Source organism: Streptomyces capparidis (assembly GCF_054782095.1).
In genome coordinates, this window is the sequence record NZ_BAAGTD010000007.1 from 173,014 (window position 1) to 218,223 (window position 45,210).

Genomic DNA, 45,210 nt, shown 5'->3' on the forward strand with positions numbered 1-45,210 from the left:
GGGCGCGGCGGCGGGGCGGGCCGCCCCGGGGGTCGCGGGGGTGGCCGTGGGGGCGGTCATCAGTGGTCCTTGACGTGGTCGAAGGGCTCGCCGCAGGCCCGGCACCGCCACAGCGCCTTGCAGGCGGTGGAGCCGAAGCGGGCCAGCTCGGTGGTGTCGGCCGCCCCGCACCCGGGGCAGGCGGGGGCGGGCGCGGCCAGCGGGAGGAGGCGGGCGCCGCGGGGCGGGGCGGCCCCGGCGGGGGGCGGGGGCGCGATGCCGGCGGCACGGAGCTTGGCGCGGGCGGCCTCGCCGATCCAGCGGGTGGTCCACGGCGGTGACCACACGGTGTCGATGGTCACCCCGGGGTAGCCCGCGCCGCGCACGGCGGCCCGGATGTCGGCGCGGATGACGTCCATGGCGGGGCAGCCGGTGTAGGTGGGGGTGATGGTGACGTGGGCCCGGCCGTCGGGGCCGACGCGGGCCTCGCGCAGGATGCCGAGCTCCTCGATGGACAGCACCCGGATCTCCGGGTCCCTGACGGCGGCGAGCACCTCCCGCAGTCGGGCCGAGGCGTCGGCGGGCGGGGTGCCGGCGGGCGGCGGGGCGGCGTCCGGCGCGGCGGCGAGGTCGGCGGCGGGGTCGGGGGCGGGGTCGGCGGCGGTCACCAGCGGGCTCCCGGGTGGGCGCGGTGCAGGGCCTGCATCTCCGCCAGCAGGAAGCCGAACGCCTCGGTGTGCACGCCCTGGCGGCCGCCCATGGGCGCCCACTCGCCGTCCGGCACGCCCAGCCGCGCCTCCGCCAGTACCCGCTCGACACGCTCCAGCCAGGGCGCGCGCAGCCCCGCCGGGTCCACGCCGACGCCGCGGGCCACCGCCGCCTCGTCCACCGCGTCCGGGGTGAACAGCGCGTGGGTGTAGGGCCAGACCGCGTCCACCGCCCGCCGCATGCGGCGGTGCGACTCCTCGGTGCCGTCGCCCAGGCGCACCGTCCACGCGGCGGCGTGGTCGGCGTGGTAGGCGCTCTCCTTGACGGCCTTCGCCGCGATCGCGGCGAGCTCCGGGTCGGCGGAGGCGGCCAGCCGCTCGTACAGCAGCTCCTGGTGGACGGCGAGGAACAGCAGCTTGGCCATGGAGTGGGCGAAGTCGCCGTTGTCCAGCTCCACCAACTGGTGGTTGCCGAACTCGGCCTCGTCGCGGAGGAACGCCAGCGCGTCCTCGTCGCGGCCCCGGCCCTCCAGGCGCCCGGCGTGGCCGAGCAGGGCCCGGGCCTGCCCGAGCAGGTCGAGGGCGATGTTGGCCAGCGCCACGTCCTCCTCCAACTGCGGGGCGCGGGTGCACCACTGGACCATGCGCTGCGCGGCGATCAGCGCGTCGTCGCCGAGCCGCATGGGGTAGGCGGACGCCGGGTCGGGCTGCGTCACAGGTGCTCAGCTCCTTCGGGCAGGTCGAAGAAGTCGGGGTGCCGGTAGGGCTTGTCCGCGGCGGGCGCGAAGAACGGGTCCTTCTCGTCCGGGCTTGAGGCGGTGACCGCGGCGGCGGGCACCACCCACAGCGACACGCCCTCGCCGCGCCTGGTGTACAGGTCGCGGGCGTTGCGCAACGCCATGTGCGCGTCCGGGGCGTGCAGGCTCCCGGCGTGGGTGTGCGCCAGGCCGCGCCTGGGCCGCACGAACACCTCCCACAGCGGCCAGTCCCGGCCGGGCGCCGGTGCCGCGCTCATGCCGCGCTCCCTTCCGGCGCCGCGGTCCCGGCGGCCCCTTCCGCGGCCCGCCGCCTGGCGGCGTGGGCGGCGGCGGCCTCGCGGACCCAGGCGCCCTCCTCGTGGGCGCGGCGGCGGTGGGCGACGCGCTGCCGGTTGCACGGCCCGTCGCCCTTGATGACCCGGGTCAGCTCGGCGAAGTCCGGCGGGGTGAAGTCCCAGTGGCCGCGCTCCTCGTTCCAGCGCAGCGCGGGGTCGGGCAGGGTGACGCCGAGCACCTCGGCCTGGGGCACGCAGATGTCGACGAAGCGCTGGCGCAGCTCGTCGTTGGTGAACCGCTTGACGCGCCAGGCCAGCGACTGCTCGGAGTGCACCGACGCGTGGTGCGGCGGGCCGAACATGGCCAGCGCCGGGTACCACCAGCGGTCCACCGCCTCCTGCGCCATCCGCCGCTGCGCCTCGGTGCCGTGGGTGAGCGCCCACAGCGCGTCGAAGCCCTGCCGGTGGTGGAAGGACTCCTCCTTGCAGACGCGGACCATCGCCCGGGCGTAGGGGCCGTAGGAGGAGCGGCACAGGGGGACCTGGTTGACGATGGCGGCGCCGTCCGTGAGCCAGGCCAGGGCGCCGGTGTCCGCCCAGGTCAGGGTGGGGTAGTTGATGAAGGACAGGTACCGCTGGCGGCCGGTGTGCAGCGCGTCGAGCAGCTCGGCGCGGTCCGCTCCCAGCGTCTCCGCGGCGGCGTACAGGTACAGGCCGTGCCCGGCCTCGTCCTGGACCTTCGCCAGCAGGATCGCCTTGCGGGCCAGGGACGGGGCGCGGGTGAGCCAGTTCGCCTCCGGCTGCATGCCGACGATCTCCGAGTGGGCGTGCTGGGCGATCTGGCGGACCAGGGTGCGGCGGTAGCCGTCGGGCATCCAGTCGCGGGGCTCGATCTTCTCGTCCCTGGCGATGACGGCCTCGAAGTGGGCCAGCAGCCGGGCCTCCTCGTCCGGGCCCGGCCCGCAGGCGGGGCCGGTGCGGGCCGGCGCGGGGCGCGGCCCGGTGAGCGCGGCCTCGGCCGCCTCGACCTCGGCCAGGAGTCCGTCCCCTCCGGGCGGCGCGGGGGCGCGCGGCTCGTCGTCCTCCACCGGTGCTCCTCCGTTTCGTGCCGTGGCGGTGCTCGGTCGCCACGAACGTAGCCAGCGGCCGCGCCGCGCCCCGGCCGCGCTGGCAGCCACCTGCCACCCGGTGGCGCAGGCGCGACAGCAAGCTGCCAGAAATCCCCGGCCGCTCGAGGCGGCGTCGAACACTCGGTGAGGCCAAAGCACGACGCGAGGGAGTTGCGAGTGCCCAGGGACAAGGGTTTCTACATCGGTTTGATGTTCGACGAGGCGGCGGCCGCGCACGGCTCGGCCCCGGTCGTACTGGACACACCGCTCCAGGTGGCGCCCGGAGGGGGGACCCGCTGGACGGTGGGCGGCCTGGCGGACCTGGTCCGGGACCTGGCGGGCCGGCTGGTGGCGGCGGGGGTGGCCCGCGGGGACCACGTCGCGGTGTACAAGACGAACAACTTCGACATCGCGCTGCTCGCCGCGGCGGCGCAGCGCGTGGGCGCGGTCCCGGCGCTGCTCTCGCCGATGCTGGACGGGCCGACCGCGACCCGGCTGCTGGAGCGGCTCGACCGCCCGTGGCTGCTCACCGACGCCGACCACCTGGCCGCCACGGGCGTGGACCCGTCGCCGGCCCGCGGGGTGCTGCTCGGCGCAGGCGAGGCGACCGGTCCGCGGACGGCGGCCCTGGGCGCGCTGCGGCCCGCGCCGCTGACCGGCACGGGCGTGGTGCGCCCGCACGAGCCCGCGTTCATCAGCCACACCTCGGGCACCACGGGGCTGCCCAAGCTGGTGGTGCAGACGCCCGACGCGCTGTGGCGGCGGCTGCGCGTCCAGCGCATCGTGGCGTCGCGGACCTGGAAGCGGGAGTCGGTGGCGCTGTGCGTCAGCTTCGTCCACGCCCGCTTCTACAGCGCCCTGTACCTGGGCATCTCCTACGGCAACCCGCTGCTGGTGGCCGTGGACGCCTCCCCGGGGTCCATCGGGCCGCTGTTCGCGCGACACCGCCCCGGGGTGGTGGAGACCCAGCCGAACACCTTCGTCGACTGGGAGGAGCTGGCCGCGGCCGAGGGCCGCCCGCTGGCGAACGTCCGCTACTACAACGCCACCTTCGACGCGCTGCACCCGCGCACCGTGCGGACCCTGCTGGGCGCGTCGGACCGCCGCTCGCCGAAGTTCTTCCAGCTCTACGGCCAGTCGGAGACCGGGCCCGTCGCGGGCGGCTGGACCACCCTGCGCGGCGTGAAGAGCGGGGCGGGGCGCGGCGTGGGCCGGCCGCTGCCCGGCGTGGTGCGGATGCGGGTCGTGGACGACGACGGCAGGCCGGTGCGCCGGGGCGCGGTCGGCCACATCGAGGTCAGGAGCCGCACCCTGGCCCGCACCTACCTCGGGGAGGACGAGCGGTTCCGGCGGCAGTTGCACGACAACTGGTGGCGCATGGGCGACATGGGGTTCCGGGACGCGCTGGGCCGGCTGCACCTGCTGGACCGGGAGGTGGACCGGATCGACGCCGTGGACAGCAACCTGCGCGTCGAGGACGAGCTGATGGCCAGGCTGCCGGAGCTGCGGGAGATCGTCCTGGTGCCGTCCGGCGGCGGCAGGCCGGTGCCGGTGGTGTGCACCCGCGACGACGCGCCGCTGGACCCGGTGCGGTGGAAGGCGGCGCTGGCCGGGCTGCCCGAGATGGAGGAGGTGCGGCAACTGCCATTCGACCGGGTGCCGCGCACCGCCACCTGGAAGGTGCGGCGCCCCGAGCTGGCGCGGCTGCTGGCCGAGGACGGCGCCCGTGGCTGAGCGGCGCACGGCGGGGCGCGGCGGCCCGCCGCCGGCCCCGGCCGCAGCCCGCGGCGCACCCCGCGCACCCCGCGCGTCCTCGAGCGCCCTCGTCCACGCAGGAGTCATGGAGGAGCCATGGAGCCGCTGACCGCCGCCGCGCAGGACGCGCCCGCGCCCCCCGCGGCGGTCCGCCCGCAGTCGCCCGCCCCCGCGGCGCCCGCCGCGCCCGGAGGGCTCTCCCCGTCCGGCCACCTGGACACCTTCGCCCGCGACCACCTGCCGCCGCCCGCCCAGTGGCCGGTGTTCCTCGAGGACCTGCCGGAGCTCCGTTACCCGGCGCGGCTGAACTGCGCGGAGGAGCTGCTGGACGGGACGGTGCGCCGGCTCGGCGGGCACCGGCCGTGCCTGTACGACGCGGCCGGCCGGATGTGGACGTACGCCGAGCTGGCCGACCGCGTCGAGCGGATCGCGCGGGTGCTGGTGGAGGACCTGGGCGTGGTGCCGGGCAACCGGGTGCTGCTGCGCGGGCCCAACGAGCCGTGGCTGGCGGCGTGCTGGCTCGCCGCGGTCAGGGCGGGCGCGGTGGTGGTGACGACGATGCCGCTGCTGCGCGCCGGCGAGCTGCGCACCATCGCCCGCAAGGCCCGGGTGGACCTGGCGCTGTGCGCGGACGGGTACACCGACGAGCTGCTGCGCGCGGCCGTGCCGGGGCTGCGGGTGGTCCGCTACGGCGCTGACTCCGAGCTGGCGCGCCTGGCCGAGGAGGCAAAGGGCGGCCTGCCCGCCGCGGCGACCGCCGCCGACGACGTGGCGCTGATCGCCTTCACCTCGGGCACCAGCGGCGAGCCCAAGGCGACCATGCACTTCCACCGCGACGTGCTGGCCATCGCCGACACCTTCTCCGCGCACGTGGTGCGGCCCCGCCCCGACGACCTGTTCACCGGCAGCCCGCCGCTGGCGTTCACCTTCGGTTTGGGCGGGCTGCTGGTCTTCCCGCTGCGGGCGGGCGCCGCGGCGCTGCTGCTGGAGCGGGCCACGCCGCGCGAGCTGTTCACCGCGGTCGGCACGCACCGGGCGACGGTGCTGTTCACCGCCCCCACCGCCTACCGGGCCGCGCTGCGCGAGATCGACCGCTACGACCTGTCCTCGCTGCGGCGGTGCGTCTCCGCGGGCGAGGCGCTGCCCGCGGACACCTGGCGGGCCTTCCACGAGGCCACCGGGCACCGCGTCATCGACGGCATCGGCTCCACCGAGATGCTGCACGTGTTCATCTCGGCCGCGGACGACGACATCCGCCCCGGCGCGACGGGCCGGCCGGTGCCGGGCTTCCGGGCCCGCGTCGTGGACGGCGCCGGGCGGGAGGTGCCCGACGGGGTGCCGGGCCGCCTGGCCGTGCAGGGCCCGACCGGCTGCCGCTACCTGGCCGACGACCGGCAGCGCGCATACGTCCAGGGCGGCTGGAACATCACCGGGGACACCTACGTCCGGGACGCCGAGGGGTACTTCTGGTACCAGGCCCGCTCCGACGACATGATCGTGACCTCCGGCTACAACGTCGCCGCGCCCGAGGTGGAGCAGGCCGTGCTGCGGCACCCGGCGGTCGCCGACTGCGCGGTCATCGGGGTGCCCGACCCGGAGCGCGGCAGCGTCGTCAAGGCCGTCGTCGTGCCCGCCGAGGGCCACATGCCCGGCTGCGCCCCGGCCGCCGAGGAGCTCGCGGCGAGCATCCAGGCCCGGGTGAAGGCGGACATCGCCCCCTACAAGTACCCGCGGCTGGTGGAGTTCGTCACCGAACTGCCGCTCAGCAGCACGGGCAAGCTGCGGCGCGGCGTGCTGCGCGAGGCGCACACGGCCCGCCCCCCGCACCAGGAGGAGAAGGGATGATTCGCAGAAGAGCGCTGCTCACCGCAGGAGCGGCCACCTCCCTCGCCGCGTCGGGGCTGACGCTCACCGGCGCCGCGGGCGCGGCCGGCGGCCGGACACGCGGCGGCCGCGTCCCCTGGGACAGGCTGCGGACGGCGATCCGCGGCGACGTGGTGCTGCCCGGCGACGCCGACTACGCGCGGGCCAGGCAGCTCGCCAGCGCCCAGTTCGACGACGTGCGCCCGCGGGCGGTGGTGTACTGCGAGACCGACCGGGACGTGCGCACCACGCTGCTGTTCGCGCAGGACACCGGGCTGCACACGGCGGTGCGCAGCGGCGGGCACGGCTTCACGGGGTGGTCCACCACCGAGGGCCTGGTGCTCGACGTGTCCCGGATGCGCCGGATCCGGGCGGGCCGCTCCACCGTCAGGCTCGGGCCCGGCGCGCAGGCCGTGGACGTGGTGGCGGCGCTGTCGCCGCTCGGCGTCACCGTGCCCGCCGGGTTCTGCCCGACGGTCTGCCCCGGCGGGTTCGTCACCGGCGGCGGCATGGGCTGGCAGTTCCGCAAGTACGGCCCCACCTCCGACCGGCTGGTCTCCGCCCGGGTGGTGCTCGCCGACGGCCGGATCGTCACCGCGTCCCGGGAGCGCCACGCCGACCTGCTGTGGGCGCTGCGCGGGGGCGGCGGCGGCAACTTCGGCGTGGTCACCGACTTCGAGCTCGCCCCGACCCGGGAGGACCGGGTGGTGACCTTCGACCTGACCTGGCCGTGGCACCTGGCCGACCGGGTCCTGGCGAGCTGGCAGGAGTGGGCGGCGGCGGCACCCGCGTCGCTGGCGCCGCGCGCCGGGGTCCTGCTCCGCGACGCCGGGGCGGGCACCGCGCCCACCGTCATGGTCATGGGCGCGCACTTCGGCGCGGAGAGCGAGCTCACCGCGCTGCTGGCCGAGCTCACCGCCGACATCGGGCGGCCCCCGGACACCGCCGTCGTCGCCGAGCGCGGCTACCGGGAGGCGATGATGCGGCTGTTCGGCTGCGAGGACTCCTCCGTCGAGCAGTGCCACGTCACCGGCAGCAACCCGGAGGCGCTGCTGCCGCGCACCACCTGGGTGCGGCACCGCAGCCGCATGTTCGACCGGCGCGTGCCCGGCTCCGGCGTCGCGGACATGCTCGCGGCGTTCGACGCCGACCGCAGGGCCGGGCAGTACCGCTGGCTGGGCTTCGTCGCGCTGGGCGCCAACGCCGACCGGCTCCGGCCGGGCGACACCGCCTACGCCCACCGGGGCGCCGGCCTGTTCGCCGTGTACACCGTCGGCCTGGGCAGCCCCCGGCCCGGCGCGGAGGACCTGGCCGCGGCGGCGGCCTGGGTGGACGGCGGCTTCGCCGCCATGGACCCGCACTCCTCCGGCGGCACCTACGTCAACTACCCCGACCCCGGCCTGACCGACTGGCCGCGCGCCTACCACGGCGCGAACCTGCCCCGGCTGTCCGCGGTGAAGCGGGCCTACGACCCGTACGGCTTCTTCCGCTTCCCGCACGCCGTCCCGGCCTGACCCCGGGCCCGGCAGCCCGGCCGTCCCGCGGCCCGGCAGCCCGGCAGTCCCACGGAGGCGTCCCCCCGCGGCCCGACGGCCCGCGGGGGGTGTCCCCCGGGCGCGGTTCCCCGCGTCCCCGTCACCCTCACGGCCCGGCCGCGGCCCGACCCCGCGGCCGGGGTCCCGCACGCCCGTGACCCGCGTACCGAAGGTGAGTCCCCCCATGTCCTTGCTGGAGTCGGCGGGCAGCTTCCCCGCCCAGGTGAGCGCGCCCGAGCGGTGGACCACGCCCGCCGGTGTGGCGGTGCGCCGCCGCACCGAGCACACCGGCGGTGCCGCCGCCGCCCGGGCCCGGCTGGAGAGCGCCCTGGACCTGCGGCGCGGCATGCTGCTCCACCGCGGCCCGCGGCGGGCCGTCGGCTACCTCGATCCGCCCGTCGAGGTGGTCCTCGGCGCGGAGCGGCTCACCCTGCGCGCGCTGAACTCCCGCGGCACGGTATTGCTGCCCGCGCTGCGCGACGCCGTCGCCGCGGGCTGCGACCTGGAGCGGGCGGACGCCACCCGCGTCGTCGGCCGGGTGCGGCCCGGCGCCGGCGTCTTCGCCGAGGAGGAGCGCACCCGGCACGCCGGGGTGTTCCGCGCCGTGCGGGCCCTGCTGCGCGCCCTGGCGGCGCCGGACGACAGGCTGCTCGGCCTGTACGGCGCCTTCGGCTACGACCTGCTGTTCCAGGTCGATCCGATCCCGCTGCGCCTGCGGCGCGACCCGCGCGACCGCGACCTGGTGCTGCACCTGCCCGACGAGATCCACGAGTTCGACCTGGAACTCGACCACGCGCTGCGCCACACCTACGAGTTCACCGCGGCCGGCCGGGACACCGAGGGCCTGCCGCGCTCCACCCCGGCCACCCGCTTCACGCCCGGCGTCCCCGAGCGGGAGCGGGACCACGAGCCGGGCGAGTACGCCCGGGTCGTCGAGCGCGCCGAACCGCTCTTCCGCTCCGGCCACCTGTTCGAGGTGGTGCCCAGCCAGGTGTTCCACCGCGCCTGCGCCGAGCCGCCCTCGGCCGTCTTCCGGCGACTGCGGCGGCAGAACCCGGCCCCGCACAGCCTGCTGGCGAACCTCGGCGACGGCGAGTACCTGGTGGGCGCCTCCCCGGAGATGTTCGTGCGGGTGGCCGAGCGGCCGGGGCGGCAGCTCGTGGTGGAGACCTCACCGATCAGCGGCACCATCGCGCGGGGCCGCGACGCGGTCGAGGACGCGCTGCGGGTGCGCCAGCTCCTCGGCTCCGTCAAGGAGGAGTCGGAGCTCACCATGTGCACGGACGTGGACCGCAACGACAAGTCGCGGGTGTGCGTGCCGGGCACCGTGCGGGTCACCGCCCGCCGCCGCATCGAGATGTACTCCACCCTCATCCACACCGTGGACCGCGTGGAGGGCCTGCTCGCGCCGGGGCGCGACGCCCTGGACGGCTTCCTCGCCCACCTGTGGGCGGTCACCGTCACCGGCGCGCCCAAGCTGGCCGCGGTGGAGTTCATCGAGCGCGAGGAGCGCTCGCCGCGCCGCTGGTACGGCGGCGCGGTCGGCAGGCTCACCTTCGACGGGGGCGCCGACACGGTGCTGACCCTGCGCACCATCCAGATCCGCGACGGCGTGGCCACCGTGCGGGCCGGGGCGACCCTGCTGTACGACTCCGTGCCCGAGGCGGAGGAGGCCGAGACCGAGCTGAAGGCCAAGGCGCTGCTGCGGGCCCTCGACCCGCCCGCGGCCCGCCCGGCGCCGGCCCCGGCGGCCCCGTCGCCGGGAGCGGCGGGCGGGCCGGGCGCGGGGCTGCGGATCCTGATGGTGGACCACCGGGACTCCTTCGTCCACTGCCTGGCCGCCTATCTGCGGCAGACCGGGGCCGCCGTCACCACCTACCGCAGCGGCGGCCATCTGCCCGTGGTCGAGCGGGAGCGCCCCGACCTGCTGGTGCTCTCCCCCGGCCCCGGCCGCCCCGCGGACTTCGGCCTGGCCGCCACCCTGGAGCAGGCCGAGCGGCTGGGCATCCCGGTGTTCGGGGTGTGCCTGGGGCTGCAAGGGCTCGTCGAGTACTTCGGCGGCCGGCTCGGCGTCCTGGCCGTGCCCGTGCACGGCAAGCAGTCGCAGGTCCGGGTCACCGACCCCGGCAGCCGGCTGCTGGCGGGGCTGCCCGAGCGGTTCGACGTCGGCCGCTACCACTCGCTGCACGCCTCCACCGCCCGGATGCCGGGGGAGCTGCGGGTGACCGCGGAGACCGGTGACGGCGTGGTGATGGCCGTGGAGCACCGCGAACTGCCGTTCGCCGCGGTGCAGTTCCACCCGGAGTCGATCATGACGGCGGGCGGCGGCGCCGGGCACCTCGTCATCGCCAACGCGGTGTCCTCACTGGCCCGCAGGTAACCGGCCCGCCCCCTCGGAGCCCCTCCGGCCCGGTGGCTCCGACGCGCCATGCCCACTTCCGCACCCGTACGGCACCCGGAGAGGAGAGCGGTGGCGGGCCGGACACCGCGCCGAAGCCGAATGACCCTCACCGACCTGTGCCCGCCCGCCCCGCCCGCGCCGTCCGCGCCGTCCTGGCACGCCCTGCCCGCGGAGCAGCAGCCACCGTGGCCCGACCCGGCGGCCCTGCGCGCCGCCGTGGCCGAACTCGCGGCGCTGCCGCCGCTCACCCCGCCCGAGGAGTGCGACCGGTTGCGCGACCGGCTGGCCGCGGCGGCCCGCGGCGAGGCGTTCGTGCTCCAGGGCGGCGACTGCGCCGAGACGTTCGCCGACCTCACCGCCGAGCGGGTGCGGGCCAAGGTGCAGACGCTGCTCCAGATGTCCACCGTGCTCAGCTACGCGTCCTCCCTGCCCGTGGTCACCGTGGCCCGGATGGCCGGCCAGTTCGCCAAGCCGCGCTCCCGGCCCACCGAGACCCGCGACGGGCGCGCCCTGCCCGTCTACCGGGGCGACGCGGTCAACGGGGCCGCCTTCACCGCCGAGGCCAGGACCCCCGACCCGGCCCGGCTGCTGCGGGCCTACCACGCCTCGGCCGCCACGCTGAACCTGGTCCGCGCCTACACCCACGGCGGCGCCGGCGACCTGCGCCGCCTGGGCGAGTGGAGCCCCGACTTCGCCGACCTGGCGCCGGCCGCGCCCCGCCACCGCGGGCTCGCCCGGGACATCGACGCGGCGCTGCGCTTCCTGTCCGCGCGCAGCGCCGCCACCACCGCGCCGACCGAGCTGTTCACCTGCCACGAGGCGCTGCTGCTCGACTACGAGACGGCCCTCACCCGCGCCGACGCCCGCACCGGCGCCGCCTGGGACTTGTCCGCCCACATGGTGTGGATCGGGGAGCGCACCCGCGGGCTCGACGGCGCGCACGTCGCGTTCGCCGCGGGCGTGCGCAACCCCGTGGGCGTCAAGCTCGGCCCCACCGCCACCGCCGACGAGGTGCTGGCGCTGATCGACCGCCTCGACCCGCACCGCGAACCGGGACGGCTCACCCTGATCACCCGGATGGGCGCCGGCCGCGTCCGGGACCGGCTGCCCGAGCTGGTGGAGAAGGTGACCGCGGGCGGCGCGCCGGTGGTGTGGGTGTGCGACCCCATGCACGGCAACACCTTCACCGCGGCGACCGGCCACAAGACCCGCCGCTACGAGGACGTCCTGGACGAGGTCACCGGCTTCTTCGAGGTGCACCGCGCCCTCGGTACCCACCCCGGCGGCCTGCACCTGGAGCTGACGGGCACCCGGGTCACCGAGTGCCTGGGCGGGGCGGAGGAGCTGACCGAGGACGACCTGCCCCTGGCCTACGAGTCCGCCTGCGACCCCCGGCTGAACCGGGCCCAGGCGCTGGAACTGGCCTTCGCCACCGCCGACCTGCACCGCCGCGCGGCGGGGCGCTGACCCCCGGCCGCGGCCGGCGGCCCCGGGAGGGGGCGCCGGCCGCGGAGGGCCGGCGCGGGTGCGGAGAACACCCGCGGGTGCGGAGGACACGCGGCCGTGCCCGCCCGCCGCACCCGGTCGGGCGCGGTGGGCGGGCAGGTGGGCATGCGGGGCCGCGGACGCCGGCCCACGCCCGGTGCCGCGGCCCCGCCCGGCGCGCCCGGTCACGGTCGCATGCCCGGTCTCCCGTGCCGGGCGCGGCCGTCTCAGACCTGGTGGAAGAAGCCGGTCCGCCAGGTCGGGTGCAGGGGCTCCCAGCCCAGTTCGCGGGCGCGGGTGTTGCGGGCGCCGCGCTCCCAGGGCGCTCCGCCGGCGGTGGGCTCGGGGGCCTCCGCGCCCACGGCCTTGGCCAGCACCGGGACCCACTCGCGGGCGGCGGCGGGCTCGTCGTCCACCACGTTGACCGGGCCGGACGGCCAGGCCAGCGCCGCGACCGCGGCCCGCGCCGCGTCGTGGACGTGCACGAACGACGACACGCCGCCGTTCGCGGGCAACTGCCCCTGGGCGGCCTTGGCCGCCATCATGCCGCCGGGCGCGTACCAGGTGCCGGGGCCGTAGAAGGTCCCGTACCGCAGCACCACGTACTCGTCGATCTCGGCCACGGCCGACTCCAGCGCCGTGACGCCGCCGATCGTGGTGGCCCTCGGCTCGGGCGCGCCGGTGTCGAGCGGGGTGCTCTCGTCGGCGGGGGTGTCGCCGGCCTCGTACGCCCACGAGATGGACTGCGCGACGATCCGCCGCACCCCCGCCCGCTTCGCGGCGCCCACCAGGCCGCGGGTGCCCTCCCTGCGGATCCGCGCGTTGTCCACGGGGCTGCCCCCGGACAGCGCGGTGAGCTGGTGCACGATGACGTCGGGCGCCGCGGCGGCCACGACGTCGGCCACCGCCGGCGGGTCGAACACGTCCAGCAGTTCGCCGCGGGCCCCCTGGGCGCGCAGCCACTCCACGCCCCCGGTGGTGCGGGAGCCGCCGGTCACCTCGTGCCCCGCCCGGACCAGCATCGGCACGAGCTGCCGTCCGATGGCCCCGGTACCGCCGACGATGAAGACGCGCATGAGTTCGACACTCCTTCGGTTGGTTCGCCCCAGCGGCGAACGGTGGTGAGCGGTCAGACCCGGTCCGGCAGCGGGGTGCGCACCCGCTCGGTGGCCCACAGCGCCACGCCCGTCAGGGCCAGCGCCCCGCCCGCCGCGCACACCCCGGACCAGCCCAGCAGCGGGTGCAGCGTGACCGCGAGCGCGCCGCCCGCCGAGCCGCCGAGGAAGTAGGCGGACATGTAGGCGGTGGTGACGCGCGAGCGGATCTGCGGGCGGTAGCCGTAGATCCGGGCCTGGTTGAGCACATGGACGCCCTGCACGCCGATGTCCAGCAGCAGGATCCCGGCGACGACCAGCGCCAGCGTCGTCTCGCCGAGCAGCAGCGCCCACGACGCGGCGATGGCGCCGAGCAGCAGCCCGGTCGCGGTGTGGGCGTGGCCGCGGTCCTGGGCCCGGCCCGCGGGCTGCGCGCACAGCGCCCCGGCCGCGCCGAGCAGCCCGAACAGGCCGATGGCCGCGGAGGAGTACCCGTAGGGCTCCTCGGCGAGCATGAACGGCAGGGCGGTCCACAGCAGTTGGAAGCTGCCGAAGCCGATGGCGCCGATCGCCATGCGGCGGCGCAGGAACGGCTCGCCGCGCACCAGCGACCCGACCGAGGCCAGCAGCCGCGGATAGCTGGAGCCGGGGGCCACCGGCAGGTCGGGCAGCCTGGTGCGCAGGATCAGGGCGAGTGCGGCGATGAGCACGGCGGCGGTGCCGTACACCAGCCGCCAGCCCGCGATCGCGTCCAGGGCCCCGGCGACGGTGCGGGCCAGCAGGACGCCGAGCAGCAGCCCGGTCATCAGCGTGCCCACCACCCGGCCGCGCTGGTCGTCCCTGGCCAGGGTGGCGGCCATGGGGATCAGCACGTTGATGGCCGAGCCGGTGACGCCGACGACGGTCAGCGCCGCCACCAGCGCCCAGGCGCCGGGCGCCGCGGTGGCGGCGGCGAGCGCGACCGCGTCCACGGCGAGCATCGTGGTGATCAGGCGGCGCCGGGCCAGGAGGTCGCCCAGCGGCACCAGCAGCACCAGGCCGGCCGCGTAGCCGAGCTGGTTGAGCGTCACGCACAGGCCCACGACGCCGGAGGACACCCCGAAGGCGTCCTTCAGGTCGGGCAGCAGCGGCTGCGCGTAGTAGTTGTTGGCGACGATCATCCCGCACGCGGCGGCCATGAGCAGCACCAGCGACCGCGGCAGCCCGCTGCCGGGGGCCGCGGTGCCCGCCCCGGCCCTGCCCGGCCTTGCTCGGTCACCTGTCATACGAGCAGGCTAGGGAGGTCGTGGCCCGGATTGCTGGGCCAGAAGGAGGGCGTGAATTTGGACCAGAACGCGGGGGCCGGGGCGCGGGCGGACGGGGGCCGCGCCGCGGTGCGGGCGGGTGGGCTGGACCTGTACATCGAGATGGCGCCGTGGGGCGGGCGGGGGCGGGCGGTGGAGCGGGCCCTGCGCACGGCGATCGTCGAGGGGCGGCTCCAGTCGGGCACCCGGCTGCCGACGACCCGGGACCTGGCCGCCGAGCTCGGCCTGTCCCGGGGCACGGTCAGCCAGGCGTACGGGCAACTGGTCGCCGAGGGGTGGCTGTCGGCGTCGGGCCGAGCGGGCACCTTCGTGGCCACGCAGCCGTCGCCCGAGCCGCAGCGCCCGCGGGCGCCGGGCTCCGTCGCCCGGGCGCCGCGCCACGACCTGGGCCCCGGCCGCCCGGACGTGTCGGCGTTCCCGCGCCAGGCGTGGCTGGCGGCGCTGCGCCACGCGGTGCACGAGGCCCCGGCGGAGGCGTTCGGCTACGGCGACCCGCGGGGCCGGGTCGAGCTGCGCACGGCGCTCTCGGGCTACCTGGGCCGGGTCCGCGGGGTGCGGGTGGACCCGGCCCACATCGTGGTGTGCTCCGGGTGCACACAGGCCCTGGGGCTGCTCGCCGACGTGTTCGCGGAGTCGGGGGTGCGCCGGGTGGGAATGGAGAACCCGGCGCTTTCGGACCACGCCAGGGTCGTCGGCAGGCGCCTGGCGGTGGTGGACGCGGACGTGGACGGCGAGGGCCTGGACGTGGCGGCCCTGGAGGCGTCGGACGCGGGGGCGGCGGTGTGCACCCCGGCCCACCAGTTCCCGCTGGGCGTCAGCATGAGCCCGGCCCGCAGGGCGCGCCTGCTGGCGTGGGCGCAGGAGCGCGGGGGCTGGGTGGTGGAGGACGACTACGACGGCGAGTTCCGCTACGACAAGCGCCCCGTCGGCGCCCTCCAGGGCCGCCACCCGGCGCGGGTGGTGTACCTGGGCTCCACCAGCAAGTCCCTGGGCCCGGGGGTGCGCCTCGGCTGGATCGCCTGCCCGCCGCCGCTGCTGGAGCCGCTGGTGGAGGCCAAGCGCCTGGCGGACCGGGCGACCAGCCCGCTGGACCAGTTGGCGCTGGCCAGGATGCTCACCACGGGCGCCTACGACCGGCATCTGCGGACGGTGCGCCGCGCCTACCGGCGGCGCCGCGACGCGCTGTCCGCGCGGGCCGCGGAGCGCCTGCCGCACGCCCGGGTGACCGGGATCGCGGCGGGGCTGCACGCGATCCTGGAGCTGCCCGCCGCCGCGCCCGCCGAGGAGGACGTGGTGGCCGCGCTCCGGGCGGCGTCGGTGAGGGTGCACCCGCTGGGCGGGTACCTCAGGGGGGCGCCGCCCGCCCCGGCGGCGCCGCGCCTCGTGGTGGGCTACGCGACACCGCCCGCGCACGCCTACGGCCTGGCCCTGGACGCGCTGTTCGACACCCTCACCGCGCTGTGAGCCCGCCGGGCGGGCCGGGCGCGGCCGGCGGCGGGGCGGCGGGCCCGGGGACTTGTTGACTGTGGTTTTCTTTGTCAGAAGAGCTCGCGGCGGCCTAGAGTCACCCGCATGCCCCTCTCCCTCGGCGACCGGGCGTCCGGCACGGCGCCGCACCCGCCCGCCCGGCGCACGCCGCCCTCCGTCCCGGCGGGGCTCGCGGTGGCGGCGGTCGTCGCGGTGGCCCTGGCCGCGGGGCTCGCGCCGGACGGGGCCGCGGTGCGGTCGTGGCGCACGGTGTTCACCGCCGTGGTGGTGCAGGGCCTGCCCTTCCTGCTGTTCGGCACGCTGGTGTCCGCGGCCGTGGCCGCGTTCGTGCCCGAGCGGGTGTTCACCCGGGCGCTGCCGCGCCGCCCGGCGCTGGCCGTGCCCGTGGCCGGGGCGGCGGGGGCGGTGCTGCCCGGGTGCGAGTGCGCGTCGGTGCCCGTCGCCGGGAGCCTGATTCGGCGCGGGGTCACCCCGGCGGCGGCGCTGGCGTTCCTGCTGTCGGCGCCCGCCATCAACCCGGTGGTGCTGGTGTCCACCGCGGTGGCGTTCCCCGGCAGCCCGGAGATGGTGGCGGCCAGGCTCGTCACGTCGCTGGCCACCTCGGTCGCCATGGGCTGGCTGTGGCTGCGGTTCGGCCGCGCGGAGTGGCTGCGCCTGCCGGGGCGGGTCACCGGGCACGCGCCGGGCGCCTCCCGGTTCGAGGAGTTCCGGCTGGGGCTCCAGCACGACTTCCTGCACGCGGGCGGGTTCCTGGTGGTGGGCGCGGCGGCCGCGGCGACGTTCAACGTGGCGGTGCCGCCCTCGGCGCTGGAGGCGTTCACCGGCTCGCCGTGGCTGGCGGTGGTCGCGCTGGCGGTGCTCGCGGTGCTGCTGTCGGTGTGCTCCGAGGCGGACGCGTTCGTGGCGGCGTCGCTGACCGGCTTCTCCCCGACCGCGCGGCTGGCGTTCATGGTGGTCGGCCCGATGGTGGACCTCAAGCTCATCGCCCTCCAGTCGGGCACCTTCGGGCGGGCGTTCGCCGTCCGCTTCTCCGCGGCCACCTGGGTGGTCGCCGTGGCCTTCAGCGCGCTGACCGGGTGGTGCCTGCTGTGAGACGGAACGCCGTGAAACGGAACCTCGAGATCCTGCTGATCCTGCTCACCGGGGTGGCGCTGCTGCACATCACGGTGGCGACGGACCTGTACCTGCACTACGTCAAGCCGGGGATGCGCCCGCTGCTGATCGGCTCGGGGGCGCTGCTGGTGCTGCTCGGGTTCACCGCGGCGGCGCGGGACGGCTTCCCGTTCCCCCGGCCGCGGCCCGGGGACGGGCACGGCGGGCACGGCGGGGGGCAGCACGGACACGGGCCGGGGGTGGCGTGGCTGCTGTGGGTGCCGGTGCTGGGGCTGCTGTTCTTCGCGCCCCCGGCCCTCGGCGCGTACACCGCCGCCCGGGACGCGGACCGGCCCGTCGCCAAGGCGGCGGACAGCGCCTATCCGCCGCTGCCGGAGAGCGCGGTCGTCCCCCTGGCGCTGAAGGACTTCGCCGCCCGCGCGGTGTGGGACACCGGCGGCTCGCTGCGCGGCAGGACGGTGCGGCTCACCGGCTTCGTCACGCCGGGGAAGGACGGGGTGTGGCACGTCAGCAGGCTCACCGTCACCTGCTGCGCCGCCGACGCCCAGGTGCTGAAGGTGGCCGTGCACGGCGCGGCGGCGCCGCCCGCGGACAGTTGGGTGAGCGTCACCGGCACCTGGCGCCCGCAGGGCCGGGTGGGCACCGACTCGGCCCGCCCGGCGCTGGACGCCGCCGAGGTGGCGGCCGTGCCCGAGCCGCGCAACCCGTACCGGGACACGGCGGGCGGCTGACCGGGACGGCCCGCCGGGGACGGGGTCAGCGGACGGCGACCAGCACGTGGTGGTCGCCGAACTGCCAGACCGGGGCGACGCCGGTGAAGCCCGCCTCGCGCAGCAGCTCGGTGTGGCGGCACAGGGTGAGGCCGTTGTCGCGGGCGTGGTCGGTGCGGCGCGCGGCGCGCTCGGCGAACAGGTCGGCCAGCTCCGGGTCGCGGGCCGCCGCCGCCCACCAGGACTGCCAGTCCTCGGTGTCGAGCGCGCCCTGCCGCTCGGCGCGGCGCCGCCTGACGTGGGCGGCCAGGCCCGCGGGGGCGTCGTCGGCGCGCGGCAGGTGGTCGGCGTTGACCAGCACGCCGCCGGGCCGCAGCAGCCCCGCCAGGTCGCGGTAGACGCGGAGCAGGGTGTCCTCGGGCAGGTAGTGCAGCGCGGTGGTGGAGACGGCGGCGTCCAGCGGGCGGGTCAGGCCGAGCTCGCGCACCCAGCCGTCGGCGCCGATCACCGCGTCCACGAACCTGGCCGCGCCGTCGTGGTGGGTGCGGCCGAGTTCGAGCAGCAGGGGGTCCATGTCCACGGCGACCACCTCGGCGCGCGGCAGCCGGGCGGCGAGGCGGGCGGCCAGCGAGCCGGGGCCGCAGCCCAGGTCCACCACCAGCGGGCGGTCCCGGGCGACCGTGGCGTGCTCGACGACGTCGGCGACGACCGCGAACCGCTCCTCGCGGTCCACGGCGTACCGCTGCTGCTGGTGCTCCCAGCGCTCCACCCACAGCTCGGCCGTCCCCATGCTCAGACCCATCTCGCCTCACCTCACGCGTCTCACTGCCCCCGGGGAGCGTCAGAGGCCACTCTACATGGAAACGATTGCCATTAACGGTGGACGAGGCGTCCGGGTGACGGGCCGCCGGGCCGGACGGGGGACGCCCGTCCGGCCCGGCCGGGCGGAGCAGCGGCAGAGCAGGGCGAGGCGCGCGGCTCACCGCAGCGCCGCCAGCACCTCCAGCAGCCGGTCGATCTCCTCGGGGGTGTTGTAGACGTGCAGGCTCACCCGCACCGAGTGTTCCTTCTCGCCGCCGTCGGCCTGGCAGTGGCCGTCGGAGCGGACCATGAAGCCGTGGCTGTAGAGGATGAACCCCAGGTCGCCGGAGTCGATCGCGCGGTGCCGGAAGGTGACCAGGCTGCGGCGGCGCTGCACCGGCGAGTCCGCGGCCAGGCTCGCCCGGCAGCCCAGCACCCGGTAGGCGTCCAGTCGCCGCAGGCCCTCGGTGAGCCGGGCGGTCAGCGCCACCGTCCACCGCTCGATGCGGTCGGTGCCCGCCGCGTCCAGCCAGTCCAGCGCGGCGGTCAGCCCGGCCGCGCCCGCCGTGTTGGGGGTGCCGCTCCAGCCGCCCGGCGCGAACTCGGGACCGCGCGCCTGACGGGCCCACACCGCGCCGGTCCCCGGCGGGGCCATGGCCTTGTGGCCGGAGAACACCACGAAGTCCACGTCCAGGTCGGCCACGGACACCGGCAGGTGGCCCACGCTCTGCGCGGCGTCCAGGCAGATCGGCACACCGGGGCCGACGGCGGCGCGCAGGCGGTGCACGTTCATGTCGGCGCCGTACACGTGGTGCACATGGGTGGCCGCGACGAACCGGGTGCGCGGCCCGGCCAGCGCGGCCAGCGCCGCGTCGTCGTAGTCGCCCGACTCGTCCTGGCGGGGCATCGGGCGCACGGTGACCCGCACCCCCTGCCTGGCCAGCAGGTCCCGCGCCTCCAGCCAGGGCGCGCAGTTGGCCTGGTGGTCGGCGAACGGGACGACGATCTCGTCGCCGTCGGACAGCCACCCGGTGAGCCAGTCCCTGGCGACGGTGCGCAGGCCCTCGCTGGCGCCGCTGGTCAGGTGCACCGCGGAGCGCTCGGGCGCCGGGTCGCGCAGGAACTCCCTCACCCGCCGCCGGGCGCCCTCCACCAGCGCCGTGGTGGCGTTCGCCCACGGGTAGGTGCCGCGCCCGGCGTTGGCGTTGCCGGTGGTCAGATAGGTCTGGACGGCGTCGAGGACGGCGCGCGGCTTCTGGGAGGTGGCCGCGCTGTCCAGATAGGCCAGCTCCGGGTTGGCGGTGATGATGGGGAACTGCTCGCGCAGGGCGGTGTGCCAGGCGCGCAGCTCCTCCGGGAACGGCGCGCCCGTGCCGCACGGGGTGGTCACCGTCATGGTCAGTCCCGCACCAGGGGGGCGCCCGCGTCCCGCCAGGCGATGATGCCGCCGGACAGGCTGCGCACGCGCTCGTGGCCCATGCGGGTGAGCAGCGCCGCGTACCGGGCGGACTGCTCCCCGACCGGGCAGGCCAGCAGCACCGGCTGCCGTCTGCCGAACGGCAGGCCGCCGCGGACCAGCTCGTCGAACAGCTCGTCCACGATGTTCACCGAGCCCTCGATGTGCAGCGCCGCGTAGGCGAACGGGCTGCGCAGGTCCACCACCAGCGGGCGCTCCTCCGCGATCCAGGCGCGCGCCCGGTCCACGTCCACGGCCGGGGCGGCGCGCACCTCGGCGTCGCCGAGCGCGGCCGCCGAGTCCTGGCGGGGCGGCTGCCCGAGCAGCTCGGGGCGGCGCTGCCGCACGTACGACAGATAGCTCTCGATGCGGTCGCAGACGATGAACACCGCGGTGGCGCGCTCGGTGCGGGCGGCGTCCACCCGCCTGAGGTGGCGGACCGCGCCCAGGTAGGCGGCGCCGCCGGTGGGCCCGGCGAGGATGCCGCAGCGGCGGGCCAGGACCAGCATGCCGTCGATGGCCTCGTCCGCGGTGACCGACTCGATGGTGTCGTAGGTGGCCGGGTCGAACAGGCCGACCTCCCTGACCTCGTCGATGGTGCGGATGCCGGGGATGAAGTCGGACTTGTGCGCCACCAGGCCGACGACCCGCACGTCCGGGTTGTGCTCGCGCAGCACGCCCGCCACCCCGGTGGAGGAGCCCGCCGTGCCGACGCAGGCGATGAACCAGTCGGGGGCGCGGCCGTCGAGGTCCTTGACGATCTCCGGTCCGGTGCCCGCGGTGTGCGCCTGCGTGTTGAGGTCGTTGTAGTACTGGTCGGTGTGCAGATAGGTGCTGCCGGGCCGGTTCAGCGCCTGGTGGAACTTGGTGAGCGGGTCGTCGGTGTCGGTGGGGTCCAGGCACTCGCTGCGGCCGGGCAGCTCCTCGATCTCGGCGCCGAGCAGCAGGAGCAGCTCCTTGATCTCCGGGATCTTCATGCGGTTGGTGACGGACTTGAACCGCAGCCCGTGCATGCCCGCGATCACCGCGAGCGCCTTGGCGGTGTTGCCGCTGGACAGCTCCACCACCGTGCTGCCGCGCTCGGCGGCCTCCGCGAGCCGGGGGCGGGCCATGTTCCAGGCGGCGCGGTCCTTGACGGACCCGAACGGGTTGAGCAGCTCCAGCTTGGCGTACAGGTCGATGTGGGCGAGGCCGTGCACGGCCGGGTCGATGCGGACCAGGGGCGTGTTGCCCACGGCATCGGTGATGCTGTCAAACCTCATGCGGCTCTCCCCGGACGGTGCTCGGCCAGTACTGGTCGTCCAGACTCCAGTGCCAGGTCCCCGCCTCCCTCCAGACGGCTGCCTTGCGGGCGATCGGCTGGAACTGCGCGTGGTCGGCCTGGAAGTCCATGCAGTAGCCCGCGGTGTTGACGAACGCCATCAGGTCACCGGGGCGGGGCGCGCGGGGCAGGAACACCGTCCTTCGCGTGATCATGTCGGATTCGAGGCACAGGTTGCCCGCGAGGTGGACGGCCGCGGGCCCGCCCGCCTCCCCCGCCGCCGTCCCGCCCGCCGTCGTCCCGCGCGGCAGCAGGATCGGGTCCATCAGCACGCCGTGCTCCTCCAGGGCGGCGTCGTCGGCGTTCATCTCCAGGCGGACCAGCAGGGGGCCCTCGGTGGGGCGGACGTCGGCGACCCGGGCGAGGGTCAGGCCGCAGCCGTCGAGCAGGGCGCGGCCCGGTTCGGTGCACAGGTCGTACAGGTTCTCCAGCAGCAGCGTGGCCAGGCGGCGGCCGCCGAAGGACGGGGCGGGGGCGGACAGCAGCTCGTCCAGGTAGCGGTCGCCCGCCACCGCCCGGTGGGCGGGGTACAGGGCCAGGGCGCCGCGCAGGGTGCCGTTCTCGTTGCGCAGGCCGTAGCCGTGGTCGCGCCAGGTCAGGGACGGGCGGGTGCCCAGGACGGCGTTGGTGAGCTCGGTGGTGTAGCGCTCCCACTGGGCGGCGTCCGCCAGGTAGCTGACGCCGAACCCGCCGCCGATGTCGATGGTGCGGGGCCGCAGGCCGCGGCGGCGGCACTCGTCCATCACCCGCAGGCAGCCCTCCAGCGCGGCGGCCTTCTCCGCCAGGCTGGTGGTGTCCAGGTGGAAGGCCACGCCGGTGAGGTCCACGCTGTCGCGGTGGGCCTCCACCGCGTCCAGGAGCCCGCCCAGCTCGCGCACGGGCGTGCCGAAGCGGCTGCGGCGGGCCAGCACCCGCACCCCGCCGGGGGCGGGGAACTCCGACAGCCGCAGCAGCACCCGGACCCGGGGCAGGCCGTGGCCGCGGACCAGGGCGGCCAGGCGGTCCAGCTCCTGGCGGGAGTCGGCGTTGACGGCGGCGCCGGTGCGGGCGGCCAGCCACAGGAACTCGGGGCTCTTCGGGCCCGTCGCCATGATCCGGTCGGGGGTGAAGCCGCAGCCCAGGGCGTGCTGGAGCTCGCCGAGCGAGGCCACGTCCACACAGGAGTCGGTGGCGGCCAGGCGGCGCACCACGGCGCTTGACCGGTTGGCCTTGTGGGCGTAGTGGATCTCCCCCGCCAGGTGGTGGCGGCGGTAGACGGCGCGGAACCGGTCCAGGTTCTCGGCGGCGCGGTCGGGGAGGACGACGTTCAGGGGCGAGCCGAGCGCGGCGACCAGGGTGTGCAGGAGCGCGGGGGACGCCAGCAGCGAGGCGAGCGGCTCGTCGATCCGGGGCGTGAGGTGGAGCGGCTCCCCGGGCGCGGGCACACCCATGCGCGGCACCTCCCCCCGGCGACCAGAACACGCGCACTCCGACAGCGCCGGGTGGTCGGGTGACCACACCGACGGATGTTCGTGTTAACCATTTCCATCGCCACCGCGCTTTAAGCCGGGAATGCCGGACGCGCGGGATTGAGGCGGGTGGTGAGGGGGTGTGGGCGGGTTGCGGAGGGGTGGTGGGCGCGGACGGAGAGGGGGCCGGAGGGGCGGGTCGAGGCAGGTGGGCGGGGGTGTGGGCGGCTTGTGGGGGTGGTTCGGGCGCGGGGTGGAGGGCGGCGGAGGGGAGGCGCGGGATCGGGACGGGCGGCGGGGACGCGGACGGCTCGCCGGGGGTGGGTGGCTCGGCGTGCTCCCGTGCGGCGGGGCCGGCTCCGTGACCCGTCCGGCGGGGGGCGCCGGGCCGCGGGGGTGCCCCGTGCGCCGCGCTTCCTCCCGCGCGGTGGGGGGATATGCGGCTATTGTGGCTTTTCCGAGGAGGGAAAACGCCGGGAACGTCGCGCCGGGCCGGGAGCCGGGCAGCTCAGCAGGGTGTGTGATCGCGCATGGCGCCAGAGACGACGAGGCGGCCCCCGCCCGCCGCGCCCGGGAACGGCACCCGGCGGCCGCTGTCCGGCCCGCGCCGGTCGCGCCCGGGCGGCCCGCCCCGCGCCCGCCCCCGCCCCTGGGCCAGGGCCGGCAGGCTCGCCGTGGCCGGGGCGGTCGCGGCGGGGCTGGTCGCCGGGTGCGGGGGCGGGGGCGGGCAGGCCGGGACCGGGGAGGTGGGGGTGGTGCTGCCCCTGCTGACCTCGCCGTTCTGGCAGGCGTACAACGACCTCATCCCCCGCCGGGGCGCAGCGGAGGGCGTGCGGACCCTGCCCACCGTCAACTCCCACTCCGACGCCGGCCGCCAGATCACCGACATCCAGAACCTGCTCGCCCAGGACGTGTCGGGCCTGGTCGTCTCCCCGCTGGACTCCGCCGCCGTGGTGGCGGGCCTGCGGGCCGCCGAGCGGGAGGACGTGCCCGTGGTCGCCGTGGACGTGCGGCCCGACTCCGGCAAGGTGGCCATGGTGGTCAGGGCCGACAACCGCGCCTACGGCGAGAAGGCGTGCCGCCATCTGGGCGAGGCGGTGGGGCGCGGCAAGGTCGTGCAGGTGCAGGGCGACCTGGCGTCCGTCAACGGCCGCGACCGCACCGAGGCGTTCGACGCCTGCATGGCCGAGCACCACCCGGAGATCGAGGTGCTGGACGTGGCCGCGGGCTGGCAGGCGGAGAAGGCCGCGGCCGGACTGGAGGCGCTGTTCGCCGCCAACCCCGACATCAAGGGCCTCTACCTCCAGGCCGGGGGCGTGTACCTGGCGCCCGCCCTGCGCACCTTGGAGCGGCGGCACGCGCTGGTCCCCGCCGGGCGGCCCGGCCACGTCGTGATCGTCTCCAACGACGGCATCCCGCAGGAGCTGGACGCCATCAGGAAGGGCCTGATCGACGCCACCGTCTCGCAGCCCGCCGACCTGTACGCCAAGTACGCGATGTTCTACATCAAGCGGGCGATGGCCGGGGAGACCTTCCGCCCCGGCCCCACCGGCCACGGCAGCACCGTGGTCCGCCTGCCCGGCGGGATGCTGGAGGACCAGTTGCCCGCCCCCCTGGTGACCAGGGCCAACGTGGACGACCCCGGGCTGTGGGGCAACCGCCGATGACGGGCCCGGCCGTGGTGGAGGCGCACGGGGTCACCAAGCGGTACGGGGCGACGGTGGCGCTGCGGGAGGTGGGCATCGCCGTGCTGCCCGGGGAGTCCCACGCCCTGGTGGGCCGGAACGGGGCGGGCAAGTCCACGCTGGTGAACGTGCTGACGGGCATGGAGCGCCCGGACGAGGGCCGGGTGCTGTTCCACGGGGAGCCCGCCCCGGCGCCGGCCGACCGGGAGGCGTGGCGGCGGCGGGTGGCGTGCGTGCACCAGCACTCCACGGTGATCGGCGCGCTTTCTGTGGCGGAGAACCTGTTCCTGGGCCGCTGGCCCACCGTCCGCGGCCCGGTCGTCGGCTGGCGGCGGATGCGCCGGGAGGCGGGCGCCCTGCTGGAGGAGTGGGGCGTGCCCGTGGACGCGGCGGCCCGCGCGGACCGGCTGGGCGTGGCGGAGGGCAAGCTGGTGGAGATCGCCCGCGCCCTGTCGCTCGGCGCCCGCCTGGTCATCCTGGACGAGCCGACGGCGCAGTTGGACCGCCGGGCCGCGGGGCGCCTGTTCGCGCACATGCGGCGGCTGAAGGAGGCCGGGGTCACGTTCCTCTACATCTCGCACCACCTGGTGGAGCTGAGCGAGGTGTGCGAGGTGGTGACGGTGCTGCGGGACGCCCGCCGGGTGCTGACCGCCCCGCTGGCCGGGCTGCCGGGCCCGGCGCTGCTGGAGGCGATGACGGGCGAGCCGGCGCGTTCCCGGCCCGAGGAGCGCCCGCCCCGGCGCCCGCCGCCCGCCTCCGCGCCCGTCGCCCTGCGGGTGGAGCGCCTGTCCGGGCCCCGTGTCCGCGAGGTGAGCCTGGCCGTGCGGGCCGGCGAGGTCGTCGGGTTGACCGGGCTCGCCGGGTCGGGCGCGCACCAGGTCGGCGAGGTGGTCGCGGGGCTGCTGCGGGCGCGCGGCGGCCGGGTGGAGGTCATGGGGCGCCCGCTGCGCACCGGCAGCGTCACCGCGGCGCTGGCCGCGGGCGTGGGCTGCCTGCCGCGCGACCGGGCCGTGCAGGGCATCCTGCCGGGCCTGTCGGTGGCCGAGAACATCACCCTGCCGGTCAGCGGCAGCCTCGGCCCGTTCGGCCTGGTCCGGCCGCGGGTCAGGGACGTGACGGCCCGCCGGGCGATCGCCGCGCACGGCATCGTCACCCGAGGGCCGCGCCAGCCGGCCGGGCAGTTGTCCGGCGGCAACCAGCAGAAGGTGGCCATGGCCAGGGCCCTGGCCGCGGACCCCCGGGTGCTGGTGCTGCTCGACCCGACGGCCGGGGTGGACGAGGCGTCCCGGCGGGCCCTGCTGTCGGTGGCGGAGCGCGCCGGGCGGGAGGGCCGGGCGGTGCTCGTGGTCTCCGACCAGTTGGCCGACCTGCGGGTGTGCGACCGGGTGCTGGTGATGACGGGCGGCCGCGTCACCGCCGAGTACCCGGCGGGCTGGGCCGGCCACGAGCTCGTCGCCGCGATCGAGGGAGCGGCTCCGGCCGCGGAGGGAGGCGGCGGTGGATGAGTCGGCGAGGCTCCCGGCGCGGCGGCTGGCCGTGGCCCGGGCGCACGACCTGGCGCTGCTGCCCACGGTGCTGCTGCTCCTGCTCGCGGGCGGCCTGGCCGACGACGACTTCCTCGACCGGGACAACCTGGTCAACGTGCTGGGCGCGTCCTCCGCCCTGGCGCTGCTGGTGCTCGGCGAGGCGCTGATCCTGATCAGCGGCCGGATGGACCTGTCGCTGGAGTCGGTGGCCGGGTTCGCGCCCGCGCTCGGCCTGCTGCTGGTGGTCCCGGCCGCCTCCGCGGGCTTCGGCACGCAGGTGCCCGTGTGGCTGGGGCTGCTCGCGGTGCCGGTGGTGGGCGCGTGCGTGGGCGTGGTCAACGCCGTGCTGATCGTGGCGCTGGGGCTGAACGGGTTCATCGTCACCCTGGCGATGAACATCGTGCTGCGCGGCACGCTGATCGGCATGGTGTCCGGCCGCACCCTGTTCGACGCGCCGGAGGAGTTCCTGTGGCTGGGCACCGAGAACTGGCTCGGCCTGCCGGTGTCGGTGTGGCTGGCGGGGGCCTGCTTCGCCGTGGCCGGCTTCCTGCTGCGCCACCACCGGGCGGGCCGGGCCGTGTACGCCACCGGGGGCGGGGCGCGGGCCGCCAGGGCGGCGGGGGTCCGGGTGGGGCGGGTGGGCTGGACGGTGCTGATCACCGGGGGGGCGCTGGCCGCCGTCGCGGGTCTGGTCATCGCCGGGCGGGTCGGGGCGCTGAACGCCAACCAGGGCAGTGGACTGATCTTCACGGTGTTCGCCGCGGCGGTGATCGGCGGCATCAGTCTGAGGGGCGGCAGGGGATCCCTGCTCGGCGCGCTGCTGGGGACGCTGCTGCTGGGCATGCTGGAGAATCTGCTCACTCTGGCACAGGTCTCCTCCTTCTGGATCCAGGCCATCTACGGTGGGATCATCCTCGTCGCGCTGATCGTCGCCCGGCTCGCCACCGGCGAGGCGCAGGAGTCTTAATATGGCAGAAATATCATCCGCATCTGGGGCAGATGGGACACCTGCAATGATCAGCCCCGAGGGCACGGCGCCGGCCGAGCCCCCCCTGTCGTTCGACCTGTCCGGGGCCGCGACCGCCGTGATGGACGCGGCGGGCACGATCGTGGGGTGGACCGCGGCGGCGGAGCGGCTCCTGGGCCACCCGGCGTCCGAGGTCATCGGCGAGTCCGGCGCCGCGCTGCTGGCCGCCCCCGAGGAGGCCGCGCGGGCCGACGCCGTCATCGCGCGCTGCCGGGCGCAGGGGGGCTGGGGCGGCATGGTGGCGCTGCGGCACCGCGACGGGCGGCGCGTCCGGGTGGGCCTGCGCATCACCCCGCTGGCCGAGCGCTCGGGCGAGTCCTGCTGGCTGGTCTCCGCGGTGGATCTGGCCCGCACCCCCTCCTGGGCGATGGGCGGGGTGCTGGAGGCGTTCCTCACCCGGTCGCCGATAGGCATCGCCGTCCTCAACCCCGACCTGCGCTACATGTGGATGAACGACACCCTGGAGCGCTACGGCGGCATCCCGCGCGAGGAGCGGCTCGGCCGCCGCATGGCCGACTCGCTGCCCGGCCTGGACACCGACGCGCTGGAGACGCAGATGCGCCGGGTGCTGGAGACCGGCGTCCCGGTGATCGACTACGAGTACCGCGGCTGGACCCTGGCCGACCCGCACCGCGAGCACGCCTACTCCACCTCCTTCTTCCGGCTCGACGGCGCCGACGGCGACGTGATCGGCGTGTGCTACATGGGCATGGACGTCACCGACCGGTGGCGGGCCCGCGAGCGCCTGGCCCTGCTCAACGAGGCGGGCGAGCGGATCGGCAGCACCCTGGACGTGATGCGCACCGCGCAGGAGCTGTGCGACTTCGCCGTGCCCCGCCTGGCCGACTTCGTCCATGTGGACCTGCTGGAGTGCGTGCTGCGCGGCGAGGAGCCGCCGCAGGAGCGGGGCCAGCGACTGCCCCCGTTCCGCCGTGCCGGGCTGCGCTCCATCCACGAGGGCAACCCGGAGTCCATCGCCGCCGCCGGCGATCCGGTGGTGCTCCCCCCGGAGTCGCCGTTCGCCCGCTGTTTCCTCACCGGCCGCGCCCTGCTCGACCCCAACCTGGACGACCCCTCGACGGCCCGGTGGATCGACCCGGCCCGCGCCGAGAAGGTGCAGGAGTTCGGGCTGCGCTCGCTGATCGTGGCGCCGGTGTCCGCGCGCGGCACCGTGCTGGGCGTCGCCGCGTTCATCCGCTCCCGGCACCCGGACCCGTTCGAGGACGACGACGTGCTGCTGGCGGAGGAGCTGGTCAGCCGGGCCGCGCTGTGCGTGGACAACGCCCGCCGCTACACCCGCGAGCACACCGCGGCCCTGGCCCTCCAGCGCAGCCTGCTCCCCCACGAGCTGCGCGGCGGCACCGCCCTCGACGTCGCCTCCCGCTATCTGCCCGCGGACCTGCGCGACGGCGTCGGCGGCGACTGGTTCGACGTGATCCCGCTGTCCGGCGCGCGGATCGCCCTGGTGGTCGGCGACGTCGTCGGGCACGGCATCAACGCCGCCGCCACCATGGGCCGGCTCCGCACCGCCGTGCACACCCTGGCCGACATGGAGCTGCCGCCCGACGAGCTGCTCGCCCACCTCGACGACCTGGTGATACGGCTCACCGAGGAGAACGGCGAGGTGGACGACGAGGGCAGCCTGGCCACCACGGTCCTCGGCGCGACCTGCCTGTACGCGGTGTACGACCCGGTCACGCGGCGGTGCGCGATGGCGCGGGCCGGGCACCCGCCGCCCGCGATCGTGGACCCCGACGGCGGGGTGGTCTTCCCCAGCCTGCCCGCCGGGCCGCCGCTGGGCCTGGGCGCGCTGCCGTTCGAGTCGATGGAGTTCGACCTGCCCGAGGGCAGCCTGATCGCGCTGTACACCGACGGGTTGATCGAGACCTCGGACCAGGACATCGACGTGGGCCTGGAGCGGCTGAGCAACGCGCTGGCCGCGCAGCCGGGGCTGCCGCTGGAGCAACTGTGCCAGGCGGTGCTGGACACCCTGCTCACCTCGGCGCCGTCCGACGACGTCGCCCTGCTGCTGGCCCGCACCCGCGCGCTGGGCCACGGCAACGTCGCCTCCTGGGACCTGCCGGCGGACCCGGCGGTCGTGGCCAGCACCCGGTCGCTGGCCCTGCGCCAGTTGGCCGAGTGGGACCTGGAGAGCCTGGCGATGACCACGGAGCTGGTGGTCAGCGAACTGGTCACCAACGCCATACGGCACGGCGAGGGGCCGATCCGGCTGCGGCTGATCCGGCACGACTCGCTGATCTGCGAGGTCTCCGACACCTCCAGCACCTCGCCGCGCCTGCGCCACGCCCGCACCACCGACGAGGGCGGGCGCGGCCTGTTCCTCGTCGCCCAGCTCACCCGCCGCTGGGGCACCAGGTACACCGAGAACGGCAAGCTCATCTGGGCGGAGCAGGACCTGCCCCCGCAGGGGTGAGCGCGCCCGCGGAGGCAGGTCCGGTCAGCGGGTCACGGCGTGCCGGAGGGCTCGGGCAGCGCGGTGGAGGTGGACACCGGGGTGCCGAGGTTCGGCGTGCCGTCCGGATTCCAGTTCACCTTCTGCACCCGGGTGGTGCGGGTGCCGCTGCACCCGTCCGTGGAGCGGGAGTTGGCGTGGTAGGCGATCCAGATCTCCTTGCCGTCGGGCGACGGGAAGAAGAAGTTGTGGCCGGGCCCGTACACGCCGGCGGCGTCGTTGCGCTGGAACACCGGGTTGGGGAACTTGCGCCAGGCGCCGGACGCCAGCGGGTCACTGCCGGTCAGCTCCATCAGGCCGAGCTTGTAGTCCGGGGTGTTGCAGTGCGAGGCGGAGTAGGTGAGGAAGGTCCGCCCGTTGCGCTGGAGGATCACCGGGCCCTCGTTCACCGACCCGCCCTGCTTCTCCCAGGCGTGGGTGGGGGTGGCGATCCGCACGGCCCGGCCGGTGGGGGTCCACGGGTTGCTCATCCGCACCGCGTACATGTTCTGCGTGCCGCCCTCCCAGAAGGAGTAGAGCATGTACAGGCGGCCGTCCGGCATGGACAGATAGCTGCTGTCGATCATCCAGCGATTGTCCCCGTACGGATCGACCTGGCCCTTGTAGGTGTACGGGCCCATGGGGTCGTTGCCCGCGCTCTCCAGGACGTGGACGTGCTGGTGGTCGATGTTGGCGGAGATGCCCGCGCTGTACGTGAGGTACCAGCGCAGGCCGTTGGGGCCGTTGAGCCGGTGCAGCTCGGGCGCCCAGAAGTTGCAGCAGCGGGAGGCGACGGTCTCCCGGTAGACGGTCACCGGGGTGGCGGTCTTCAGCCCGCCCACCGTGGGTGACCTGCGGATCTCCCAGTGGGAGGCCCAGGTGGTGCCGAGGTGGTAGTAGTACCCGTTGTAGCGGATCATCGTCGGGTCGGCGCCGTTCTGGCTGACGACCGGGTTGGTGAACGTCCCGGCGAGCGCGGCCCGGGCGGCGGCGGGCGGGGCGCCGGGGGCGGAGTCGGCGGCCCGGGCGCTGCCGGTCTGGAGCAGCGCGACGAGCGCCAGCAGCGCGGCCGCGAGGAGCGGCAGGGCGCGGACGCGGGTGGGGGGGCGTGCGGGGGTGGATGGCGGGGTGGATTCGGGGGTCATATGACGGCTCCAACGGTTCGAAATATCGAACACTCTTCGCTATCTCGAATGAACGTAGAGTCACGACAGGTTCACGTCAACCCCTCGGCCTGGGGTCGGGAGGGTGGACGTGCGAGGTCGTGGGACTGGTGGGGCTGTGAGGGCCGTGGGGCCGGGGGTGGCGGGGCCGGGGCCGGGGGCGGCGGGGCTGTGGGGCCCGGGGGACGCCGTGCCCGGGAGCGGGCGCGGGCGGGAGGCACGGCCGCGCGGTGCCGGGGAGCCGCCGCGGGCCGGGGAGGGGGCTCGCGTACGGTGGCGGGGACGCGGGACGGGGCGCACACGAGCCCCGGCGGCGCGCGCCGGTGGGCGCGGCCGTCCGCGCGGAACCCAGGGAGAAGGAAAGGCGCCGTGGAGCAACGGGAAATCGGCAGGACCGGGCAGCGGCTGTCCGTCGTCGGCCTCGGCACGTGGCAGCTCGGGGCCGATTGGGGCGAGGTGCGCGAGGAGGACGCCCTCGCCGTGCTGGACGCCGCGGTGGCGAGCGGGGTGACGTTCCTCGACACGGCGGACGTCTACGGCGACGGCCGCAGCGAGCGGCTGATCGGCCGGTATCTGCGGGAGCACCCCGGCGCCGGGGTGGTGGTGGCCACCAAGATGGGCCGCCGGGCCCCGCTGGACCCGGCGCTGTACACGCTGGACAACTTCCGCGCGTGGACGGACCGCTCCCGGGAGAACCTGGGCGTGGAGACCCTGGACCTGGTGCAGTTGCACTGCCCGCCGACGCCGGTGTACTCCTCCGACGCGGTGTTCGACGCGCTGGACACCCTGGTGGCCGAGGGCAGGGTCCGGGCGTACGGGGTGAGCGTGGAGACCTGCGAGGAGGCGCTGACCGCCATCGCCCGGCCGGGGACGGCCAGCGTGCAGATCATCCTCAACCCGTTCCGCCTCAAGCCGCTGGAGCGGGTGCTGCCCGCCGCCCGCGAGGCCGGGGTGGGGATCATCGCCCGGGTGCCGCTGGCCTCCGGGCTGCTGTCCGGCCGGTACACCAAGGACACCGTGTTCGGGCCCGACGACCACCGCACCTACAACCGCCACGGCGAGGCGTTCGACCGCGGCGAGACGTTCTCCGGCGTGGACTACGCCACGGGCGTGGAGGCGGCGGCCGAGTTCGCCGCCCTGCTGCCCGACGGGGTGAGCCCCGCGGCCGGGGCGCTGCGGTGGATCGTCCAGCAGCCCGGCGTCACCACGGTCATCCCCGGCGCCCGCACCCCGGACCAGGCCCGCGCCAACGCGGAGGCGGCGGCGCTGCCCGGGCTCGGGGACGCGGTGCTCGACGGAGTGCGGCGGCTGTACGACGAGCGGATCCGGGAGCAGGTCCACCACCTGTGGTGAGCCCCCGCGGGGGCGCCGCGGGCCGCCGTCAGGCGCGCAGGCCCCGGCGCCCCTCGCGGGAGCCCCGGTAGGCCGCCTCGCGCAGCGCCCGCAGCCGCGGGGTGGGGTGCAGCTCGGGCAGGCCGTGCGCGTACACGTCGAAGCCCGGGGTGACCCGCGGCGGGCCGGGCAGGGGGCGCTCCAGGGTGAGCACCGCGAAGGTGCGCCACGGCTCGTCCGGCCCGGCCGCACGCAGGTCGAACACCAGGGGCGCGCGGTCCAGCGCCCGGCGCACCGCGGGCACGCGGGCGGGCACGGCCCGGTCCCGGTGCGGGAAGGCGGCCAGCACCAGGGGGCGGCCCCCGACGTGGTACGCCATCAGGCTGGAGTAGGGGCCCGCCAGGGCGTCGCCGCACGGCCGGGGCAGGTGCCGGGACAGGCGCCCCGGCCCCGCGGTGGTCAGCAGCAGGTCGAGCGGCCGCCCCGGCCCCCCGGCGCCCTCCACCCGCACGGCGAGCCCCAGCCCGTCCGGCAGCCCGGCGGGCAGCCCCGCGGCCCGGGACCAGCGGGCGGTGACGGGGTACCGGCCGGGCTCGTCCAGCAGCGCCACACCCCACGGCGGGGCGGCCCCGCCGGGCACCTGGAGCGCCCCGCAGCACAGCACCCCCACCGGGTGCAGCGCGGGCCCGCCCCGCAGCCGCGCCACCCCCCGGAACCCGGCGTACGCCCACCGCGCCACCACCGCCCCGGATCCCGCCGTCTCGCCCATGCCCGTCCCCGCTCCGTCCCGTGACACCACCCGGCGTCACATTCCCGTGGATAACGAACATATCCCTCACTCCGGTTCACCTCCCGGCTGACGTGCGCAGGGGCCGCTCGGCGCCCCTGCGCCCACGGCGGGACGGGATTCCTCCGGAGACCAGGGGCTCCGCCCCCGGTGCGGGCTCCTCCGTGCACCCCGGCCCCGCGGCGGCGGGGCCGGGCCCGGGGCCGACAATGGACGGCATGGCCCGACGTTCCCCCCGCCGTTCCGCCGTGCCCGTTGGCGCGGCGCGCATCCCGACGTGCCCGTGTGGGCTGCCCGCTCCCTACCGGGACTGCTGTGGTCGGCTGCATCGCGGTGAGGCGGCGGCGGCGACCGCGGAGGAGTTGATGCGGTCGCGGTTCAGCGCGTTCGCCGTGCGCGACGAGGCGTATCTGCTGCGGAGCTGGCACCCGTCCACCCGGCCGCCGCGCGTGGAGTTCGACCCGGCGGTGCGCTGGACGGGTCTCGAGGTGCTGGGCACCACCGCCGGCAGCCCGTCCCACACCGAGGGCACGGTGGAGTTCCGTGCCCGGTACACCGCCCGGGGCCGGGCCGGGGAGCTGCGCGAGAACAGCTCCTTCGTGCGGCACGAGGGGGCGTGGGTGTACCTGGACGGGGCCGTCGATGGCTGAGGCGGCGGCCGGGCGCGCCCCCGCCGCCCGGGCCGCCCTGGCCCGCGCCGCGGGCGCGTTCCGGGTGGACGTCACCTTCGCGGTGATGGGCGCCGTCCTCCTCGCCGACACGGTGGCGCTGTTCCCGCGCGGCGCGGCGGCGGGCGACCCGCGGATCTGGATCGGGTCCGCGGCGTCCGCCGTGGGGTGGCTGATGCTCGGGTTCCGGCACCGACGGCCGGTGGCCGTGGCGGCGGTGGTGCTGGCCGCCATGATCACGCACTACGACCGGATGCCCGTGGACGGGGCGACGGCGGGCGTGGCGTTCATGGTCGCCCTGTACTCCGTCGCCCACGCCGGGCGGACCGTCGCGGTGCTGGCCCTCGCGGGGCTGGTGATGGCGGTGATCGCCACCGACGAGCTGCTGCTGTCCGACGGGCGGCGGGAGCTGGGCAACATGACGATCGCGCTGCTCGGCGGCTGGTTCTTCAGCGTGGTGGCGTTCGGGCAGGCGATGCGGGCGCGGCAGGCGTACCAGCGGGAGGCCGAGCAGCGGGCGCTGGCCGCGGAGCGGGAGCGGGACGTGCGGGCCCGCCAGTCGGCCACCGAGGAGCGGCTGCGGATCGCCCGGGAGCTGCACGACGTGCTGGGGCACAGCATCTCGCTGATCAGCGTGCAGTCCGGGGCCGCGCTGCACCGGGCGGCCAGGCGGCCGGGCGAGACGGCGGAGCTGGTGGCCGCGCTGGAGTCCGTGCGGGACACCAGCAAGGAGGCGCTGCGCGAGCTGCGGGCCACCCTCGGGGTGCTGCGGCAGGTGGACGAGGCCGCGCCCACCGCGCCCGCGGCGGGGCTGGAGCGCGTCGGGGAGCTGGCGGAGCGGGCCGGGGCCGCGGGGCTGCGGGTGACCGTGGCCACGTCGGGCGAGCCGCCGGTGGTGCCGCCGCAGATCTCGCTGGCCGCGTACCGGATCGTCCAGGAGTCCCTGACCAACGTCACCCGGCACGCCCAGGCGGCCCGGGCTTCGGTGGAGGTCGTGTACGCGCCGGGCGAGCTGCGGCTGCGGGTGGAGGACGACGGGTGCGGGGCGGCGGACGGCGCGGCGCCGGGCAGCGGCATCACCGGGATGGCGGAGCGGGCCAGGGCGCTGGGCGGGGAGCTGACGGCCCGCAGCACCGGCTCGGGCTTCGCGGTCGCCGCCCGGCTGCCGCTGCCCCGGCCGGGTGCCGGGCCCGCCGCGCCGGGTCCCGCGGCCTGACGCGGCGCCGGCTCCCCTACGCTGTCGCCCATGACCCCCGCCCCCATCCGCGTGCTGATCGCCGACGACCACCGGCTGGTCCGGGCCGGGTTCCGGTCCATCCTGGAGGACGAGGACGACATCGAGGTGGTCGGGGAGGCGTCCACCGGCGCCGAGGCCGTCGCCCTGGCGCACGAGCTGCGGCCGGACGTGGTGCTGATGGACATCAGGATGCCGGAGGAGGACGGCCTGGCCGCCACCCGGCGGATCGTCTCCGACGAGCGCCTGGCCGGGGTGCGGGTGCTGGTGCTGACCACCTTCGACGTGGACGACTACGTCTACGGCGCGCTGCGCGCGGGCGCCTCGGGCTTCCTGGTGAAGGACACCGAGCCGATGGAGCTGCTGCACGGGGTCCGGGTCTGCGCCCGCGGCGACGCGCTGATCGCGCCGACGGTGACCCGGCGGCTGATCGCCGAGTTCGCCGTCCGGGCCCGGCAGCCGGACCCGAGCCCGCGGCTGAACGCGCTGACCGACCGGGAGCGCGAGGTGCTGGTCCTGGTCGGCGAGGGGCTCACCAACGACGAGATCGCCCGGCGCCTGGTGCTCAGCCCGGCTACCGCGAAGACGCACGTCAGCCGGGTGATGACCAAGCTGGGCGCCCGGGACCGGGTGCAGTTGGTCGTCCTGGCCTACGAGACCGGCCTGGTCACGCCAGGCTGGCTGGGCTGAGCCCGCGCCGCCCGCAGGCGGCGGCCCGTACTCCCCCGGGCGTACCGCCGTCCCACGGGCGGAGTACGGCCCCGCCCGCGCGGCGCTCCCGATGCGGTACCCCGGTGCCCTCCGGGAGGTGACGCGCCGCCGCACACCCCGCGCCGAGTGTGGGAGGCGTGCGCTCGACCGAGCGCCGCATCCGCACTCGACACCGGGGAAACCACCGCGATGACCGTCACCGAACGACAGACCGCCGCCGCACCGCCGGGCCCCCGGCCGGGCGGGTTCGCGCGCCTCGCCGGATTCGCCCACCGGCGCAGGTGGCTCGCCCTGCTGTGCTGGCTGGCCGTGCTCGCCGGGGTGTGGGCGGGCGCGTCGCTGGCGGGCAGCGACTACCGGGAGGACTTCTCCCTGCCGGGCACCGAGTCCCAGCGGGCCGCCGACCTGCTGGCGGAGCACGGCTCGGACCAGGCGGGGGACACCGCGCAGCTCGTGCTGCGGGCCCCCGCCGGGCTGCGGGACGCGGGCACCGAGCGGCGTGTGGAGCGCATGCTGGACGAGGTCGCCGAGCTGCCGAAGGTCGCCGCGGTGCGCGGCCCCTACCAGGACGCCGCCGCGATCGCGCCGGACGGCACCATCGGGTACGCCACGGTGGTGCTGACGGTGCCCTCCGAGCAGATGACCCGCGCCGACAGCGAGGCGCTGTACGACACCGCGCGGGAGGCCGAGAACGCGGGCCTCCGGGTGGAGTTCGGCGGCGACGCGGCGCGGCTGCTGGCCGAGGGCGAGGGCGGCACCGCGGAGGCGGTGGGCCTGCTGGCGGCGCTCGTCATCCTCGTCCTGATGTTCGGCACGGTGATCGCCGCCGGGCTGCCGATCGTCACCGCGGTGTTCGCCGTCGGCACCACGCTCGGCGCCGTGGTGCTCGCCTCGCACCTGTTCACCATCGCCGACTACACGCCGTACGTGATGATGCTGGTCGGGCTGGGCGTGGGCATCGACTACGCGCTGCTGATCTTCGCCCGCTACCGCGCGGAGCTGGTCGCCGGCGCCCCGCCCGAGCGGGCCGCGGTCGCGGCGCTGGACGCGGCGGGACGCACCGCGGTGTTCGCCGGGTGCACGGTCATCGTGGCGCTGCTCGGCCTGGTCGCCCTCGGGCTCGGCTCGCTCCAGGGCATGGCGCTGTCGGTGGCGCTGACGGTGCTGGTCACCATGGCGGCGTCGGTGACGCTGCTGCCCGCGCTGCTCGGCGTGTTCGGCGAGCGGTTCGCCCGGCAGTTCCGGGCGCGCGCGGCGAAGCGGGCCGCCCGCGGCAGGGCGCCGCAGGGACAGGTGTGGCGGCGCCTGGGCGACGCGGTGCAGCGCCGTCCGCTGGCCGCGCTGCTGCTGGCCGGGGTGGCCCTGGGGGCGCTGGCCGCGCCCGCGCTGGGGATGCGCCTGGGCTTCGCCGACGCGGGCAACGACGCGCCGCACACCACCAGCAGGCAGGCGTACGACCTGCTGTCCGAGGGCTTCGGGCCCGGGTTCAACGGGCCGCTCGTGGTGGTCGCCGACGGCGGGGACGGCGGTGCGCGGCGCGCCGGCGCGGCGGTGGCGCGGGCCCTGGAGGGCACCGAGGGGGTGCGGGCCGCCGCTCCGCCCTCGGTCACCGAGGACGGCCGCGTGGCCACCGTCGTCGTCTTCCCCGACTCCGCGCCGCAGGACGAGGAGACCTCCGAGCTGGTGACGCGGCTGCGCGACGACGTGCTGCCCGCCGTGGAGGAGCGCACCGGCGCCCGGTACCTGGTCGGCGGGGCGACCGCGGCGACCGAGGACTACTCGGCGAAGGTCGCGGCGCGGATGCCGGTGTTCGTGGCGATCGTGGTCGGGGTGTCGGTGCTGCTGCTCGCGGCGGTGTTCCGGTCGGTGCTGATCCCGCTGAAGGCGGCGCTGCTGAACCTGCTGAGCATCGGGGCGGCGCTCGGCGCGATGACCCTGGTGTTCCAGCACGGGATGTTCGGGGTCGAGCCGGGGCCGATCGAGGCGTATCTGCCGGTGATGGTGTTCGCGATCGTGTTCGGCCTGTCGATGGACTACGAGATCTTCCTGGTGGCGCGGATGCGCGAGGAGTGGCAGCGCACCGGCGACCACGTGCTGGCGGTCCGCGAGGGCCTGGCGCACACCGGGTCGGTGATCAGCGCGGCGGGCGCGATCATGATCGTGGTGTTCGGGGCGTTCATGCTCTCCCCGGAGCGGATGCTCCAGCAGACCGGCTTCGGCATGGCGGTGGCGATCCTGGTGGACGCGCTGATCATCCGCTGCCTGGTCGTCCCCGCGGCGATGCGCCTGATGGGCCGCCGCGCCTGGTGGCTGCCCGCCCCGCTGGCCCGCCTCCTGCCGAAGCTGGACCTGGAACGCCCCTGAGCGGCACCGGGGCCGGGGCCGGGCGGGCTCACCCCGCCCGGCCCCGCGGGTCAGGGGCGGGGGATGTTGCGCAGGTTGGCGCGGGCGAGTTGGAGCATGCGGCCCACGCCGCCGTTGAGGACCAGCTTGCTGGAGGAGACGGCGAAGCCGCCGACCTGCTTGCCGGTGATGTGCGGCGGGATGGACAGGGCGTTGGGGTCGGTGACGACGTCCACCAGCGCGGGCCCGTCGTGGTCGAACGCCTCGCGCAGCGCGTCCCGCACCCCGCGCGGATCCTCCACCCGCACCCCGTGCGCCCCCATCGCCCGCGCCACCGCGGCGAAGTCCGGGTGCGGCAGGAACGCCTGGTACGGGCACGTACGTTGCGCCGCCTCATCGGCCCACGTCCGCGTACACAACAGCGCCCCCGGCATGACCACCAGCCAGGGGCGCTGTCTACCGCTCCGTCGAACTCGGCAACCAGCGGGCGGGTTCTACGGGGTGCTCAGCCGTACCTGAGCGCGACGGCCATGTAGGCCGCGCAGAACGCGCCGAGCACCGTCAGGAACAGGAGCGGACCGACGAGCGTCGACATCCGGCGTCTCACGGGCGCCCCCGGTGGGGGTTGCCCTCCGCGGGCTGCACCTGCCACCCGATGTCGACGCGGAACGTGTAGGCGCGGTGCGTCGGGTTCAGCCCCGTGTGCTTGATCGCCCACATTTCCAGCGGCGCCGTCTCGTCGACGACCGGCGAGGAGGACCGGCCGCAGTCCGGTGCCGTGCACAACACCGTCATGGTCATCCTCGGTGTGCCCTCGTCGGTGGGGCTGAGGGTCCAATTGGCGTGGGCGAGTATGGTCCGCGGCGTCACCGGAGCACCGCCTCGTTGCAGTCGGCCGCCCAGTTCTCCCGCCGCACGGCGTCGCGCAGGCCCTCGCTGGGTGGAATCACCTGCACGTCCGCGGACCGCGCGGGCCACACCTGGCCGCCCGTCACCGGCTTCAGAAGTACGGTGCCCCGCTCGTCGTCGACCACCCGGCCGACCCGCTCCCCGTCGCGGGCGAACATGCCGCGACCCAGTTTGACCAGGTTCACTGCCTCCTCCCCGCGGGGTTGTCGGCGCGCTGCTCGGGGGCGGCGCCGTAGTCGGAGAGGAAGCGCACCTTGAACCCCTCTCGCCGAATCCGCTGCTCGAACTGGAGCGCCACGGCCGGAGTGAGGCTGAGGCAGTCCCGGGACGACGTCAGCACGACGATCGGACCCCTGAACCCGCGCTTCCGGGTGGTCCGCGCCTCGTCGAGCAGCGTGTCCAGCGACGGCCGGACGGTCACCGTCGTGGCGTTGCCGCCCGTGTCGGCGTGGCGCCCCAGGACCACCCATCCGCGCTCCGCCGCGAACGCCTGACAGTCGTCGAGTCGCTGGTGCAGGGCCGAAGACTGCGCGTCCTTCTCGTGGTCATAGAGGAAGGCCACCGTGTTCTCCGAATCGATCCCGCTACGGTTCTCGATCAGATCCGGCTTCCTGGGGCTCACTGCGCGGCCCCCTTCCGGATGAGATCCGCCATCTGCCCGACGACGGCCGGCGGCGCCGAACCGAGGTCGACGTGTTCCGCGGGGTAGTCCGTTCCGGTCGCGAGCTGGATCCCGAGCCCCGCCAGCGTGAGGCCCGCCTCCCCCAACGCGTCGCGGAGGTCCAACATCGCGTCACGCGCCGTCAGCGCGGGGGTGTGGAGGCTCATCGCGACCCCCACTCGTTCATGCGGACGATAAGATCACTCACGTCATCAGCTCCCTGTTGGCTGGTGGCCACGCCCCGGGACCGGTCGCACGGTCGCCGGGGTCCGTCGTGTATGGACATCCTTCGCTCTGTACTGAGAAACGGGGAGTTGACGGGAGTTGACCTACGCTTGGAACGTCAACAGTCAACGCCACGGAGCGCCAAATGACGGAGTTCTCGACAACCGCTCGTACCGCCCTGGCAAACAAGGGCATCTCTGTTCGCGCGGCGGCCCGTGCGCTCAACTATGACGTCGCCTACCTCTCCCGGGCGTTGAACGGGAAGCAGGCTCCCTCTCCGAAGCTGGCCGAAGGGTTAGACCAGCTCGTCCAGGCCGGCGGAGAACTGGTTCGGCTGGCCGCCGCCGTCACGTCTGACGACCGTGATCGGATCGCGCGCAGTGCCGCCCAGCCTTCCCGAGTGGACGGCGGCACGGTGCGCGCCCTTGCCGCCCTGTTGGCCGCTCAACGCCGCATGGAAGACGCGACAGGCCCCAGCGCGGTCCTGCCTGCCACAACTGTGCAGCTCAAGACCATCAGCGCCATGGTCAAGGACGCGCGGGGAGTACATCGGCGAGAGCTCGTCGACGTCGCGGGGCAGTGGGCGACGTTCGTTGGTTGGCTGCACGTAGCTACCGGGCAGCACCGCCTAGCGTCGGTGCGCTTCAACGACGCTGCCGACTTCGCGGCCGAATCGGGAAACACGTCCTTGACCTCATCCATCCTCGCGTTCAAGGCGTACGCGGCGGGGAAGCGCGGGGACCCTGCGGCGAAGGAAGGGCTCACAGCGGCGGCACGGCGGGTAGGTGACGTGCATCCTGCGCTACAGGTCTACAACGCATTTCAGCACGCACGCGCCTTCGCAGAGCTGGGGGAGCCAGACGAGGGAAAGCGCATTCTGGATGAGGCAGCCGGGATGCTGGACACAGTCACCCGATTCGGTGATCTCCCGCCGTGGGGGTACTGGTACACGGCACCGTTCTTCAAACTCCAGATCGGCATCACACACGCGCGGCTAGGTAACATAGAGGTGGCAGCCGACCTGATCACGTCGGGGCTCAACGAGCTACCCGAAGACCAACGCAACGCACAGTGGACCGGGGAATTTATCGCCGCTCTCGACCAGCCCTCCCCTGCGTAAGCGTCTCTTGCGGCTAACGGAGAGGGCTGCTGTTGGCCTTGCTCCACCCGGACCACGACGCCGAGCGGCACCGGGCCTCGTACACGTCCAGCGCCGGGCGCACCATATAGCTGCTCCGTCTCGACATCCCGCCGCGGGCCCCCGAGGGCCGGGCGGGGCCGGTCCCCCGCCCGGCCCCGCGGCGTGCCCGGTCCCGCGGGTCAGGGGCGGGGGATGTTGCGCAGGTTGGCGCGGGCGAGTTGGAGCATGCGGCCCACGCCGCCGTTGAGGACCAGCTTGCTGGAGGAGACGGCGAAGCCGCCGACCTGCTTGCCGGTGATGTGCGGCGGGATGGACAGGGCGTTGGGGTCGGTGACGACGTCCACCAGCGCGGGCCCGTCGTGGTCGAACGCCTCGCGCAGCGCGTCCCGCACCCCGCGCGGATCCTCCACCCGCACCCCGTGCGCCCCCATCGCCCGCGCCACCGCGGCGAAGTCCGGGTTGCGGTAGCCGGTGGCGTGCGGCGGGAGCCCGGCCACCATCATCTCCAGGTCGATCATGCCGAGGGCGGAGTTGTTGAACAGCACGACCTTCACCGGCAGGCCGTACTGCACCAGGGTGAGGAAGTCGCCCATCAGCATGGTGAACCCGCCGTCGCCGGACATCGACACCACCTGCCGCCCGGGCTGCTCGAACTGCGCGCCGATGGCCTGCGGCAGCGCGTTGGCCATCGAGCCGTGCGTGAACGAGCCGATCACCCGCCGCCTGCCGTTCGGGGTGAGGTAGCGCGCCGCCCACACGTTGCACATCCCGGTGTCCACGGTGAACACCGCGTCGTCCGCGGCCTCCTCGTCCAGCACGGCGGCCACGTACTCGGGGTGGATCGGCACGTGCTTGTCCACGTCGCGCGTGTACGCCCCGACGACGCCCTCCAGCGCCTCGGCGTGCCGGGCCAGCATGCGGTCCAGGAAGCGGCGGTCGGTCTTCTCCGCGACCCTCGGGGTGAGGCAGGCCAGCGTCTCCTTGACGTCGCCCCAGATCGCCAGGGCCGGCTTGGCGCGGCGGCCCAGGTGCTCGGGGCGGATGTCCACCTGCACGATCGGCACGTCGTCGGGCAGGAACGCCTGGTACGGGAAGTCGGTGCCGAGCAGGATCAGCAGGTCGGCCTCGTGCATCGCGTCGTAGCAGGCGCCGTAGCCGAGCAGCCCGGACATGCCGACGTCGAAGGGGTTGTCCCACTGGATGTGCTCCTTGCCGCGCAGGGAGTGCCCCACCGGGGCCTTGACCCGCTCGGCGAACGCCATCACCTCCTCGTGCGCCCCCTCGGTGCCGCTGCCGCAGAACAGGGTGACCCTGCGCGCGCCGTCCACCATCTCCGCCAGCCGGTCCAGGTCCGCCTCCCCCGGGCGCACGGACGGGCGCCGCGCGGTCGGCGGCAGGTCCGCCGCCGCGTCGGGGGCCTGCTTGGCCGCCACGTCGCCCGGCAGGCTGAGCACCGCCACCCCGGAGCGGCCCAGGGCGTGCTGGATCGCGGTCTGGGCGGCGCGCGGCATCTGCTCGGGCACGGAGACCAGTTCGGAGTAGTGGCTGCACTCGGCGAACGTGCGGTCCGGGTGGGTCTCCTGGAAGTAGCCGCTGCCGACCTCGGCGCTGGGGATGTGGGCGGCGATCGCCAGCACCGGGGCCATGCTGCGGTGCGCGTCGTACAGGCCGTTGACCAGGTGCAGGTTGCCGGGGCCGCAGCTTCCCGCGCACACCGCGAGCCTGCCGGTGAGCTGCGCCTCCGCGCCGGCCGCGAACGCCCCGGCCTCCTCGTGGCGCACCTGCACCCACTCGATGCCCGCGGTGCGGCGCACGGCGTCCACCACCGGGTTGAGGCTGTCCCCGACGACTCCGTAGATGCGCCGCACCCCCGCCTCGATCAGCAAGTGGACGAGCTGCTCCGCGACGGTCTGCTTGGCCATGGCTGCGAACCTTCCTCGTGCCGTGCGTCCGAGGCCGGTGTCCCGGGCGCTGAAGGTCCTCATTCCCCCATCCGCGGCCGCTCATGATCGTGCCCGGCGCGTCCGGGTCACGGCGGGGCGCCGCGGCGCGGTCCTGGGCCCGCCGCGCGCCCGGGCGGGCGGCGGGAGAGGGGGTGACAACGGTCACACCCGCCGCCCCCGGCGTGGGCGTTCCGGCGGAAGTCGCCCTATTCTCGCCCTTACCACCCATGCACCCTTCACGCGGCACGGAGTGATCATTCATGGGCGAACACGTACACGTCCGCCACCCTCACGGCTACGGCGTCTCGGAGGACGGCGAGCTGGTCGAGCTGTCCCGCTGCCGCTGCGGTGCCACCTGGACGCGCACCCACCGGGCGGAGGACGGCGCTCCGGAGTGACGACACGCGGGGCCCAGGGCACCGGAAGGCGGAACTCCGGTGATTCGCCCGGATCGTTACCCGGTGACCTGGGCTTTTCTCTTGACACCGCCCCGCGTGGCCGAGTTTCATCTCCGTCCACGAATCCACCGCCGCACCAGCCGGGCTCCAGACACCCGGACTGCCCGGACCCCACCGGAATCCGGGCGGCTCCGGAGCTTTCCGCGTGCCCGCGGGTCCGGGGGTGCCCACCAGGGAGAGACAGGGCCGTGCCGCACTCCACCCCACCGATCCGGGGGCTCAGCCGCACCACCGGCCCGTCCGCCCGCGCGACGTCATGACCCCGAGGACGACGATGCCATCACGGACCGGCGCCCGGCGCCGTCTGGGCTCCATCCGGGTCTCGCTGGTGCTGCTGGCGCTGGTGCCCGGTGTCACCCTGACCGCGATGTGGGGCGTGACCACGGCCCGGCTGTTCACCGAGGGCCTGGAGCTGCGGTCCCAGACCAGCCTGAGCAGGTCCACCGGCGCCCTGGGCACCGAGGTGACGTTCGCCCTCCAGGCCGAGCGCCGCCAGACCGCCCGGTGGCTGGCGTCCCGCAACCCGAACGCCAAGGCCGCGCTGGACGAGCAGCGCAAGCGCACGGACGAGGCGGTGCGGGCCCTGGCGGGCCGGCTGGGCCGGGTGGGCGACGCCCCGGAGCGGGTCAAGGACCGGCTGCACTCCATCACCGGCGCCGCGCAGAGCCTGTCGTTCTACCGCACCCAGGCCGACCGGCCCGCCCGCATCGACGGCCGCCAGGTGCTCGGCCAGTACACCGAGGTCGTCAACGCCCAGATCGCCGCCTTCCAGGAACTGACCCAGGTGGACGACGGCGGTCTGACCTCGCGGGCCGCGCCGCTGGTGGCCCTCGGGCACGCCGCCGAGCTGGCCTCGCGCCAGGACGCGCTGCTGACCCTGGCCCGGGCGGACGGCAGGCTGGACGGGGACGAGCTCGCCGAGCTCACCGCGGCGGCGGGCAGCAGGCGATGGCTCGTCAGCACCCAGATCCGGCCCTTCCTGACCGGCGACGCCCGGGGCAGGTTCGAGGCGCTCGCCGACAGCGGCGCCTGGCGGACCATGGAGGCGGTCGAGGACGGCCTGCTGACCGCGCGCGCCGCCGGCGGCGCGGACGGCGAGGACGGCGTCCGCCCGCCGGGCTCTCCCGGCGAGTGGCGCGCGGCGATGGACCGGGTCTCCGCCGAGCAGGGCCAGTTGATCCAGGACCAGGTCGCCGGGCTCCTCGACCGCAGCGGCGACGTCGCCCGCGACCTGCTGACCAAGGCGGCCTGGGTGAGCGCCGGCGGGCTGGCCGCGGTGCTGCTCACGGTGCTGCTGTCCTGGCGGATCACCCGCTCCCTGTCACGGCGGCTGAGCGGTCTGCACACCGCGCTGCGGCGCGCCGAGACCCGGCTGCCCGAGCTGGTGGGCCGGCTGCACCGCGGGGAGCGGGTGGACGTGGACGCCGAGGCCCCGGAGCTGGACTACGGCACCGACGAACTCGGGCAGGTCGCGCAGGCGTTCAACGCGGCGCAGCGCACCGCCGTCAGCAGCGCGGTGGAGCTCGGCGCGGCCAGGAGCGGCTTCCAGCGGGTGATCCTGGGCGTGGCCCGGCACTCGCAGAACCTGGTGAACCGCCAGTTGGCGCTGCTGGACCGGCTGGAGCGCGAGCACCAGGACCCGGAGCTGCTGAAGGGCCTGTACGAGCTGGACTCCACGGCGAGCCAACTGCGGCGCTACGAGGAGAACCTGGTCGTCATCACCGGCGGGCAGCCCGGCAGGCGCTGGAAGGAGCCGGTGGCGGTGGTGGACGTGCTGCGCGGCGCGGTCGGCGAGGTCGCCGAGTACCAGCGCGTCTCCGTCCACGTCGGCGAGGACGTGTGGCTGGCGCCGCACGCGGTCGCCGACGTCATCCACCTGCTGGCCGAGCTGATCGAGAACGCGACCGCCTACTCGCCGCCGCCGAGCCCGGTGCGGGTGCGGGTGGACGTGGTCGTCAAGGGCCTGGCCATCGAGGTGGAGGACCAGGGCCTCGGCATGGCGGAGGAGGAGTACGCGGCGCTGAACCGGCAGCTCGCCGAGCCGCCCCCGCTGGACGTGGTGGCCCTCGCCGACGACCTCAGGCTCGGCATGTTCGTGATCGGCCGGCTCGCCGCCAAGCACCGCGTCGCCGTCACCCTGCGCCCCTCGGTGTACGGCGGCACGTCCGCGATCGTGCTGGTCCCCGACGAGGTCGTGGTGCGCGAGGCGCCGGAGGAGCCGGAGCCGGTGGCGGCGCGGGCGGACGCCGGGCGGGCCCGCGGGGCCGCGCTGCCGCGCCGCAGGTCCCTGGCCGCCGCCCCGGCGCTGCGGGTGGCCGGGAGCGGCGGCGGCGCGGCGGAGCG

General features: G+C 75.7%; 39 protein-coding genes (1 of these 39 only partly in view). 20 read left to right on the top strand and 19 right to left on the bottom strand.

Annotated features, from left to right (window positions below):
- The 5 genes in view from ACYVO2_RS08700 to paaA are tightly spaced (at most 29 nt apart) and all read right to left on the bottom strand, a layout consistent with a single transcriptional unit that may run on beyond the window.
- Positions 1-60 carry the 5' portion of a 2Fe-2S iron-sulfur cluster-binding protein gene (locus ACYVO2_RS08700; RefSeq protein ID WP_461007048.1) on the bottom strand. It extends 1,080 nt beyond the left edge of the window, so only the first 60 of its 1,140 coding nucleotides appear in the window; it begins with the start codon at positions 58-60; its stop codon lies off the left edge, out of view.
- Positions 60-647, bottom strand: coding sequence for a 1,2-phenylacetyl-CoA epoxidase subunit PaaD (paaD, locus tag ACYVO2_RS08705; RefSeq protein WP_461007049.1), 588 nt, complete (start codon positions 645-647; stop codon positions 60-62). Before paaD ends, ACYVO2_RS08700 begins: the two co-directional genes overlap by 1 nt.
- Entirely contained in the window at positions 644-1,369 is a 726-nt protein-coding gene (gene paaC, locus ACYVO2_RS08710; RefSeq protein WP_461007090.1) for a 1,2-phenylacetyl-CoA epoxidase subunit PaaC, read from the bottom strand. Before paaC ends, paaD begins: the two co-directional genes overlap by 4 nt.
- Positions 1,370-1,398: 29 nt before the next feature.
- Positions 1,399-1,701 carry a 1,2-phenylacetyl-CoA epoxidase subunit PaaB gene (gene paaB, locus ACYVO2_RS08715; protein ID WP_461007050.1) on the bottom strand — a complete coding sequence of 101 codons (303 nt, stop codon included), beginning with the start codon at positions 1,699-1,701 and terminating at the stop codon, positions 1,399-1,401.
- On the bottom strand, positions 1,698-2,756 hold the full coding sequence (gene paaA / locus ACYVO2_RS08720; RefSeq protein WP_461007091.1) for a 1,2-phenylacetyl-CoA epoxidase subunit PaaA: 1,059 nt from the start codon (positions 2,754-2,756) through the stop codon (positions 1,698-1,700). Before paaA ends, paaB begins: the two co-directional genes overlap by 4 nt.
- Before the next feature lie 249 nt (positions 2,757-3,005).
- Here paaA and ACYVO2_RS08725 point away from each other — a divergent pair, with 249 nt between their 5' ends.
- The 5 genes from ACYVO2_RS08725 to ACYVO2_RS08745 all read left to right on the top strand — a co-directional run bounded on the left by ACYVO2_RS08725 (position 3,006) and on the right by ACYVO2_RS08745 (position 11,849).
- On the top strand, positions 3,006-4,562 hold the full coding sequence (locus ACYVO2_RS08725; protein WP_461007051.1) for a class I adenylate-forming enzyme family protein: 1,557 nt from the start codon (positions 3,006-3,008) through the stop codon (positions 4,560-4,562).
- 117 nt (positions 4,563-4,679) lie between these two features.
- Positions 4,680-6,428, top strand: a complete 1,749-nt coding sequence (locus ACYVO2_RS08730) for an AMP-binding protein (RefSeq protein WP_461007052.1) — start codon at positions 4,680-4,682, stop codon at positions 6,426-6,428.
- On the top strand, positions 6,425-7,960 hold the full coding sequence (locus tag ACYVO2_RS08735) for an FAD-binding oxidoreductase (RefSeq protein ID WP_461007053.1): 1,536 nt from the start codon (positions 6,425-6,427) through the stop codon (positions 7,958-7,960). The genes ACYVO2_RS08730 and ACYVO2_RS08735 overlap by 4 nt, the downstream gene beginning before the upstream one ends.
- Before the next feature lie 205 nt (positions 7,961-8,165).
- The gene (locus ACYVO2_RS08740) at positions 8,166-10,361 is read left to right on the top strand and encodes an anthranilate synthase component I (protein ID WP_461007054.1); all 2,196 of its coding nucleotides are present in this window, start codon (positions 8,166-8,168) and stop codon (positions 10,359-10,361) included.
- Positions 10,362-10,481: 120 nt separating this feature from the next.
- Positions 10,482-11,849, top strand: a complete 1,368-nt coding sequence (locus ACYVO2_RS08745; RefSeq protein WP_461007055.1) for a class II 3-deoxy-7-phosphoheptulonate synthase — start codon at positions 10,482-10,484, stop codon at positions 11,847-11,849.
- Positions 11,850-12,094: 245 nt separating this feature from the next.
- Here ACYVO2_RS08745 and ACYVO2_RS08750 read toward each other — a convergent pair whose 3' ends face one another.
- Positions 12,095-12,943 (bottom strand): NAD-dependent epimerase/dehydratase family protein, encoded by an 849-nt coding sequence (locus tag ACYVO2_RS08750; RefSeq protein WP_461007056.1) that lies wholly within the window; start codon positions 12,941-12,943, stop codon positions 12,095-12,097.
- 53 nt (positions 12,944-12,996) lie between these two features.
- Complete coding sequence (locus tag ACYVO2_RS08755; protein ID WP_461007057.1) at positions 12,997-14,226, bottom strand: MFS transporter; 1,230 nt, start codon at positions 14,224-14,226, stop codon at positions 12,997-12,999.
- Between the two features lie 57 nt (positions 14,227-14,283).
- Here ACYVO2_RS08755 and pdxR point away from each other — a divergent pair, with 57 nt between their 5' ends.
- The 3 genes from pdxR (at position 14,284) to ACYVO2_RS08770 (ending at position 17,597) form a co-directional block, all read left to right on the top strand.
- Positions 14,284-15,729, top strand: a complete 1,446-nt coding sequence (pdxR, locus tag ACYVO2_RS08760; RefSeq protein ID WP_461007058.1) for a MocR-like pyridoxine biosynthesis transcription factor PdxR — start codon at positions 14,284-14,286, stop codon at positions 15,727-15,729.
- Positions 15,730-15,837: 108 nt separating this feature from the next.
- Positions 15,838-16,845 carry a permease gene (locus tag ACYVO2_RS08765; RefSeq protein WP_461007059.1) on the top strand — a complete coding sequence of 336 codons (1,008 nt, stop codon included), beginning with the start codon at positions 15,838-15,840 and terminating at the stop codon, positions 16,843-16,845.
- An 11-nt stretch (positions 16,846-16,856) separates the two neighbouring features.
- Positions 16,857-17,597: a TIGR03943 family putative permease subunit gene (locus ACYVO2_RS08770; RefSeq protein ID WP_461007060.1), complete on the top strand. Its 741-nt coding sequence runs from the start codon at positions 16,857-16,859 to the stop codon at positions 17,595-17,597.
- 25 nt (positions 17,598-17,622) lie between these two features.
- Here the strand turns inward: ACYVO2_RS08770 and ACYVO2_RS08775 are convergent, their stop codons facing one another.
- The 4 genes from ACYVO2_RS08775 to ACYVO2_RS08790 form a co-directional block, all read right to left on the bottom strand.
- Positions 17,623-18,378, bottom strand: coding sequence for a class I SAM-dependent methyltransferase (locus tag ACYVO2_RS08775; protein WP_461007061.1), 756 nt, complete (start codon positions 18,376-18,378; stop codon positions 17,623-17,625).
- Between the two features lie 177 nt (positions 18,379-18,555).
- Complete coding sequence (locus tag ACYVO2_RS08780) at positions 18,556-19,773, bottom strand: aminotransferase class V-fold PLP-dependent enzyme (RefSeq protein ID WP_461007062.1); 1,218 nt, start codon at positions 19,771-19,773, stop codon at positions 18,556-18,558.
- A 2-nt stretch (positions 19,774-19,775) separates the two neighbouring features.
- Positions 19,776-21,095: a pyridoxal-phosphate dependent enzyme gene (locus ACYVO2_RS08785; RefSeq protein ID WP_461007063.1), complete on the bottom strand. Its 1,320-nt coding sequence runs from the start codon at positions 21,093-21,095 to the stop codon at positions 19,776-19,778.
- Complete coding sequence (locus ACYVO2_RS08790) at positions 21,085-22,584, bottom strand: Y4yA family PLP-dependent enzyme (protein ID WP_461007064.1); 1,500 nt, start codon at positions 22,582-22,584, stop codon at positions 21,085-21,087. The genes ACYVO2_RS08785 and ACYVO2_RS08790 overlap by 11 nt, the downstream gene beginning before the upstream one ends.
- Positions 22,585-23,132: 548 nt before the next feature.
- Here ACYVO2_RS08790 and ACYVO2_RS08795 point away from each other — a divergent pair.
- From ACYVO2_RS08795 to ACYVO2_RS08810, 4 genes are read left to right on the top strand one after another with little or no spacing between them, the layout of a single operon-like run.
- On the top strand, positions 23,133-24,269 hold the full coding sequence (locus ACYVO2_RS08795) for a sugar ABC transporter substrate-binding protein (protein ID WP_461007065.1): 1,137 nt from the start codon (positions 23,133-23,135) through the stop codon (positions 24,267-24,269).
- On the top strand, positions 24,266-25,792 hold the full coding sequence (locus ACYVO2_RS08800) for a sugar ABC transporter ATP-binding protein (RefSeq protein ID WP_461007066.1): 1,527 nt from the start codon (positions 24,266-24,268) through the stop codon (positions 25,790-25,792). The genes ACYVO2_RS08795 and ACYVO2_RS08800 overlap by 4 nt, the downstream gene beginning before the upstream one ends.
- Positions 25,785-26,780 (top strand): ABC transporter permease, encoded by a 996-nt coding sequence (locus ACYVO2_RS08805; RefSeq protein WP_461007067.1) that lies wholly within the window; start codon positions 25,785-25,787, stop codon positions 26,778-26,780. Before ACYVO2_RS08800 ends, ACYVO2_RS08805 begins: the two co-directional genes overlap by 8 nt.
- Positions 26,781-26,826: 46 nt before the next feature.
- On the top strand, positions 26,827-29,274 hold the full coding sequence (locus ACYVO2_RS08810) for a SpoIIE family protein phosphatase (RefSeq protein ID WP_461007068.1): 2,448 nt from the start codon (positions 26,827-26,829) through the stop codon (positions 29,272-29,274).
- Positions 29,275-29,306: 32 nt separating this feature from the next.
- Here the strand turns inward: ACYVO2_RS08810 and ACYVO2_RS08815 are convergent, their stop codons facing one another.
- Positions 29,307-30,437 (bottom strand): glycoside hydrolase family 43 protein, encoded by a 1,131-nt coding sequence (locus tag ACYVO2_RS08815; protein WP_461007069.1) that lies wholly within the window; start codon positions 30,435-30,437, stop codon positions 29,307-29,309.
- A 387-nt stretch (positions 30,438-30,824) separates the two neighbouring features.
- On the opposite strand from ACYVO2_RS08815, the gene ACYVO2_RS08820 reads away from it, so the two are divergent.
- Entirely contained in the window at positions 30,825-31,808 is a 984-nt protein-coding gene (locus ACYVO2_RS08820) for an aldo/keto reductase (RefSeq protein WP_461007070.1), read from the top strand.
- Between the two features lie 28 nt (positions 31,809-31,836).
- Here the strand turns inward: ACYVO2_RS08820 and ACYVO2_RS08825 are convergent, their stop codons facing one another.
- Positions 31,837-32,556: a phosphodiesterase gene (locus ACYVO2_RS08825; protein WP_461007071.1), complete on the bottom strand. Its 720-nt coding sequence runs from the start codon at positions 32,554-32,556 to the stop codon at positions 31,837-31,839.
- A gap of 236 nt (positions 32,557-32,792) precedes the next feature.
- Here ACYVO2_RS08825 and ACYVO2_RS08830 point away from each other — a divergent pair, with 236 nt between their 5' ends.
- From ACYVO2_RS08830 to ACYVO2_RS08845, 4 genes are all read left to right on the top strand, one after another.
- Positions 32,793-33,224, top strand: coding sequence for a YchJ family protein (locus ACYVO2_RS08830; protein ID WP_461007072.1), 432 nt, complete (start codon positions 32,793-32,795; stop codon positions 33,222-33,224).
- Positions 33,217-34,458: a sensor histidine kinase gene (locus ACYVO2_RS08835; protein ID WP_461007073.1), complete on the top strand. Its 1,242-nt coding sequence runs from the start codon at positions 33,217-33,219 to the stop codon at positions 34,456-34,458. The genes ACYVO2_RS08830 and ACYVO2_RS08835 overlap by 8 nt, the downstream gene beginning before the upstream one ends.
- Before the next feature lie 30 nt (positions 34,459-34,488).
- Positions 34,489-35,166, top strand: a complete 678-nt coding sequence (locus tag ACYVO2_RS08840) for a response regulator (protein ID WP_461007074.1) — start codon at positions 34,489-34,491, stop codon at positions 35,164-35,166.
- A gap of 210 nt (positions 35,167-35,376) precedes the next feature.
- Entirely contained in the window at positions 35,377-37,551 is a 2,175-nt protein-coding gene (locus ACYVO2_RS08845) for an MMPL family transporter (RefSeq protein ID WP_461007075.1), read from the top strand.
- Between the two features lie 50 nt (positions 37,552-37,601).
- On the opposite strand, the gene ACYVO2_RS08850 is transcribed toward ACYVO2_RS08845, so the two are convergent.
- From ACYVO2_RS08850 to ACYVO2_RS08870, 5 genes are all read right to left on the bottom strand, one after another.
- A complete protein-coding gene (locus ACYVO2_RS08850) occupies positions 37,602-37,964 on the bottom strand; it encodes a thiamine pyrophosphate-dependent enzyme (protein WP_461007076.1) in 363 nt (120 codons plus the stop codon).
- Positions 37,965-38,133: 169 nt separating this feature from the next.
- A complete protein-coding gene (locus ACYVO2_RS08855) occupies positions 38,134-38,400 on the bottom strand; it encodes a DUF7848 domain-containing protein (protein WP_461007077.1) in 267 nt (88 codons plus the stop codon).
- On the bottom strand, positions 38,397-38,624 hold the full coding sequence (locus ACYVO2_RS08860; RefSeq protein ID WP_461007078.1) for a hypothetical protein: 228 nt from the start codon (positions 38,622-38,624) through the stop codon (positions 38,397-38,399). The genes ACYVO2_RS08855 and ACYVO2_RS08860 overlap by 4 nt, the downstream gene beginning before the upstream one ends.
- Positions 38,621-39,061, bottom strand: coding sequence for a recombinase family protein (locus tag ACYVO2_RS08865; protein WP_461007079.1), 441 nt, complete (start codon positions 39,059-39,061; stop codon positions 38,621-38,623). Before ACYVO2_RS08865 ends, ACYVO2_RS08860 begins: the two co-directional genes overlap by 4 nt.
- Positions 39,058-39,267, bottom strand: coding sequence for a hypothetical protein (locus ACYVO2_RS08870; RefSeq protein WP_461007080.1), 210 nt, complete (start codon positions 39,265-39,267; stop codon positions 39,058-39,060). Before ACYVO2_RS08870 ends, ACYVO2_RS08865 begins: the two co-directional genes overlap by 4 nt.
- A gap of 203 nt (positions 39,268-39,470) precedes the next feature.
- On the opposite strand from ACYVO2_RS08870, the gene ACYVO2_RS08875 reads away from it, so the two are divergent.
- Positions 39,471-40,445: a helix-turn-helix domain-containing protein gene (locus ACYVO2_RS08875; RefSeq protein WP_461007081.1), complete on the top strand. Its 975-nt coding sequence runs from the start codon at positions 39,471-39,473 to the stop codon at positions 40,443-40,445.
- A 200-nt stretch (positions 40,446-40,645) separates the two neighbouring features.
- Here the strand turns inward: ACYVO2_RS08875 and ACYVO2_RS08880 are convergent, their stop codons facing one another.
- Positions 40,646-42,388: a pyruvate dehydrogenase gene (locus ACYVO2_RS08880; protein WP_461007082.1), complete on the bottom strand. Its 1,743-nt coding sequence runs from the start codon at positions 42,386-42,388 to the stop codon at positions 40,646-40,648.
- Between the two features lie 281 nt (positions 42,389-42,669).
- Here ACYVO2_RS08880 and ACYVO2_RS08885 point away from each other — a divergent pair, with 281 nt between their 5' ends.
- Together ACYVO2_RS08885 and ACYVO2_RS08890 are read left to right on the top strand one after the other, a co-directional pair.
- On the top strand, positions 42,670-42,807 hold the full coding sequence (locus ACYVO2_RS08885) for a hypothetical protein (RefSeq protein WP_461007083.1): 138 nt from the start codon (positions 42,670-42,672) through the stop codon (positions 42,805-42,807).
- Positions 42,808-43,141: 334 nt separating this feature from the next.
- Positions 43,142-45,210: sensor histidine kinase (locus ACYVO2_RS08890; RefSeq protein ID WP_461007084.1), on the top strand; the 2,069-nt coding region annotated here is incomplete at its 3' end.

Excerpts from the sequence above, each read along its gene's own strand:
- paaC (WP_461007090.1), bottom strand. The coding sequence starts at position 1,369 with ATGCGGCTCGGCGACGACGCGCTGATCGCCGCGCAGCGCATGGTCCAG.
- paaB (WP_461007050.1), bottom strand. The coding sequence starts at position 1,701 with ATGAGCGCGGCACCGGCGCCCGGCCGGGACTGGCCGCTGTGGGAGGTG.
- ACYVO2_RS08730 (WP_461007052.1), top strand. The coding sequence starts at position 4,680 with ATGGAGCCGCTGACCGCCGCCGCGCAGGACGCGCCCGCGCCCCCCGCG.
- ACYVO2_RS08735 (WP_461007053.1), top strand. The coding sequence starts at position 6,425 with ATGATTCGCAGAAGAGCGCTGCTCACCGCAGGAGCGGCCACCTCCCTC.
- ACYVO2_RS08740 (WP_461007054.1), top strand. The coding sequence starts at position 8,166 with ATGTCCTTGCTGGAGTCGGCGGGCAGCTTCCCCGCCCAGGTGAGCGCG.
- ACYVO2_RS08745 (WP_461007055.1), top strand. The coding sequence starts at position 10,482 with ATGACCCTCACCGACCTGTGCCCGCCCGCCCCGCCCGCGCCGTCCGCG.
- ACYVO2_RS08750 (WP_461007056.1), bottom strand. The coding sequence starts at position 12,943 with ATGCGCGTCTTCATCGTCGGCGGTACCGGGGCCATCGGACGGCAGCTC.
- ACYVO2_RS08755 (WP_461007057.1), bottom strand. The coding sequence starts at position 14,226 with ATGACAGGTGACCGAGCAAGGCCGGGCAGGGCCGGGGCGGGCACCGCG.
- ACYVO2_RS08765 (WP_461007059.1), top strand. The coding sequence starts at position 15,838 with ATGCCCCTCTCCCTCGGCGACCGGGCGTCCGGCACGGCGCCGCACCCG.
- ACYVO2_RS08775 (WP_461007061.1), bottom strand. The coding sequence starts at position 18,378 with ATGGGTCTGAGCATGGGGACGGCCGAGCTGTGGGTGGAGCGCTGGGAG.
- ACYVO2_RS08780 (WP_461007062.1), bottom strand. The coding sequence starts at position 19,773 with ATGACGGTGACCACCCCGTGCGGCACGGGCGCGCCGTTCCCGGAGGAG.
- ACYVO2_RS08785 (WP_461007063.1), bottom strand. The coding sequence starts at position 21,095 with ATGAGGTTTGACAGCATCACCGATGCCGTGGGCAACACGCCCCTGGTC.
- ACYVO2_RS08790 (WP_461007064.1), bottom strand. The coding sequence starts at position 22,584 with ATGGGTGTGCCCGCGCCCGGGGAGCCGCTCCACCTCACGCCCCGGATC.
- ACYVO2_RS08795 (WP_461007065.1), top strand. The coding sequence starts at position 23,133 with ATGGCGCCAGAGACGACGAGGCGGCCCCCGCCCGCCGCGCCCGGGAAC.
- ACYVO2_RS08800 (WP_461007066.1), top strand. The coding sequence starts at position 24,266 with ATGACGGGCCCGGCCGTGGTGGAGGCGCACGGGGTCACCAAGCGGTAC.
- ACYVO2_RS08810 (WP_461007068.1), top strand. The coding sequence starts at position 26,827 with ATGATCAGCCCCGAGGGCACGGCGCCGGCCGAGCCCCCCCTGTCGTTC.
- ACYVO2_RS08815 (WP_461007069.1), bottom strand. The coding sequence starts at position 30,437 with ATGACCCCCGAATCCACCCCGCCATCCACCCCCGCACGCCCCCCCACC.
- ACYVO2_RS08825 (WP_461007071.1), bottom strand. The coding sequence starts at position 32,556 with ATGGGCGAGACGGCGGGATCCGGGGCGGTGGTGGCGCGGTGGGCGTAC.
- ACYVO2_RS08830 (WP_461007072.1), top strand. The coding sequence starts at position 32,793 with ATGGCCCGACGTTCCCCCCGCCGTTCCGCCGTGCCCGTTGGCGCGGCG.
- ACYVO2_RS08835 (WP_461007073.1), top strand. The coding sequence starts at position 33,217 with ATGGCTGAGGCGGCGGCCGGGCGCGCCCCCGCCGCCCGGGCCGCCCTG.
- ACYVO2_RS08840 (WP_461007074.1), top strand. The coding sequence starts at position 34,489 with ATGACCCCCGCCCCCATCCGCGTGCTGATCGCCGACGACCACCGGCTG.
- ACYVO2_RS08845 (WP_461007075.1), top strand. The coding sequence starts at position 35,377 with ATGACCGTCACCGAACGACAGACCGCCGCCGCACCGCCGGGCCCCCGG.
- ACYVO2_RS08850 (WP_461007076.1), bottom strand. The coding sequence starts at position 37,964 with ATGCCGGGGGCGCTGTTGTGTACGCGGACGTGGGCCGATGAGGCGGCG.
- ACYVO2_RS08870 (WP_461007080.1), bottom strand. The coding sequence starts at position 39,267 with ATGAGCCTCCACACCCCCGCGCTGACGGCGCGTGACGCGATGTTGGAC.
- ACYVO2_RS08875 (WP_461007081.1), top strand. The coding sequence starts at position 39,471 with ATGACGGAGTTCTCGACAACCGCTCGTACCGCCCTGGCAAACAAGGGC.
- ACYVO2_RS08880 (WP_461007082.1), bottom strand. The coding sequence starts at position 42,388 with ATGGCCAAGCAGACCGTCGCGGAGCAGCTCGTCCACTTGCTGATCGAG.
- ACYVO2_RS08885 (WP_461007083.1), top strand. The coding sequence starts at position 42,670 with ATGGGCGAACACGTACACGTCCGCCACCCTCACGGCTACGGCGTCTCG.